Origin of the sequence: Ruegeria meonggei, from assembly GCF_900172215.1 — a bacterium.
In the GTDB taxonomy this organism is placed as follows: domain Bacteria; phylum Pseudomonadota; class Alphaproteobacteria; order Rhodobacterales; family Rhodobacteraceae; genus Ruegeria; species Ruegeria meonggei.
In genome coordinates, this window is record NZ_FWFP01000015.1 from 1 (window position 1) to 56,740 (window position 56,740).

Sequence of the window (56,740 nt, forward strand, 5' to 3'; positions counted from 1 at the left end):
CCGGTCCCCGGCGGCGTCGGCCCCATGACCATCGCCTGCCTGCTCGCCAACACCCTCACCGCATGCTGCCGCGCAAACAAACTCCCAGAACCAAAAGGCCTGACCGCATAAGAAAGAGGGTCTAACTGCGACGCAATTGATGTTTGGGCCGAAGAGTGGAGACATTCTTCGGCCCAAGTGTTTCAAAAAGGTAAAATTAAGTTTGAAATGACGGGTTTGAATAATACCAGTTCGATGATAAACCCGTGTTTCCAGCCAGTTACGTTGTGAATGTTAAGGTCAAAGGGGCTTGGTTGGGGTCCATTGACTGATGTTGAGCTTGTATGTCGCGAAAACTGACCTCAATCCTGGCCGAGTTCACGCCAAGCAGAGCGCTGGCTGCTATGGTATTCTTGCCGCTGCTGGCCTTTGCGTTCCAACCCTTTCCCAATATGTTTCTGTCCTTTCCGATGCGGTTTTTGTTCTGGGTCGGTGTCACTGCTCTGGCCTTATGTGTGACATGGATCGCAAGGAGACTGACGCAGAAGTACTTCTCCGAGGCGCATTTCTCGGCCCGTGACGTGATCCTGGTTCTGGTGGTTCTGGCGCTGTTTGTGCCCTCGCTTTGGTTGATGTCCTGGCTGTTGTTGAAGGCGGGCGGGCAGCAGGCCCCGGGTTTGCTGTCGGTCGTACCTTATGGGGCGCTTTTTGCCACGGGCCTGGTTTTGGTCCGGGGACACATGCAGGGGGAAATGCTGGAACAAGAACCTGAGCCCAGTTTGCCACGCCTTGCAAAGCGGTTGCCGGACACTTTTAGTGGGCGGGTCTATCGTCTGACGGTGCGGGATCACTTTGTGGACGTGGTCACGTCTCAGGGGGTTTTCACAATCCGTTCGCGATTTACCGATGCGATTGACGAGATGGAGCCGATTACCGGCCATTGTACACATCGGTCCCATTGGGTGACGGATGACGCTATTACCGGCGTCGAAAAGACCGATGGAAAAACATTTCTTCGGTTGAAAAACGATGACCTCGTCCCGGTCAGCCGCAAATACAAACCGATGCTAGAGCAACATGGAGTGATCTGAACGACTTATCGCGGCATCGGAATGATCTGCGGGTTTGGCCCGGTCAAAATAGCCAGGGCATTGTCGCTCATCAGCGTGTTCAGGACCTGATCGGAACTCTGCAGACCACCCGTGTAGGTGCCATAGGCAGGCAGGATCAACCGCGCATCATCAACCAGAAAAGCTGGGCGTGTTATAGAACGCCCTCGTGTCCGGATGCGCGCCTTGGGGTGGTAATGGCCCGAGATCTCGGCCTGACCTCCCGCTTGTGCGATGTGACGGAAGGTCAGAGTGTCGATCACGCTTTCCGATAGATGCGCGCCCCCCAGGTCAATCGGACCGGGGTCGTGGTTGCCCTCGATCCAGATCCAACGCCGACCAGCCTGAAGGGCTGTGATCCGCAGCTTTTCGTTCGTTCCGAGCGCTGACAGTGCATCCAGATCGTCAAAGCTGTCGCCCAGGCAGATGACCAACTCTGCATTGGTTCGATCAAGGTCACTGGCCAGCCGATTCAGCGTGTCCTGACTGTCATAGGGCGGCAAAGCGGGGCCGCCGCGCCGGGCCATGCGTTCGGATTTTCCAAGATGCAGATCCGACACGCATAGCAGGCTTTGATCCGGCCACCATAGGGCCCCGGACCCCAGAGCGAACAGGGTCCGATCTGCAAAAGAAAATGAAACTTCGTTCATGGTACGTTCTTTGCGCGTTTGGAGCTTTCACGCAAGCAGTTTCAGCCGGGTTGCAGACCGGCGCCTTGCAGCAGCCGGGCGCTTTCTTCGGCCAGCAGGCGTTCCTCGGCCGTGCCTTTGACCGGCACTTTCCCAACCTCAAGAAACAATGGGGCGGCAAGCGGAGAGACGCGATCGAGCCGCAATAAGTCTATTCGGTCGCCAATCCGCGCAATCATAGCTTCGACCCGTCCGAAATCGACCAGACCGCGCATCGCCTCTTCGCGGGTGATTTGCATCAGCAGGTGGTCGGGGTCGTATTTCAGCAGCGTGTCATAGAGGATATCCGACGAAAAAGTCGCCTGTCGCCCGCTTTTACGCTGCCCGCCTGTGTTTCGTTCAATCAGCCCGGCGATAGTGGCCGAGGCACGAAAGGTTCGCTTCATCACCGCATTCCCAGCCAGCCAGGTCTCAAGCCCATCGCGCAGCGCGTCCAACTGGAATAGCGGGCGCGGGTCCGTTACCGCGTCCAGGCCCCAGATCAGCGTCGCATAGTCAGTGGAGACAAACCCTAGCGGTGCCAGCCCTGTTTCCTCCATGCGTTTGGTCAGCAGCAGCCCCAGTGTTTGCTGTGCGTTGCGTCCGGCGAAACCGTACACACACAGGTTTTCCCGCCCGTCATTCGGAAAGCTCTCGATCAGCAGGCGATCGCGCTGTGGCAGGCGCGAGATGTCGCGCTGCAGCGCAAGCCAGTCCGCCGTGTGTTGCGGCAACTGTGGCCAGTCCTGTTGGGCAAACATGCGCAGGATCCGGTCGCTCAGCTGTGTTGATGTCGCAAATTTCGTGCCTGAAAACGTAGCGATCTTGGGCTTTCGATCTGCCCGGCGACTGACCTCGACCACCATCTCGCGCAGACCTTCGTAGCGCACGATCTGACCGCCGATCAGAAAAGTGTCACCAGGGGTCAGAGAGGCGGCAAACGCTTCTTCGACCTCACCCAGCGGCTTGCCGCCCCGATTGCGTTTCAGGCGAACTTTCAATGTGTCGGTGTCCTGAATGGTACCAAGGTTCATCCGGACACGCTGGGCCGCCCTTGGGTCGCGCAATTGCCATTGGCCGTCCGGGCGCTGTTGCAGCCGCTGCCAACGGTCATAGGTGCGTAGGGCATAGCCGCCAGTGGCGCAAAACTCGAGGCAGGAGTCAAACTCTGCGCGCCCAAGCTGCGCATAGGGTCCCGCCGAGGTCATCTGTGTGAACAGTGCATTCGGATAAAACGGCCCTGCCGCTGCGGCGATCAGGATGTGCTGGCACAATACGTCCCGTGGGCCTGCCCCTCGTGGGTCTCCGTCCAGTTCATGCGCTTTTGCGGCCTCGAGAGCGGCGACACATTCAACAACCTCAAACCGGTTGGCTGGCACCAGCAACGCTTTGGAAGGCGCGTTATAGCGATGGTTCGCGCGCCCGATCCGTTGCACCAACCGTTTGACGTTTTTGGGTGCACCGATCTGGATCACCAGATCCACATCCCCCCAATCGATGCCCAGATCCAGACTGCCAGTGCAGACAATGGCCCGCAAATCACCGCGCACCATCGCGGCCTCAACCCGTTCGCGCTGTTGCCGGTCAAGGCTGCCATGGTGGATTCCAATGGGCAGGCTGTCTTCGTTGGCCAGCCACAGGTTGTGAAAGAAGATCTCGGCCTGTGCGCGAGTGTTGTGGAAGATCAACGTCGTCTTGTGCTGTTTGATCTGCACCAACACCGCCGGGATGGAATAGGCTGCGCCGCCGCCTGACCAGGGCGGCATTTCCTGTGTCTGTAACATTCGGATATCCGGATCGGGGCCAGGATCGGCCTGGATGATCCGGCAAGGGTCGGGATGGCGGGCCAGGAAACGCGCAATCGCTTCGGGGTCTTCGACGGTGGCCGACAAGCCGACCCGTCGCAAATCGGGGCACAGGCTTTGCAACCGGGCCAGGGCCAGCATCAACTGATCCCCGCGCTTGCTTTCGGCCAAAGCGTGGATTTCGTCGATGATCACCCGTTGCACGCCTGCAAACATCCGTGGCGCGTCCTCGTACGAGGTCAGCAAGGCCAGGCTTTCCGGCGTGGTCAACAATATGTGCGGCGGGTCGACGCGTTGGCGTTTCTTCTGCGTGGCCGAGGTATCGCCGGTTCGATCTTCGATCCGGATGGGCAGGCCGATCTCATCCGCCGGGCCACGCAGATTACGACGTATGTCGGCGGCCAGCGCCTTTAAGGGCGAGACATAGATCGTGTGCAGACCGGTGTGCTCTTGCGCGGCCAGCTCAGCCAGAGTGGGCAGAAACCCAGCCATGGTCTTGCCGCCGCCGGTCGGTGCAATCAGCAATGTCGCCGGGTCAGAGGCCCGGTCGAACATGTCTTGCTGATGTGGGTGGACAGACCAGCCCTTGGCAGCAAACCAATCTGTGATCCGAACGGGAATCTGCGTCATGCGTGCAGATTACCCGTCCGTTAACAAATTGGCATGGCGTTAATTGACGATCTTCTCGTCTTTGACGAACATATTAGCCCAGGCGCGATCGATCAGATCGGGGCTCATCTGATAGGGGATGCCCTCGAATTCACAGATCGAGATCATCTGGTCGATCAGGAAGATCGGCTGGTAGTTGGCATAGACATTGTTGATGGTCGGGTATTTGACCTTCAGCAGATGCACCAATGCCGTTTCGTCCAAGGGCATGCCGCGCTTGCGGGCGACCATGGCGAAGATCTTCAGGTAGTTTTCCTGGTCTGGTCCGTCGATCTTGATCTTAAAGAAGATCCGGCGCAGAGCCGCTTGGTCAAAAATCTCATTCGGGTGGAAGTTGGTCGAGAAGATGACAAGCGTATCAAATGGCACCTCGAATTTCTCACCCGACTGCAGACCCAGAATATCCTTGTTTTCCTCTAGCGGAACAATCCAGCGGTTGATCAGAGCTTGCGGTGGTTCCTGCTGACGACCAAGGTCGTCCACGATAAAGATGCCACCGGTCGACTTTAGCTGAAGCGGCGCCTGATAGGTCCGCGCAGTGGGGTTGTAGACTAGGTCCAGCATACTGAGTGACAGTTCACCACCGGTCACAACCGTTGGGCGTTCGCATTGCACATAGCGCGTGTCGAACCGTTTGCGACGACGCAGGCTGTTAGGGTCGTCGGCCTCTTGCTCGACGGCGGTGTGGACGATGGGGTCATAAACCGTGATCACCTGCCCAGCATATTCGATAGCATAGGGCACATAGACATTGTCGCCCAAAGCGTCCCTGATCCCGTTCGAGATCGAGGATTTACCGTTGCCCGGAGGACCATACATCAGAACCGACCGGCCAGCGCTGACTGCAGGGCCCAGATGGTCCAACAGGCTATCAGGCAAAACCAGATGCCCCATGGCACCAACCAGCTGGTCACGCGTGACCTGAATGTTGCGGATTGACTGGCGCTTGACCTGTTCGCTGTAAACATCCAGTGGAACAGGCATTGCGCCAAAATACTCGGACTGGCTAAGGGCGTCCAACGCGCGGGCTTTACCGGCATCGGTCAGCTGATACCCCATCTCGTTACCGCTGTTTGCGCTTAGGGTCCCGGTGGCCTCAAGCAGTTTCTGTTCGCGCGATATGTCGATCAGTTCCTGCGTCACTGATCCAGGCAAACAGATCGCTTGTGCGACCTCACTGACTGTATCCACATTCTTGCGAAAAATCGTTTTGAGCAGAATGTCCCGCATCATCACGATGGGCAATTTCATCTCGCCCAGGCCCTTTGGGGTAGGGGGGGCCATTACCGAAGTGGTCTGCATATTCATGAGCGTTGCCCGTCTATCCAGTATTCACGCCAATAGCCCTGCCACAGGGCCGCTTGCAGAAAATTTGGCCCCGATTTGTGTCAGTACCAAGGCAGGGACAAGGCGGACTGATGATAGTTTACGAGCCGTAAACCGTTCCCAAAATCAGGTAGATGGCCAGGCTGCCGCCCAGCGAAAAGCCCATGGGAAATTGGTGGCTTCGGTTCCAGCTTTCCCAATCCGGCGCAATGCTTCTGAGAGCCGTGTTTTTAGCCAACCTGTGGGTGGCAAAAGCTGCAACGGTTGTTGAAATCAGGATGAACATTATCAACATGTAATCGCCGGGCCAGATAAATGGCGCTGCCGCTGCCAGAAACTTGGCGTCGCCCGCTCCCATCACGCCGGCAGCGTTCAAGATGACGCCCGCGATCAGCACAACAACGATATGTAGCAAATGCCAGATGTATGGCGGCAAAGAAACCGTCACCGGCCCAATCTGGCTTGCGGTCCAGTCCATCGACCAAGGCGGCAACAGGAAAAGCCCGACAACAACAAAAACCACAGCCAGGGCGACCACCGCGTGGTTCTTGATCAACATGTCCCGCATATCCGTGAATGCCACGTAAATGCAGATCGGCAGAACGAATGGCAGAAACCAAGCTGCAGCAACCACCGGGATGGTCATGGATCAGGCTTCCTCGAGCGCGCGGAGCGAGCGAACTGCTTCGTCATAATGTTGTGGATGGGTCGCAATCGCTTCTCGGAACAGGTTTTTGGCGGTTGTCACGTCGCCCTGTTTGACCGCAGAAATACCCATTGTGTTCAACAGCATGGCGCGCTCGATCTGCGTCATTGGCACAACTGGCATGCTATAGTTTCCCTGGGCAGCCCGCGCCAGAACCAGATTGTTCTTTGCCGTAAACAATGATTTGTCTTGACGGATTGCTTCGGTGAACAAACGCTCGGCCTCGTCATATTGACCGCGTGTCAGTTTGGAATAGCCCCAATTGTTCATCACCCCACCCGGGCGCGTGGTCAGGCCCACTGCAGTTTCATAAAACTGGTCGGCCCGTTTCCAATCCTTTCGGGAATCGGCGACAACTGCTTCAAGCCGGTAGCGCCTGAATGTCTCATAGGTGGGGGGGATTGCGTCTAGGACTGCCTTGGCTTGACCCCAATTTCCTGAGCGTACCAAAGCGTCTGCATATTCGACTCGATCGATGTTCGTCGCGCCTTTCATGCCAGTCACTTTTTTCCAGGCGGTGGCCGCTTCGGTTGTGCGTTTCGCGCGTGACAGGGAAATCGCCAGACCCCGCTGTAGATCGATCCGATCGGGGTTTTTGGCAGCGGCGCCCTGGAAATAGGTCACGGCCTCGTTCGGATCGGCGGCGGTCAGCAGAACCTCGTTCAGGTTTGTTTCGTCAATGACGTTCACTTCCTGAAAGGTTTTTTCGATCTTTTCTTCTTCGGTCTCTTTTTCGCAGGCAGACAGGATCAGCCCGCACATCACGATTGACGGAATCAAGAATTGTTGGCGCATTTTTGCGTCCCTTACTGCTCTGACTCTTTGCTACGGGAGCTTGCGGAGCCTAAATTGCCCGTCGCCCAGCTGCTCCAGCTCGTACTCTTCTTGTTCTTCCGGTGCGATATTAACAGGATTATCCATTTTTGCGAGTGCTAAGCGTAGATTGTCCCGGATTGCGTCACTTTCGCCATTGTCCAGCGCATAGGCCCGTTTAAAGACCTGCGCTGCCTCGGGGTATTCTCCGATTTCAACCAGAAGGACACCCAGATTGTTCCATGGGGCAGGCCAGTTCGGATCGTCTTTGACCGCACGCCGCAACAGGTCTTCGGCCTGACCAAGACGCCGCAGGCCCAGATTTGCCGTGCCCATCGATGTCAGGATTTGGGGTGTCATCCCCTGGTCAAGCGCCGCGCGCGCAAATGACTTCAGCGCCAGCTCATACTCGCCCGCCTGCATCAAACGGTTGCCGACCTCGATCTCATTGGCTGCAGAGCCCTTTGGATCAAGCCCTGGAGCCTCCAGGTCGCCTGACCGTCCCGTTTCCGTACAAGAAGCCACCATGATGATCACCATGGTGGCCTGAATTGCGCGGCGTATCCCGGTATGGATGCACCCGAGTGTTGAGCTCATTGGGTTTTAGCCCCCGGCGTTGGACAAATCAGCGATACCTTTTGCCGAGGGGCCAACCAGAATGACCAGCAACGGCGGTACCGTAAGCATCATTGTGGCAAGCGTCATTTTTGTTGGCAACTTGTTGGCGGCCTCTTCGGCACGCATCACGCGTTTGTCACGCATTTCACTGGCGTATACCCGCAAAGCTTCGGCGATTGATGTACCGAATGTCGCCGATTGGATCATAACCGTAACGAATGAGCTGACGTCCTGTACACCACATCGGGTTCCAAAGTCCCGAAGAACCGAATCGCGCTCTTTACCGGCCTTCAACTCGTAGGCGACAACTTCAAATTCTTGTGCGATATCGGGATAAGAGGACTTCATCTCTCCGGAGACGCGCACGATGGCCTGATCCAGAGATTGTCCTGCTTCAACACAAACAAGCATCAGGTCCAACGTGTCTGGGAACCCCGCGGTGATCGCTTCATTCCGTTCCGCTACACGGCGTGTGATCCAGTAGCGCGGAAGAAAATAAAACCCTGCGGCAGGAAGGATGACACGGAGTGCCATTTGCGCAGGTGTAAACTCCTGACCTCCAGACAGCACAGTCACCAGCGCTATGCCGACCATAATACCTACGATGCCAAGTGCAAACTGCGCAAAGTGAAAGAACCTAACGGCATCTTTGGAGTGATACCCGGCTTGGCGCAGCTTAAGCTGCATGGCAGACAATTCTTCTTTGTCCTGAGGTTCCAGGAAGTTAGAGAATTTCTCCAACTTCTCGTTGCGACCTGCGGTACGCAGCTTGTCCTTTTTGGGATTCTTGTCATTTTTCGGAGCAGCGTTGGATCGCTGCAGCTTTTTCAGGGGATCCTCAGGCTGGTTCAGCATCAGAGGGATCGTGACCAAAATCATGAACAGCCCTAGAACACCGACCACGATGAGAGGGCCGAACTCGCCCAGGTGCTGTTTTAACAGGTCGTTGAGTTGCGTCAGGATTTCCATTGCAGTCCCCTTAGACCTTAATGTTTGTTAGAACTTTCATGACGAAGATGTTCAGTGTCAGCATGATGCCAACAAAGAAACAGGCTGGAATGAAATATTCGTGGTCCAGCACTTCGTCATAATATCCTGGGTCTTTAACCAGGATGAAAATGAGGCAGAACAGCGGGAAGCCGGACAGGAACTTACCGGACCACTGCGCTTCGGCGGTAATTGCTTTGACGCGGCGGAACAGGCGAAAACGCGCCCGGATCACCTGTGCCAGGCCGGCCAGAATTTCGGCCAGGTTGCCACCCGATTGCTGCTGGATACCAACGGCAACCGCCAAAAAGCGAAGGTCTTGCATATCAAGCCGTTCAGCGAGGTCCTTTAGCGCTTCACCTATGTCTCGGCCATAGGCGCATTCATCAGCGATCACACCAAACTCGGTGCCCAGCGGGTCCTGTACTTCACTTGCGACGATCTGGATGGACGACACAAACGGGTTACCCACGCGCAGCGAACGAACCATCAGTTCCACTGCGTCAGGCAGCTGCTCTTCCAGCAATCCCATCCTTTTCTTGGCCTTGTTGTTGACCCAAGCGTAGACGCCACCGACACCGATTGCGGCGGAAAGCGCCACTCTCAGGGCCATATCGGTCGCTGTACCGATACTTAGCCCCACAAATGCAAAGGCGGACACAAGGACCATAATCAGGATGAGTTGTCGCGGCGTAAAGGCGATTGCGGCCTTCTGAGCCTTGTCAGCAAGCAAGGAATAGAGCGGGATGCTCTGGGTTTTCATATGCTGCTGCATTTCCTTGCGCAGCTGTTCCAGAACCTGTTCGCGCCCGACACCTTTTTCGAGCATGTCCAGCCTTCGGTTGACGCGACTGTTCAGGCTGATGGACTTGCCGAACGCCACCAGATAAATACCTTCAACCAGACATAGAACCGCGACAAAGATCACGACGTATATGAGTGCCTCCACGGGCAGTTGCATATCAGGATCTCCTACACTGTCGTTGGTTCATAGATGGAAGCGGGCAGATCAAAGCCCCACAGACGGAAGCGTTCCGAATAATGGCTGCGGACGCCGGTGGCCGTGAAATGGCCGATGATTTTATTATCCGGTGTTAGGCCAACGCGTTGGAAACGAAAGATTTCCTGCATTGATATCACATCGCCTTCCATACCGGTGATTTCCGTGATTGAGGTCATCCGGCGTGAACCATCCTGCAGGCGGCTGGCCTGTACGATCAGGTTCACAGCGCTTGAAATCTGGCTGCGAACCGCCTTGATCGGCATTTCAATCCCGGCCATGGCGATCATGTTTTCCAGACGCGAAATACCATCCCGGGCCGAGTTGGCGTGGATTGTGGTCATCGATCCATCGTGGCCGGTATTCATGGCCTGCAGCATGTCGATCACCTCGGCGCCCCGTGTCTCACCCACGATGATGCGGTCAGGACGCATACGCAGCGCGTTTTTCAGACAGTCGCGCGGGCTGACCTCACCTTTGCCTTCGACGTTGGGCGGGCGGCTTTCCATCCGGCCTACATGGGTCTGCTGCAGCTGAAGTTCCGCTGTATCCTCGATGGTCAGAATGCGTTCGGCGTCGTCGATAAAGCTGGACAGCGCGTTCAGCGTTGTTGTTTTACCGGAACCGGTACCGCCTGAAACGATGATGTTCAGGCGGGTCGACACCGCAGCTTGCAGGTAGGCGGCCATTTCTTCAGTGAAGGCGCCAAAATTCACAAGATCGTCGATGCCCAGCTTGTCTTTCTTAAACTTACGAATGGACACCAGCGATCCATCGACCGCAATCGGGGGCACCATTGCGTTAAAACGCGAACCATCAGCCAGACGGGCGTCAACGTAAGGGTTGGATTCATCAACGCGACGACCCACGGCGGATACGATCTTGTCGATGATCCGCATCAGGTGCTTTTCGTCCTTGAAAGTGATTTCGCTGATTTCCAGCTTACCATCCCGTTCCACGAAAATCTGTTGCGGACCGTTCACCAGAATATCGTTGACTGTATCGTCCTGCAGCAAGGTCTCAAGCGGACCCAGCCCGGTTACTTCGTCATAGAGTTCTTTGTTCAGTTGCGAGCGATCCTCGCGGTTCAGAACAATATTGCGGGTCTCAAGGATTTCGCTGGCAATTGCGCTGATTTCTGCGCGCAATTCGGATTCGCCGGCCTTTTCTAGCGCTGCGAGGTTCAGGTTTTCAAGCAACTCCCGGTGCAGTTCGATTTTGATCTCGCCCAGCCGTTCCTTGCGTTTCCGATCACGGTCATTGCCGACTGGTTCTGCTGACTTCTTCTGAGAGGGTCGTCGGGCGACCGCATTTGCGCCAGACACCGGATCCGCCGCAGGTTTTGGCGCAGGTGACTTGGTCTGGGCCTCTGCAGGTGTCTGAACCGGCTGCCCCTCGGGCTGTTTTTTATATCTAGAAAACAAGGCGGTTCTCCCTTTGGGGCTGGTTTACGCGGCTTCGGCGTCGCTGCTGCCAAGGCTGTGAAGCGATTTGGCCAATTTGGCGATTTCCCGGCGCAGCGGGTTTTTGGCAGCCGCGTTTGCCAGCGGCAGACCGTGATCACCGCTTTGCATGACCGGCTTGCCGCCGTCGGGAAGTTGCAGGTCGATTGAAATGCCCAGGCTTTCGCCCATGCGTTTTACCCGGCCTTTGCCATTCAGATCAGTGAACTTCGGCGCGCGATTCAGGGCGAAGCGCAGTTTGTTGAAAGGCAATTCTTCTGCCTGCAGGGCACGTTTTAGGCGCAGAGCGTTCTGCGCTGACCGCATATCCAACTCGATCATGGCGAAATACACATGCGCGGCTTGCAGGACAGTTTCCGACCAATGAACCAGTGTCGACGGCATGTCCACGATCACATAGTCAAAGTGTTTGCGCGCGGTGTTGATCACACGATCGATATCTTCCGGGGTGATCAAGTCCAGCGGAACCATGTCCGATGGTGCCGTCAGGACCTGCAGTTTTTCTTCATATGTCTGAAGTGCTTGCGCGAAAACTTCGTCATCCATCGCTGCGGTATCCGACAGCATTTCAAAGACGGTTTCGCGGCGCGGAAGGTCCAAATAGGTCGAGACGGTTCCGAATTGCAGATCAAGGTCGATCAGACAAACTGTAGGCGCTTCTTTCGGGGATACCGTTGCAAGCTCCCAGGCCAGGTTCACCGCCATAGTGGTGGATCCAACGCCACCAGCGAGGCCGTGGACGACAAAAAGGGCGCCTTCCTTTGATTCGCCGGTTGCCAGAGGCGCTGCGGCTTGTGAAACGGCAACCGGATCGGGCTTGTTCATCCGTTCGATTGCTTCCTGCAGCTCTCCTTCGGGAAGAGGGTAGGGCACAAATTCATCAGCACCCTTGCGCAGCAACTGATGTAGTGCAGCCGGCGTTACATCTTCGGCGATCAGGACGATCTTAACGTTCTTTTCTTTGGCTCGGGTGATGATCTCACCCATCATGGTAAGATTGTCTTCGTCCTCACCATCGATCGCAAGTGCAACAAATTGCAGAGAATCTGCGTCAGGTTGACTGAAAAAGGCCAGGGCTTCGGCAAATCCGAGGTCGCCCCACCGCTCACCCAGGGCGGCTTCCATATCTTCGATCAGCAGATCGAAATTCTGTACGTCACGACTGATCGTGCAGGCCAGAATGGCAGTATTTTCGTCTTGTGGCGTAGCGCTGGTCATTAACACAATCCTCGTCGTCAGAGCCGTCAAACACAGTGAGCCGGCATGGCTCGATCTGGTTTGCTTTTGCCCCGTTGCGGCCAATTTTGGGCGCAGGTCACCTAATTGTTGAAAATGTGGCTTGGAACTTAGGCAAGATTTGGGCGCAAAAGAACCAATTGTAGGGAATTGGGCGACGATGTCGCCCAATCACAGTTTATTGTTGTTTTGAAGTGTCGCCAATCGCAGTCTGGCGACGCAGTTGGCTCTCGTACTGAGCACTGCCCACATATTCGCGATACACGATCAGAGCGTATTTACCATCCAACACCAGAGGATTGCGGTCATCAAAGCCCGATACTTCCGTCACAGTCCGACGATTACGACGATCCCGGTTCGGGGTGTCGATCAGCGGGCGCGATTTGCCAAAGGATACAGCAGCTTCCAGCCGTGAGCGTGAGATGCCCTGCCGGGTCAGGAAGGCCACGGCTGCGTTGGCTCGCCTCTGACCCAGACTTTTGTTGTAAGCTGTTGATCCAACAGCATCCGTATGTCCGTAGACGCGGAACCGTGCCTCGGGGAACTGTTTTATCCACGCCGCCTGGCGCAACAGAACCCGTTGCGCCGTTTCGTCCAACTGTGCGCTGTTGAAGGCAAAGTTGATCTGTGTCGGAACTTCGGCTGCGAATCGCTGCCCCAGGATCTGGGCATAGGTCAATTCACCATTCATGACCTGGATGTTGTTCAGCGTTGCGTTGCCAAAGGCCCCCTGGTCTGCTTCGTATCCGGCCTCACGCGTACATGCGGCGACAGCGACCGAAAGACCCAGTGTGATTATCCACTTCTGCATTGGTCCTATCCTCCTATCAATCCAGGACGTAGCCGTAAGAGCTACCGAAATCCTGTTTTGCGACCTCAGACGCGGCACCAGCACCTGCTCGTGTCGTCCGTGCGGTTTTGCCATTCAAGAAAAGATCAAACTCGCTGGGCGGTTTTACGCGATCCGTTGGCAATGCCAGAGCTTCACCGCGTGTCGGTGATACCAGATGCGCTGTGATGATGATCACCAGTTCGCTTTGCTGGCGCTGGTATTCAGCACTGCGGAACAGGGCGCCCAGTACCGGAACATCACCGATCCAAGGGATCTGGCTGTTCAAGTCGCTGAAGTCATCTTGAATCAGACCCGCAATCGCAAAGCTTTCACCATCGCGAAGTTCAATAGTTGTGCTGGTTTGACGCGTGATGAAACTGGGGACGTTGTCACCCTGAATAGTAAAGTCAGAACTGTTGTCGATGGCCGATACAGCCGCCGCCAGTTCAAGGTTGATCAAATCGCCATCCACAACACGCGGTATAAAGTCGATTTCAACACCGAAGGCTTTGTATTCAATGGCAATTACGCCATCATCCTGCGGCACTGGGATAGGAACTTCGCCGCCTGCAAGGAACGTAGCTTCCTGGCCGGAAAGGGCGGACAGGTTGGGCTCTGCCAGACTGCGTGCAAGACCCTTCGATTCCAGTGCTTCCAACAACAGACGGACTTGAGTGGATCCGGCGCCAAAACCAAACAGGATTGCACCGGTGTTTGTTTGGACGGCGGGAATATTGTTATTCAAGGCATTTGCCAGAGCACCCGCGTTATTCAAGGTGTTCAAACCACCGGTTACGTCGCCGCCAGCAAAGCCGAGCGATGCAGTCAGGCTTTTGGCCACAGACCGGTTCATCTCTGCAAAGCGGACTTTCAGCATAACTTGCTGAACCCCGCCGACCGACATCAGGTTGGAAACACGTTCAGGTGCGTACCGTTCCGCGAGTTCCAGCGCCCGCGCCAGCTTGGCAGCGCTTGAAATGGTGCCCGAAAGCACGATGCCGTCATTGGCAGTACGCACTTCAATAGGCTCGCCCGGCAGAATCTGCCGCAGCCTTTCTTTAAACTCGGACACATCCGGTGAAACACGGACCCGAACGTTTGCAAGCAAGTTACCCGCGCCGTCGAAAAGGGTCAGTGTGGTCAGGCCAGGAGCCTTACCCAACACATAGATCGTGCGATCCGAGAGCGACGAAATGTCAGCGATGCCGGCATTGGCAATGCTGAGTTCCGCGAACGGCTCTTCACTTTCTACTACAATTGCGCGGTTCATTGGAACATCCAGCGTTTCCGCTGTGCCATTCTTCACCACGCGAAGAGTTTCAGCCCAGGCCGTGCTTCCGACCGGACCAACTACAAGCGCTAACCCAACAAGGGTTGCGCCAATCCAGGAACGTATTTTCATGTGACCTGCCTCTCCGATCACGCCTCGTTTATGCGGCTTTTTGCCTTATGTGCGATAACACTGCGCGAATTACGATTTTATTGCAATAATCAATGGTTTCCGGAATTTTCCTTATGTGGACAATTCGCAACATGCGAACAGACAGGGGCCGTGCGATCCGCACGGCCCCTGTCATGTAACGCACTGATTTGTCGTTAATTTGTGCAGGCTGTTTTTATTCCTGTGTCGACGATTTCGCCGCCCTTGCGTGCTTTCACTGTGCACACCTGTTCCTTTGCCTTGACCGGAACAGGAACTGCTTCCTTGATCCCTAACAGTTTTCGCTGGTCTACTTCGACCGCGCTGGCGACAGTGTCATCCTGTACGCCCACCAAAGCCAACGATAGGCGACCGGTGTTTTGCGCCTGCGCGAGCGCCGCAATCTGTTCAGGTGATGCAGCGACTGTGACCGTTCGTGCGATCGTAGCACCAGCCAAATCACTCCCCGCAGTCTGATCCACCGCGACCAATTCAACATTGGTCTGGATCAGGCGGGTGATCTCACTGTTATTGCCTTCAACGACGCCTCGCAAAGATCCGGTCCAATAAACATCGACGCTATCCCCAGGGCGAAGAAAGCCCGAAACACCTGATGCTACATCGACACTGATTGCAAAGGCGCGCTTACCTTTTTTAATGCGCGAGGTCAGGCCGACGGCTTCACCAGGATTGGTGACTTTTACAGCCATCAAGGCTTCGTCTTTTTCCATGGCCCTCAGGACATATCTGTCACCCTTGGCATTTTCTGGAAACAAAACTGCCATGTCCAGGAATGTGTCTTCGGGAATCGCATCCTCGGGCCAGTTCACTATCCTCACGTCTTCGTTGGTTATGCGCTCACCATATTTCATGGCCCGGGTCGACACGATGACTTCGACGGTTGCAATTGAACTCGCATTCGCCAACGCATCTTGGGCCGCTTGCCGTTCTTTGGCAAGTTGGGCTTGATACTGTGAGATGTAATCGCGGGCCATATAGACGGCACCGCCAGCCAAGGCCACTCCGACAATCAGGACAAGTCCAAATACTGCACGCATTCGCGTCCCCTCTTCTTATACTACTGTGGTTCACTTGCCGTAACGGATACGACTTAGACAGCCCCTTTGGTATGGAGGAATTGTGTCGAAAAGGGGGACAATCTACAATTTTTTTTAAGTCCGTGCCAACGGAGACACCTCAACGGTATTGGCAGGGACTATGGTGTTATACCCAAATTGAGGTCGGCAATGCTCACACCGGACAATGCGTTGCCGGTTTCGGAGTCCACGTGTTGAATCGGGTCGGCGAAGTTCAACATGACAATTATGCCGAAGCCAATGACAAGCGATGTGAGCACTACCCAATCGACAGTTACGGCACCGTCTTCCCTTGATATGAAGTCTTGAAATTTTCTCATCGCGGGTTTCCTGGGAAAAAAAGGAAAAAAAAGGGGGTCGCGTTCTTATGATCGCGGCCCCCTTCAGAAATCTATCAGAGCTTATTAGCCGCCCGTAGTAGAAGTAGTGGAAGAAGAACTGCTGCCGCCGCCAACGGACACGTCAGGCGCAGTTACAGTCACACCCGACAGAGCGGTGTCGACTTTACCGGCCAGGGCGTCAGTACCACTGCCAACCTGAGTGTAGGCAACGGCGGCCAGGCCAACTACGGCTGCGGTCAGAACGACCCAGTCAACTGTTACGGCGCCGTCTTCGTCTTTGCGGAAGTTCTTGATAAATTTGATCATGTTGTGTCCCTCCTAAAGGATCTAAAAGTCTGTTAAACCTCGGCGTCTTCCAGAGCTTCGTCTCTCAGTCCGCTCCCGATCGTCTCGGTATGGCATTATGTTTGACGGGTAGGCGTGGCAGGAATTGGGCCAAACACCATTTTTTTCCGCCACAACTTAACTATTTGGTAGTTTTTCTCGTAATAAGCTGAAATTAAACGATAAAAAGTTGGGCGTGAATGATGTCGCAGTGTGCCGGCGATGCAAAATTGCGCCAAATGAGGCAAAATCGCCCCAATTCGCTGTGTTTTTCTAGCCTTATGACAGGATTCAAGGTTCAAACTGCCGAAAAGATAAAACTAAGAGGCAGGCAATATGAATCTCCGGGACGCAATAACCTGCGCCGGCGTTTTGGCGTTGATGATGACGGGACCTGTATCCGCCGTCGCAAACGAGATTGAACCCAGAGGCGTATATAAGAGAGTGAAGGCGCCAAAACCGGGTGCGCGCCCAAAGGTGACCGTACAAATCTCCCCCGAGGAACATTCCGCAGCTCCGTTTGCGCCCAGCACCGGGGACGAGATCATAGTTCCGGAAATCATCGCACGCACCAAGGTTACGCCTCCAAACCTGCCGCAAGGCACGGCAGCGAACAAGCCGATCGGTTCCTACAAGGCGTTCTGGGAAAGGGTATCGCCTGCACTGGCAGAATCTGGGTCTGGGCGGTTGGATGATGCAATAAATGCGCTTGCGGCGATCAACGTAGCCTCGCCGCGTCTGCAGACCCTTCAGAACATCGCCGAACAGCAGGGGATTGAGATTTTGCGGTCGACCGTAGGCACAAGTGTCTCGCCCGCGCTGGTTTTGGCGGTGATATCTGTCGAGTCGGCAGGACGCTCGGATGCCGTCAGCTCAGCAGGCGCGCAAGGGCTGATGCAATTGATGCCCGCCACGGCCGCGCGATTTGGCGTTCAGGACAGTATGCACCCCGCCCAGAATATCTCAGGCGGGGTGAAATATCTGAACTGGTTGATGGCAGAGTTCGGCAATGACCCGATCCTGGTGCTGGCGGGTTACAATGCGGGTGAAGGATCCGTGCGTAAACACAAGGGCGTGCCGCCGTATTCCGAGACGCGGGATTATGTGCCAAAAGTTCTGGCGGCATTCCAGATTGCCCGAGCTTTGTGTTCCACGCCACCGCAGCTGATATCAGACGGGTGTGTATTCCAAACCCTGAACTGAAAAAGGCCCACCTGATCCGGTGGGCCTGTTCTTTATGTGCGGTTAGTTGACGACTGTCGCTTCGGTCGCGTCGCGAATTTCGTCTTCGGTCACACCTTCGGCGGTCTCGACGATCTTGAGGCCGCCATCGACTACATCCAGAACGCCGAGATTGGTGATGATGCGGTTCACCACTTTCTTGCCGGTCAAGGGCAGGGTGCATTTCGTCAGCAGCTTGGACTTGCCGTGCTTGTTGGTGTGGTCCATCACCACGATGACGCGGCCAACACCGGCCACAAGATCCATCGCGCCGCCCATGCCTTTGACCAGAACACCGGGAATCATCCAGTTGGCCAGATCACCTTCTTCGTCGACCTCCATAGCGCCCAGAACAGCGGCGGCGATTTTGCCACCACGGATCATGGCAAAGGACGTCGCGCTGTCAAAATAGGCGGTGCGGGACAACTCGGTGATCGTCTGCTTGCCTGCATTGATCAGGTCCGGGTCCTCTTCGCCTTCAAACGGGAAGGGGCCCATGCCCAGCATTCCGTTTTCCGATTGCAGAGTGATGTCCTTGTCGCCGACGTAATTCGCCACCAGCGTCGGGATGCCGATGCCGAGGTTCACATACATGCCGTCTTCCAGCTCTTGCGCCGCGCGGGCGGCCATCTGATTGCGGTCCCAGGGCATTATGCGTCCTCCGTCTTGCGAGTCGTGCGCTGTTCGATGCGCTTTTCATGCGTGCCCTGAATGATGCGATTCACATAAATGCCAGGCAGGTGGATAGCGTCCGGATCCAACGAGCCGCGCGGAACGATCTCTTCCACTTCTGCCACACAGATTTTGCCACAGGTGGCGGCAGGCACATTGAAATTACGGGCGGTCTTACGGAACACCAGATTGCCAGTGTCATCGGCTTTCCAGGCTTTGACAATGGCCAGGTCGGCAAACATGCCTTCCTCCATTATATATGTCTCGCCGTTGAAGTCCTTGTGCTCCTTGCCTTCAGCGATGACCGTGCCCACACCTGTTTTGGTGTAAAAGCCCGGGATACCGGCCCCACCGGCCCGCATCCGCTCGGCCAGCGTTCCTTGCGGGTTAAACTCAAGCTCAAGCTCGCCGCTCAGGTACTGACGCATGAATTCCGCGTTTTCGCCGACATAAGAGCTGATCATCTTTTTGACCTGCTTGGTCTGCAGCAGGATGCCGATGCCGAAATCATCCACCCCGGCGTTGTTGGACGCGAATGTTAGGTCCTGTGTGCCGGTTTCCTTGATTGCTTCAAGCAACAATTCCGGAATACCGCACAGGCCAAAGCCTCCGGCTGCGATGAACATGCCGTCATGCAGCAGCCCGTCGAGCGCCTCGGCTGCGTTGGCATAGACTTTCTTCATGAAAAAAACTCTCCCAATGACATGGTGGTGGGCAGGTTGTGCCGCCACGTCACCGGGAAGTCAACGAAACCAAGGGGGTGATGGTATTTCTACTTACTCGCCGCCTTCTTGGTGGCTTTCTTCGCGGCGGGCTTTTTCTTGGGGGCCGCTTTCTTTTTGGAGCCCTTCTTGGCTGCACGCTCGTTGACCAACTCAATAGCCATTTCCTGCGATACGTCCTCGGGTTTGATGTCTTTGGGGATGGTCGCGTTGACCTTTTCCCACTTCACATATGGCCCATAGCGCCCGTCCAGCACCTGCATCGCGCCGCCATCGGGGTGTTCACCCAGTTCTTTCAGCGGTTTGGCCGCCGCTTGGCCGCGCCGACCGGGATTGGCACGCTTTTCGGCCAACAACTCGACCGCCCGGTTCATACCGATCTCGAACACATCGTTGGGGTCCTTGAGATTGGCGTAGACCGGTTTGGCGTCTTCCGGCATCTGATGCATGATGTAGGGGCCGAACCGCCCGAAATTCGAGCTGATCATGCCGCCTTCGGGATGTTCGCCAATCTGGCGGGGCAGGGACAACAGCGTTAGCGCCTTTTCCATATCCAGATCGTCCTTGCTCCAACCCCGTGGCAGTGAGGCGCGGGGGGGCTTCTTATTCTCAGGCGTTGGCTCACCCCGCTGAACATACGGCCCAAATCGGCCGGATTTCAGCCAGATCTCGTCGCCCGCATCCTCACCCAACAGGCGTTCTTCACCCTGCGCGCCTTCTCCGGCGATGGGGCGCGTGTAAGTGCATTCCGGGTAGTTGCCGCAGCCCACGAACCCGCCGGTGCGTGAGGTTTTCAGGTGCAGCTGACCCGCGCCGCATTTCGGGCAGATACGCGGGTCGGACCCGTCTTCGCGTGGCGGATAGAGCTGCGGTGCAAGCGCTTCGTCCAGTTTGTCCAGCACTTCGGATATCCGCAATTCGGATGTCTCGCCAATCGCCGCAGAGAAGTCGTGCCAGAATTTGCCCAGCAGGTCCTTATAGTCACGCTCACCGGCGCTGACATCGTCAAGCTCACCTTCCAGATTTGCGGTGAACTCATAGCCAACGTACTGGCGGAAGAAGTTCAGCAGAAAGATCGTGACGATCCGGCCCTTTTCCTCGGGGATCAGCCTGTTCTTGTCCTTGCGCACATATTCGCGGTCCTGAATCGTGGTCACGATCGAGGCATAGGTCGATGGCCGCCCAATCCCCAATTCCTCCATGCGTTTGACCAGCGTGGCCTCGGTATAGCGTGGTGGCGGCTGGGTGTGGTGCTGCAGCGCAAGAACCGCTTCGTTTTCAGACAGAATGGCTTCTTTCGCGGCCCGATCCGTGCCCTCACTGGTCGCTTTTGCGAACTGATCCCGCAGCGAGGTTTTGGCAAATCGCGCCGGGTCGCCCTGCATGATCTGGGGCAGGCGCTTGTCATCCTCGTCGGCCACATCATCACGGCCTTCTTCATAGACGCGCATGAAACCGTCAAACATCACCACCTGACCGGTGGCGCGCAGGCCGACCTGGCCATCATCACTGCCGATCTCGACCGTCGTACGTTCCAGCCTAGCCGCGGCCATCTGACAGGCGATGGTGCGTTTCCAGATCAGGTCATAGAGCTTGCGCTGATCTTCATCCGTGACTTTCAGAGCTTTGGTGTCCCGCGCCATATCCGTCGGGCGGATACATTCGTGGGCTTCCTGCGCGTTCTTGGCCTTGTTCTTATAGATACGAGGGCTGTCCGGCACGTATTCCGCGCCATAGCGGTCGGCAATCGTCTCGCGGGTTGCGGTCACAGCCTCGGGGGCCATGTCGATACCATCGGTTCGCATATAAGTAATGTATCCGGCCTCATACAGTCGTTGCGCGACCTGCATCGCGTGCCGCGCGCCCATGCCAAACTTGCGGCTGGCTTCTTGTTGCAGGGTCGAGGTCATGAACGGCGCGCTGGGGTTGCGTGCTGCGGGTTTGGCCTCAACCGACGTGACGCTAAGGGCGCGGCTGGTGATTGCCTGTACCGCCAGCTCGGCTTGCGGGGCGTTTGCCAGATCATGTTTGTCCAGCTTTTTGCCGGCCAGCGTGACCAGACGGGCCTCAAATGTCTGGCCCCGAGGGGTTTCAAACAGGGCCCGGACCGACCAGTATTCCACTGGTTTGAACGCCTCGATCTCCATCTCGCGTTCAACGATCAGACGCAGGCAGACCGATTGCACCCGGCCCGCGGATTTGGCGCCCGGCAATTTTCGCCACAGCACCGGAGACAGATTGAACCCCACCAGATAGTCCAGCGCGCGGCGGGCCAGATAGGCCTCAACCAGCGGCATGTCGACCTGACGGGGGTTTTGCATCGCTTCGGTCACGGCGTCTTTGGTAATGGCGTTGAAGGTCACGCGGCTGACCGGCGTGTCCTTTTTGATCGAACGGCGTTTGGTCAGCGCCTCTTGCAGGTGCCAGCTGATCGCCTCGCCCTCGCGATCGGGGTCAGTTGCAAGGATCAGGGCGTTGTCTTCTTTCAGCGCGTCGGCGATGGCTTTGACATGTTTACGGCTGTCGTTGCCGACCTCCCATTTCATGGAAAACGCATCCTCGGTATCGACCGATCCGTCCTTGGGCGGCAGGTCCCGAACATGCCCATAAGACGCCAGAACCGTGTAGTCAGGGCCAAGGTATTTATTGATCGTTTTGGCTTTGGCAGGGGATTCTACAACAACTACAGGCATTTAAGGGAAAACCTCGCTCGACGAATAGGGCGCCTTCTATGACCGTGCAAAATGTGTAGGGCAAGAGCGAATTGTCAATGCGTTCCTTTGAACATGCGAAATTGACGGAGATTTCAGCCTGATATGTCACAAAAGAGCCGCCGCTTTTCCGGTCTGAGTTTTGAGAATTGAGGCTCAAGCCTGTAGTGACAACAATCCGCCGGGCTGACGCTGGATTCGCCCGTCCAATTCCAGATCGACCAGCGCCGGGCCGATTTCCCCGGCCGTGGCCGCGATGTCGCGGATCAGTTGGTCTTCGGCAATCGGGGAGGGTCCCAGCCTTGCTAGGATTTCACTATGTAGAGACGCCTGCGATGGGACAGAGGCCTGCTGGACGTCAGGTTGCGGGTCAGAAATGGGCTCTAGCGTTTCGGGTTGCCGCTGTGGCAACGCTTCGATCACGTCCTCGGCAGATCGCACCAGCGACGCACCATCACGGATCAACATGTTGCACCCCGCGGCGCGGGCATCAAATGGATGACCGGGAACAGCCAGAACTTCTCGGCCTTGGTCCAAGGCGTCCCGCGCCGTAATCAGACTGCCGGATTTGGCGGCAGCCTCAACCACGACAACCGCCTGGGACAGGCCTGAGATAATGCGGTTGCGGCGTGGAAAGTGGCGCGCTTGCGGCGTCACACCCATCGGTTGTTCAGAAACCCGCAGCCCGGATTTTGCGATATCGCCTGCCAGATCGGTGTTTTCCGCCGGATAAACCACGTCTACTCCGCCAGCCATCACTGCAACGGTTCCGGTTTTCAGCGCGGCCATATGAGCCGCGGTATCAATCCCTCGGGCCAGGCCGGACACTATGGTGTATCCTTCCTTACCCAAATCTGCCGCCAGTCCGCGTGCCATTCGCGCACCTAGCGAGGAACAGTTTCGTGCGCCGACCATCCCGATCGACTTGCGCTGTAACAGAGACAGGTCCCCAATCGCCCACAACATCGGTGGAGCATCGGAGAGGTCGTTCAATGCGTCGGGGAAATCAGCGGACCCAAGGCACAAAAGCCGCGCATTTGCGGCTTTTGCGGCCTTGAGTTCCGCCTCAATCACGCCGGGTGGGCACGTTTCATACCCTTCAATTCCGGCAGCGCGTGCCATTTCCGGCAGCGCGGTCAGCGCGTTCTGCGCTGAACCATGTTCCCGCAACAATCGACGAAACGTCGCCGGACCTACCTTGCGAGAGCGCAACAGGCGAAGCCAGGAAAACCTGTCCTCTTCCGTGGTGGGTGGGAGTGTGGGGTGATTGGAAGAAAGCTGCTCTTCGGTCATCCGTTGCTCCGCCTAGTTGCAGAACTGGTTTACGGCCGTCGGGGTTAACAGCTTGTGAATCCCATCAAATTTTCCGGATAATTTTCGTGAGTCACCTTTCTAGTTCACTTAGAGCTTTGAAAAGTATGAATTAAAATCCAGGCCCAATTTAGACTTGGCGCGCTGGAAAGGTCGCGCGCCCTCAACGGGCAAGGCGGGGCGTTAACCCTGCTTCCCAACATGCAGGCCGATTCTCTGTCAGGTGGCCGAGCCGCCGACCGTCAGACCATCCAGCAAAACGGTGGGCTGGCCGACGCCCACCGGCACCCATTGACCATCCTTGCCGCAGGTGCCCATGCCGGGATCCAGCGCCATGTCGTTGCCCAGCCCCCGAATGCGTTTCAGCGCCGAAGGCCCGTCGCCGATCAAAGTGGCCCCTTTGACCGGCGCGCCGATCTTGCCGTTTTCCACCCGATACGCCTCGGTGCACGAAAATACGAACTTGCCGTTGGTGATATCCACCTGACCTCCGCCAAAACCCACGGCCCAGATGCCGTCTTTGATATCAGCCACAAGTGCCGCCGGATCGGCGTTGCCGCTGAGCATGACCGTGTTGGTCATCCGGGGCATGGGTTTGTGAGCATAGCTCTGGCGCCGACCGTTGCCCGTAGGTGCAACACCCATCAGGCGTGCATTCTGGCGGTCCTGCATGTAACCGGTCAGGATACCATCTTCGATCAATACTGTGCGCGAACTGGGTGTGCCTTCATCATCCACAGTAATCGATCCGCGCCGGTCAGCGATGGTGCCATCATCAACCACAGTCACGCCCTTGGACGCAATCTGCTGTCCCATCAGCCCGGCAAAGGCTGAGCTGCCCTTGCGGTTGAAATCACCCTCAAGCCCGTGGCCGATGGCCTCGTGCAGCAAAATACCAGGCCAGCCGGGCCCAAGGGCGACTTCCATAACACCTGCCGGGGCAGGCACAGCATCCAGGTTGACTAGCGCAATCCGCAACGCCTCGCGGGCTTTATCCTGCCAATCGGCCGGGTCAATCAGGCCATCCAGACCTACGCGACCACCGCCTCCGGCCGATCCGCTTTCACGGCGTCCGCTCTGTTCGACAATGACCGAGATGTTCAGCCGCGTCATTGGGCGCACGTCGCGCACCTGAACACCATCGGGTCGCAGGATTTCGATCTCTTGCACTGTGGCAGCGATAGAGGCGCTGACCTGCACAACACGCGGGTCCAGATCGCGGGAAAAAGCGTCGATCTCGCGCAGAGTCTCGATTTTCACCGGAAAGCTGGCGGATTCGATCGGGTCTTCATCCGTATACAGCCGTGTGTTGGTCGCCCGGGGTGCCCGCGCCAGCGTACCGCCGCCATCACCTACGGCCAGACGCGCGGTTTCGGCTGCGCGCTTCAGGGCCGGAATCGAAACATCCGTGGAATGTGCGTATCCGGCGACCTCTTTTTGCACCGCGCGCAGCCCGAATCCCTCGGACGCGTCATAGGATGCTGTGCGCAAACGACCATCATCAAAGACCAGAGACTCGGATTTTCGCCGCTCGACGAACAGTTCTCCATCCTCGGCCCCGGCGGTGGCAGATCGCAAAACCGCAAGCGCTTCGTCCAGTGGGAGAGCGCTTTCAAAGGGGCGAAATGGGTCGTTGGACATCGGATGGGACCTTTCGAGTTTGATCCAGATCAAAAATAGCGTCTGTTTGACGCAAGCATTTTGCTTTATCTACCCGCAGGAATATGGTTTTTAACGCGGCCAAAGACAACGGGTGAGGTGTGACCGATTCACACCTTTTCGCCAGGGACGCAAAGATCAAACGATCAGGACAGAATATGAAGAATGCTTTGATGCTTTCGGGGCTTGCAACGGCCCTCTCCAGCCTACCCGCCATGGCTCAGGAGCTTGAGATTATTGGCAAGCCGGTTGATGGCGGTTTGAACTTCCAGCCTGCTGCCACCAATCTGGCCGCCGGGATACACCGGTTGGACGGTATGATTCTGGTAATCATCACTGCGATCTGTGTGTTTGTTGCGGGCCTGCTGCTCTATTGCATCGTGCGCTACAACTCGCGTGTGAACCCGAAACCTGCCCAGTTCTCGCATTATACCCCGGTCGAAATCGCATGGACGCTTGGGCCGATTCTAATTCTGGTCTTTATCGGTGCTTATTCGCTGCCGGTTCTGTTCAAGCAGCAGGAAATCCCAGAAGGCGATGTGGTGATCAAGGTGGTCGGCAACCAGTGGTACTGGACCTATGAATATGTGGATCACGACTTTGCATTCGACAGCTATCTGCTGGGTCATCCCGCGACATTGGACGAGGGCACGCGCCCGGCAGACGCGGATGTAACCCCGTTTGTTCTGGATGACGCGATGCGCGCCAAGCTGGCTGATTCCGGTTACAGCGATGATGAGTGGCTGCTGGCCACCGACACCGCCGTTGTTGTTCCTATTGGCAAAGTCATCGTCATGCAGGTGACCGCATCCGACGTGATCCATTCCTGGACCATCCCGTCTTTCGGCGTAAAGCAGGATGGTGTGCCGGGTCGATTGGCTGAACTGTGGTTCGAAGCCGACAAAGAAGGCATCTACTTCGGTCAGTGCTCAGAGCTGTGCGGCAAGGATCACGCCTATATGCCAATCACTGTCAAAGTGGTCAGCGAAGAGGCGTATGAGCAATGGCTGCAAGGTGCCCTGGAAGAATATGCTGGTCAGCCCGCAAACTTTCAGATTGCCGCAAACTAAAACGGGTACACGGCCTGTTTGATACATGATTCAGGCTGCGCGAGTTTCGCGCAGCTTTCGCCCCAAAAGGACCAGAAATGAGCGACGCAAGCTTCAATGCCAGCACCGTAGCCGCGCAGCCCCGCGCGGACGAGGCCAGCTTTGGCGATTACTTCGCCCTGCTGAAGCCGCGTGTGATGTCGCTGGTGGTTTTTACCGCTCTGGTTGGTCTGCTGGCGGCACCGGTGTCTGTGCACCCCATTGTTGGTTTCTGTGCCATCCTGTTCATTGCCATCGGCGGCGGTGCCTCGGGTGCGCTGAACATGTGGTGGGATGCGGATATCGACAAGGTGATGAAACGCACCAAAGGCCGCCCGATTCCGTCCGGTAAGGTCGAAGAGGGCGAAGCGCTGGCGTTGGGCCTGGCGCTGTCGGGCCTGTCCGTGATCATGCTGGGTCTGGCGACAAACTGGTTCGCCGGTGCTTTCCTGGCCTTCACGATCTTTTTCTACGTCGTCATCTACACCATGTGGCTGAAACGTCTGACCCCGCAGAACATCGTTATCGGCGGCGCGGCAGGGGCCTTCCCGCCAGTGATCGGCTGGGTTGCTGCGACGGGTTCGATGTCGATCGAGCCGTGGTTGATGTTCGCTCTTACGTTCATGTGGACACCACCGCATTTCTGGGCGCTGGCGTTGTTCATGCGCTCGGATTATGACGATGCTGGCGTGCCTATGCTGACTGTGACCCATGGGCGTCGCGCCACACGCTGGCACATTCTGATCTACACCGCCTTGCTGGCAACGCTGGCCGTAGGCACATCTTTCTCGGGCATCGGCGGTCCAATTTACCTGATGGTAGCTGTGGTGATGAACGCATTGTTCCTGCGCGGCGCTTGGCAGATTTCGCGCCGATCCGAAGATGATGCAGAGGCCGATAATTTTAAGGTCGAGCGCTCTTTCTTCAAGCTGTCGCTTCTCTATCTCTTTCTGCATTTCGGTGCGGTTTTGGTTGAGGCGCTGCTAAAACCCTACGGGCTGGGAGGCTGGTCATGAGTCTGCGCAAAAGCCACGAGCTGCACCAGCGCCGCTTTAGCCGCAACCTTGGGGTTGGCCTAACGCTGGCGGCCTTTATCGTCATAATCTTTGGCCTGACGATCGTTAAGGTCGCTGGCACGGATTTCGGAATGGCGACGCAAGAGGTGCAGAACTGATGCCGCTGTCGGGACCTCAGAAGACAGTTGCTCAGACCGTGGGCGTCGTCGTCCTGATGGGCGGTTTGGCCTGGGCGTCTGTGCCATTTTATGACTGGTTCTGCCGCGTCACCGGATTTGGCGGCACCACCGGTGTGGCCGAAACCGCGCCCGAGGACATTCTGGATCGTACTGTCACAGTTCGGTTTGACGCCTCAAAAGCCAAGGATATGGCTTGGGAATTCAAGCCGGTCGAGCGCGAGATGGAAGTGCGCATCGGCGAAACCGGTTTAGCCTTTTATGAAGCCTATAACCCGACCGATCGTCCGATTGCCGGGCAGGCGTCTTACAATGTGGCGCCCTATTCGGCCGGCGGGTATTTCCAGAAGATCGCCTGTTTCTGCTTTGAAGAACAAGTTTTGGAACCTGGTGAGCGGGTCCAGATGCCCGTGACCTTCTTCGTCGACCCGGAAATGGTCGACGATCTTGAAGCCAAGTATGTGCATACGATCACTCTGTCGTATACATTCTACGAAATTGACCTGCCCGAGGGCTATGCCGCCCTAGAGACGCAGGCTGATACAAACACGAACTAACGCCTGTAGGTGAGGGACGCTGATGGCACACGCAAAAAACCATGATTACCACATTCTGAGCCCATCGATCTGGCCGCTGATCGGCGCGGTCGGTGGCTTTGTAATGCTGTTCGGAGCTGTCCTTTGGATGCATGGGATCACCCCGTGGATGTTCTGGGCTGGCCTGATTGCCGTTCTCTACACCATGTTCGCCTGGTGGTCCGAAGTTGTGGCCGAAAGCCGCGCCGGGGATCACACGCCGGTTGTTCGCATCGGCCTGCGCTATGGGTTCATCCTGTTTGTCATGTCCGAGGTGATGTTTTTCTTTGCCTGGTTCTGGTCGTTCTTCAAACATCGCATGTACCCGATGTATGACTATGCCGGGACCGAGTACATCCAGCCGGATATTCACGCGGTTGACCCGTTCCACCTGCCGCTGATCAACACACTTGTTCTGCTGCTGTCGGGCTGTGCGATCACCTGGGCGCACCACGCGCTGGTTCACGACAATGACCGCAAAGCGCTGATCAACGGTCTGGCCATTGGTATCGTTCTGGGCGTCGCGTTTACCGCGCTTCAGGGCTTTGAATACTACGAGCTGCTAGCCCATGAAGGCTGGAAATTCGGCGACGACCAGTTCTATTCGAACTTCTTCATGGCCACTGGTTTTCACGGCTTCCACGTGATTATCGGCACTATCTTCCTGTCGGTCTGTCTGATCCGCGCCTTGCGCGGCGACTTTACCCCGGAAAAGCACGTCGGGTTTGAGGCCGCAGCCTGGTACTGGCACTTCGTTGACGTTGTCTGGCTGTTCCTGTTCTTCGCCGTCTACATCTGGGGCCAGGCCCCGCTGATGTAACGCCGAACAGGCTGTTAGATTGCAAAAGCCGCCCCCTGGGGCGGCTTTTTCTCTATTCCCAGCGCAACATTGCGCCCGATACAATTGCGCGGTTGCATTTGCGCCTGCGCACCCCTTAACAAGACGCCGGTTCCGGCTTTGAAACATGGTCTCTAAATGCGCCGCATTCTCTTTTTGTTGATCTTCGGCCTCGCGGGTTTGGGCGTGCTGATCTCGCTGGGGGTCTGGCAGGTTCAGCGGATGGCTTGGAAACACGATGTGTTGGCCGCCATCGAAAGCCGGATCACCGCAGACCCCGTTGCCCTGCCGTCGCAGGTTTCCGAGGGCGCCGACAAGTATTTACCGGTTAGGGTTTCGGGTGAAATGCTGCCGGGCGAAGTCCACGTGTTGGTCTCGGTCAAGCAGGTGGGGGCAGGGTATCGTGTCATCCAGCCGTTTCGCACTGGGGATCGGGTTATTTTGGTGGACCGGGGCTTTGTGCCGACCACTGCCAAACAGGCCATGCGTATTACCGGACCGATGGACATAACCGGCAATCTGCACTGGCCGGATGAGATCGACAGCTATACGCCCGATCCAGACATTGACGACAATATCTGGTTTGCCCGGGATGTTCCAAGTCTTGCCGCGGCTCTGCGCACCGACCCGGTTCTGTTGATCGCCAGGTCGCAGACCGATCCCGCCGTAACGCCCTTGCCGGTTGGCACGGTGGGCATCCCGAATGATCACCTGCAATATGCAATCACCTGGTTTGGCCTGGCCTTCGTCTGGGCCGCGATGACTGGATACTTCCTGTGGCGCGGCCGCGCCCGTTCTGAAAGTGACGCGCTATGAAATATATCTCGACCCGTGGGCAGGCGCCCGAACTGACCTTTGAGGAGGCGATGCTGACCGGGCTGGCCCGCGACGGTGGCCTGTACCTGCCCGCCGAGATCCCGGTGATGAGCCAGGATGAAATCGCCGCTTTGGCTGGTCTGCCCTATGAAGAGATCGCCTTTCGCGTGATGTGGCCCTATGTCAGCGGTTCATTTGGGGAAGATGAGTTCAAAGAGATCATCGCCCGCGCCTATCAGGGGTTCGGCCATGATGCCCGCGCACCGTTGAAGCAGTTGAACGAGAACCATTTCCTGCTGGAGCTGTTCCACGGGCCGACACTGGCCTTTAAGGATTTCGCCATGCAGCTGATCGGTCAGCTGTTCCAGGTGGCACTGAAACGGCGCAATGATCGGGTAACCATCGTGGGGGCGACCAGCGGCGATACCGGCTCGGCCGCGATTGAGGCGTTCCGGGGCTTGGACGCTGTGGATGTGTTCATCCTCTATCCGCATGGCCGCGTGTCCGAGGTACAGCGCCGCCAAATGACAACGCCAGCGGACAGCAACGTACATGCGCTGGCGGTAGATGGTGATTTCGACGATTGTCAGGCCGCGCTGAAGGACATGTTCAACGATTTCGATTTCCGCGACGGGGTGAAACTGGCTGGCGTGAACTCGATCAACTTTGCCCGCGTGCTGGCGCAGATCGTCTATTATTTCTCGGCCGCCGTCAGCCTGGGTGCGCCGCATCGCAAGGTCAGCTTTACCGTGCCTACGGGCAATTTCGGAGACATATTTGCGGGCTATCTGGCTAAACGCATGGGCCTGCCGATTGATCGATTAGTAGTGGCGACCAACCAGAACGATATCCTGCATCGGAGCCTGTCCGGAGAGGGGTATTTCAAGGGCGAAACCATCCCGTCGATCAGCCCGTCGATGGATATTCAGGTCAGTTCGAATTTCGAACGTGCGCTGTTTTATGCCTATGGCGAGGATGGCAATGCGGTCGCACAGCTGATGGATGAGCTGAAACAGGGCGGCTTCAACATTAGCCAGGGCGCGATGGAATCCCTGCGCGAAGCCTTCGATTCAGGCCGCGTGTCCGAAGAGGAAACACTGGCGACGATCACATCCACGCTGGCCCACAGCGCCGAGCTGGTCTGCCCGCACACCGCTGTGGGCATCAAGGTCGCAGAAAAGCACCAAAGCCAGGATGTGCCGATGATCACGCTGGCCACCGCGCATCCGGCGAAATTTCCGGCGGCCGTCGAGAAGGCAAGCGACGTGCATCCGCCCCTTCCATCCCGCATGTCTGATCTGTATGAACGTCCGGAACGGGTGACCCGCATCGCCAATGATCTGGGGACCCTTGAGGATCATATCAAAAGGCATATCGCTGAGTGACTGTCAGACAAGACCAACTGAAGAACGGATTTCGGATCGTCAGTGAACATATGCCGGGGCTGCAATCCGCGGCCATCGGCATCTGGGTAACCGCTGGTGCGCGCAATGAGCGGATCGAACAGAACGGTATCGCCCATTTCCTTGAGCATATGGCGTTCAAGGGAACCAAGCGCCGATCTGCGCTGCAAATTGCCGAGGCGATCGAGGATGTGGGCGGGTATATCAACGCCTATACCTCGCGCGAAGTGACGGCCTATTACGCACGCGTTCTCAAAGACGACGTGGCGCTGGCGATGGATGTCATCGGTGATATCGTTCTGAACCCCATCTTTGACCCGCGCGAGATTGAGGTCGAGCGTGGCGTGATCCTGCAGGAAATCGGGCAGGCCTATGACACGCCCGACGATGTGATCTTTGACTGGCTGCAAGAGCAAAGCTATCACGATCAGCCCTTGGGCCGGACCATTCTGGGGCCAACCGAACGGGTCAGCGCCTTCTCGCGCGAGGACCTGTCCGGCTTTGTGGCCGAGCATTATGGGCCCGAACAGATGATCCTGTCTGCGGCCGGTGCCGTGGATCACGATGCGCTGATGAAAACGGCTGAAGAAATGTTTGGTCACTTGCAACCGCGCCAGGGCCTGATCCCTGAAACCGCCCGCTTTACCGGCGGCGAGGCCCGGCAGGAAAAAGACCTTGAGCAAGCTCATTTTGCGCTGGCGCTGGAAAGCCCGGGCTATCGCGATGATGCGATCTATACGGCGCAGATCTATTCCACGGCGCTGGGCGGCGGCATGTCCTCGCGCCTGTTTCAAGAGGTGCGCGAAACGCGTGGGCTTTGTTATACGATCTTCGCTCAGACCGGGGCCTATGCTGATACCGGCACAACCACGATCTATGCGGGAACATCTGCCGATCAGATAGGTGAACTGGCCACGATCACCATTGATGAGATGAAGCGCGCCGCCGAAGACATGAGCGCCGAAGAGGTCGCCCGTGCCCGTGCGCAGATGAAAGCCGGGATGCTGATGGGGCTGGAAAGCCCGTCCAACCGGGCCGAACGTCTGGCGCGACTGGTGCAAATCTGGGGAAATGTGCCCTCGCTAGAGGATACGGTCGCCAAGATCAACGCGGTCAGTACCGAAGACGTGCGCCTCTTTGCAGAAAACATGGCCATACAGGCCCCTGCGGCACTGGCGCTGTACGGTCCGGTCACAGATGCACCAACATTGGCCCAATTGCAGGAGAGGCGTGCGGCGTGATGCTGTTGGGCAGACGCAAGCTGAAACTCGAAACCGAGCGCCTGAGCCTGCGCCCGCCCGTTCACTCTGACTTCAATGACTGGGTGGCGCTGCGGCGTTCGTCCAGGGAGTACCTGACCCCGTGGGAGCCGATCTGGGCAAAGGATCACTTGACCCGTAAATCCTTTACCAACCGGGTCTATTGGGCGCAGCGCTCGGTCGCCAGCGGTACAGCCATTCCGCTGTTTCTGTTCCGTCGGTCTGACAATGTACTGATGGGTGCGATCACCTTGGACAATGTCCGTCGAGGCCCTGCGCAGGCAGGAACCTTGGGCTATTGGACCGGGCAGTCCTTTGCCCGCAACGGCTATATGCGCGAGGCCATCGGTGCCGTGGTGCATCACGCCTTTACCCGTCTGGACCTGAGCCGGATCGAGGCTGCCTGCCTGCCCGAAAACAAACCGTCGCGTGGATTGCTGGAAAGTTCCGGGTTCAAATACGAGGGTGTGGCGCAGTCATACCTGCAGATCAACGGGCGGTGGCGGACACATGTGTTGTACGCGAGTTTGCGGTCGGACCGGCGCGGGAAGACGGACGCTGGATAGGACCATGGCGCGGGCGAAACAGCCAATGATTTGGATCAGTGACGCGATGGTAAGCACCTCTAGCATCAAAGGGATTGATCAAGATAACTATCTCAAAGACAACAATCTTGCTGTCGATGCTATGAAGCGGAACAACGTTGGGGAGCCCTTGCCGGAAAATCGATTTCCCAAAGAAATGCACGCGGAATACAAAGACAAAAAGGAAAAAAACCCGACCTGTTCAATGCGGGCGGAACTTGGACGGTTTCTGCAGCATGCGCCGCTGTTCTACGCCAATACGACCTTGGTGACGGAAATCTCTATCCAGTCAAACTGATTCAACACGATCGCATCACACCGGCTGAGGGCGAGTATTTCTGCTTGAACTTTGAGGCGCAAAAGACAGCAGTGCTGACTGATCAATCACCGCGCATCACAAAGCCTCACCCAAATCATGATATCTGGCGGCCGCCCGGCGCAATGCAAGACAATGATATCGCCGTGACCGTATCTGCGTTGAATGGGCCGGACCTCTGGATGGACACGCAAATGCGCCGTGCTTTTTTTGTAAGCGATGCACTGGCACAGGCGTTGCGTGCGGCGAAGGTCTCACGCCCGTTCAAGCTCCGTAAGTGCATCGTGGTTTGAAGCGTTTCAACCTGCAGAAAGTTCAATTTTATTTTGCAGGCGTGACTCAACCGTGCTCTGCGCTACACTCACCTCATGCGGTGGATTCTTGCGGCATTGTTGGTGATCTCGGGTGGGGTGGCGGCGCAGGAGCGGCGGCCCAGTCACTGCATCGCCATTGCAGATGCGGCGCCGGGAATCGAATATCTGCATAAAGCGGCATGGCAGGATCCGGTGCCTAAATTCTCGGTGCGGATCAGCTATATCGCCCATGCGTCCTTTCTGATCCAGACGCAGGGTGGGCTAAACGCGGTCACAGATTTCACCGGTTTCATCGGTGGTGCGGCGCTGATCCCCGATGTGGTGACAATGAACCACGCCCACAGCACACATTGGACCAAATTTCCCGATCCGGCCATTCCGAATGTGTTGCCGGGCTGGGGTGAGTTCGGTCAGGGGATCGACCATCATCTGGATCTGGGTGAGATGCTGGTGCGCAATGTCTCAACCGATATCCGCTCGGCTTATGGCGGTGTTGAGACGCGCGGCAATTCGATCTTTGTGTTTGAGGTAGCCGGGCTGTGCATCGGCCATCTGGGTCATCTGCACCACGTCCCGTCGGATGAGCAATTTGCAGCTCTGGGGCGCCTGGATGTGGTCATGGCGGCCGTCGATGGCGGCACAACCATGCCGCTGCCCGAGATGATTTCCGTCCTGAAACGGCTGAAAAGCTCGGTCATCATTCCGATGCATTGGTTCTCGGGGTTTTCGCTGGACCGGTTTCTGGTGGACATAAGGGGTGAATTTCCGGTTGAACGCGACGGCGTGTCGGAAATCACCGTTTCCCTGCGCTCGCTTCCGGACCGGCCGACCGTCGTGGTGTTAGAGCCGCAATACCTGATCGAACTGGAATAGGGCTTGTCGGCCAGCCTCGGCTTGGGCAAGGAATAGGTATGAAACTGAACCCTGCCGACGACGCCCTGGCGCAATCAATCCGTAATTCCCTGGGTGATGATGTGTTGCGCCCTGTGGCCGAACGCTATGTCGAAGAGCCGCGCCGTCGGTTTTCAGGGCATGTCGGCCTGCTGGCGTTGCCGCGCAGTGCTGCGGATGTATCCACCTTGGTACGGCTGGCCTCTGACGCGGCGGTACCGGTGGTGCCTTATGGCGGCGGGACTGGTCTGGTGGGCGGGCAGGTCATGCCAGACGGCCCTGCGCCCCTGTTGATTTCGTTAGAGCGGATGACAGCCATTCGGGCGGTGTACCCTGATGAGAACGTGCTGATTGCCGAGGCTGGCGCAATTCTGGCCGATGTTCAAACCGCAGCAGAAAGCGCGAACCGACTTTTACCTTTGTCGCTGGCTGCGCAAGGGTCTTGTCAGATTGGTGGAAACCTTGCGACCAATGCGGGTGGGGTCAATGTGCTGCGCTATGGCAATGCGCGCGACTTGTGTCTGGGGCTTGAGGCGGTTCTGCCCAGCGGAGACATCTGGCATGGGCTCAGTCGGTTGCGCAAAGACAACACGGGCTATGACCTGCGAAATTTGCTGATTGGCGCGGAAGGAACGCTAGGGATCATTACTGCGGCGGCGCTGAAACTATATCCGCAACCGTCTTCAATCGGGACGGCGATGGTGCAGGTGTCCTCGCCCGAGGCAGCAATAGCCCTTTTGGCGCTGGCGCGGGATCAGGTGGGTGAGGGTGTCAGTGCATTTGAGTTGATCCACCAACAAGGGCTGGCGTTTTTGTCTGAGGTTCTGCCCGATGTCCGGCAACCCTTTTCAACGCAGCCTGAATGGTGCGTCCTGATCGAATTGGGGTTGCCTGTAGGGTCAGATCCGTCATCAAAACTGGCAGCACTGTACGAGGCGGCTGAAAACCACGACCTTGTCGGCGAGGCGGTCATTGCCCAGAACGAAGCGCAGCGTCAGGATTTGTGGGCCGTGCGTGAAAACATCCCCGAGGCCAACCGGCTGATCGGGTCGGTTTCAAGTCACGACATTTCGATCCCGATTTCACGGATTCCCGAGTTCATTCGCCGTGGGGCAGACATCGTGGCTGGGTTCGGGCCGTTTCGGATCAATTGTTTTGGCCATCTTGGGGACGGGAACCTGCATTACAATGTGTTCCCCCCTATAGGGGCCAATCGGTCTGCGTTTGAGGCGCAGCGGCACCATATCAAACGCGCTGTGCATGACCTTGTGCATACGTTTGACGGGTCGGTCAGCGCGGAACATGGGGTTGGGCGTCTGAAGGCGGATGATCTTGAACGCTATGGCGACCCGGCTAAACTGACCGCAATGCGCGCAATCAAAACCGCGCTGGATCCACAGGGGATTATGAATCCGGGCGCGGTTTTGAAGTGATTGACGCGGCCCGAAAGAACCTGCGTCGCGCCATTTAAGTTACTGCGGCAGAATAACCTTATCGATGACGTGGATGACGCCGTTTGAGGTTTCGATATCGGCCTGCACCACATTGGCGTCGTTCACCATCACGCCGTTGTCCAGATCAATGGTGACGTCACCGCCCTGAACAGTGGCAGCCGTCATGTCGTCAGACAGATCACCCGACATCACTTTGCCCGGAACCACGTGATAGGTCAGAATCGCAACCAGTTGATCCTTGTTTTCCGGCTTGAGCAATGTCTCGACCGTGCCCTCGGGCAAGGCAGCAAAGGCTTCGTCCGTTGGAGCGAAAACAGTGAAGGGACCTTCGCCCTTCAGAGTGTCCACCAGCTCGGCGGCCTGAACGGCGGCGACGAGGGTTTCAAAGCTGCCCGCGTTAACTGCGGTGTCGACGATGTCTTTTGAATGGCCATCAGCAAAAGCGGATGTGCCAACGATAAAGCTTGCCAAACCGGCAAAAGCGAGTTTGCGAAACATGGTAGTAATTCCCTTGTTGGAATGCCTGTCGCGGCATCAACAGGGGTACGGGCTATCACCGCACCAAGATCACTGAACATGTTGATAAGTTTGTCTTGACGGTACAGCCGGCCGCGCTAAGCCAGCGCGGCTCCCGATTTCCACTCACGATAATGTGATCTCAGGCGCGCTTAAAGCCCGTCGAATTCACACAGGACATGCACATCCATGTCCATCTCTTCCAGTACTTTGCGACCACCCAGCTCAGGCAGGTCGATGATGAACGAGCACGAGACGATCTCTCCGCCCAGCCGTTCGATCAGTTTTATCCCGGCTGCAGCCGTGCCGCCCGTGGCCAGCAGGTCATCGACCACCAGAATTTTCTCACCCGGCTGAATCGCATCGTCGTGAATTTCGACGATGGCTTCGCCGTATTCCAACTTGTAATCCTGACTGATGGTGGTTCCGGGCAGCTTGCCCTTCTTGCGGATCGGCACGAAGCCAACGCTCAGTTGGTGCGCGATGGCACCGCCCAGGATGAATCCGCGCGCCTCAAGGCCCACGACCTTGTCGATCTGTTCGCCCGCGTAGGGGTGGAGCATTTGGTCAATTGCCATCCGGAACCCGCGCGGGTCTGCGAAAAGAGTGGTGACATCCCGGAACATGATCCCTTCATGCGGGAAGTCCACGATGGTTCGGATGTAATCCTTGACTGACTTGTTTCTGGACATGTCCAACCCCTCTGGTGTCAAAACTCGCGGGCGTGTTTGGCCGATCGGGGTCAGTCATGCAAGAAAAGATTGCCGTCGCTTTACTTGCGACGGCCCCGAATTGTGTTCGGCAATCCGTAGTAGCGGTACAACGTACCGGGCAGCCAAGACAGGTGTGGTTTGCGCCAATTGCGTTGATCTCGCAAAAGAAATGCCTGTGCGGCATGAAGGTTCATTGTCATATTCCTTTTTTATTGTTAATTGCTCGATATCTACAATCACTATGCGATGTATATACAATGCATCGCGAAAAGAATCGAGTATACGACGGGATCAAGGCGCGTGGGAAAGAAAGACGGTAAGGCTTCTACCAAGAAAAACAGTCAGTTGGTCTTGCGCCTGGACAAGGATGAGCGCGACGCTTTTGTTGAACTTTGCAAGGAATTGGACACGTCTGCCGCGCGCGAAATTCGGCGATTTATTCGCGGGTTCATGAAAGAGAACGCCGAAGAATAGCCTTCAGGTCGGGCGGCGTAGCACGGCTGTTACCACGCCCATACCAATCAGGGTCAACCCTCCGAAGCGGGTCAAAGCGGTGATGACGCCGGCGCGCCCGATCATCCGGCGCAGGCGATCGGCTAACAGCGCATAGGCCAGCGCGTTCAGCCAGGCCAGTCCGACGAAGGTTGCGATCAGGATGGCGAATTGCGGGCCCAATGGCTCAGCCGGGCGCAGAAACTGCGGCACAAACGCAATGAAGAATGCGATGGACTTAGGGTTTAGCGCGGTGACTGCTGCGGCATGGCCGAACACAATCCGGGCGGTGATATCTTTCCCGGTTTTCACAGTCTCAAGGCCGTCCGTAGGCGCGCTGCGTAGCAGTTTTATGCCCAACCAGATCAGATAGGCGGCCCCGACCCATTTCAACACGGAAAACAACGTGGCAGAGGCCAGCACCAGCGCGCCTAGCCCCAACAACGAGGCCGTCATGGCCACCAAGTCCCCCACCGCCACCCCGGTGGCCGACGCCACGGCAACGCTGCGCCCTTTGGATAGGGCATAGCTGAGCACCAGCAACACGGTCGGGCCGGGGATCAGCAGCAAGGCGGTCGAGGCGGCCACAAAGGTTAGCCAAAGATCAAGGGACATGGGGCATCCTTGTCATTGCGTTTTCCACACAAAGCCCCGGTCTTACGGTAAGGTCAAGCCCTTCGCGGCTCGGTCATACGGCGCATCAGCGCCTCAAGCGGGCCGCGTTTGAAGCGGCGGAACCAAAGCAGAGAATAGACCGAGCTCGCAGCACAGAAGACCAGCGCATAAGCAATGATCTGTGGCGCGGTTAAGGACCCGTCCAGCAGTCCCGCTTCTTCCAGAACACCCATTCCGATCAGGATATGCGCCATATACAGCGTCAGGGCTTGCCGGCCCGGTGCCGTCAGAACTGGGCCGAGACGCAGCTTTTCGATCCTGGGCCACAACTTGAGCATCAGCCCAATCACCAAGCAAGACGTGCCTGCTCCGGCCAGAATGTAAAACGGCCCCGGCGGGATGGATTTGGTGCCAAGATAGGCCACAAGGTTCGGGTCCGAGGCCAGCACCTGCGGAAATATTGCCAGGACGACCGCGCCAAACCCCCACATGATCAGACGGTGTTGCATGCAGGTTGTTTCCAGTTGCGACCTGCCTATGGCCATCCCGATCAGAAGGAATGCGGCCCAGGGCAGAACCGGGTGCCAGCCATTGAACAGCGTATTGCGCAGAAAGCCCGGCAGGGTCCACAGGTCCGCATAGGTGAGGGTGGTCCAGTCCCAGCCACGATCGTAGTCAAAGACCAGATTGGCCAGTACAGCCAAGGCAACTACCGCAATCACACCCAGCCAAAGCCCGCGCGGGGAAGCGGTCAGAAAGGCAGCGGCCACGACGAAGTACAACGCGTAGAAGTGCAGAATATCAGCCTCGAAGATCATCATGTTGAACAGGCCGAGCACGAACAGAAACGCAGCGCGCCGCAACAAAACACCCGCAGTTACGCGCGAAAGCCCAACGCCGATACCGGCCAGAACGACGAACAATGCCGCGGCCCGGCCTTCGAGCGCTGTGATCAGCGTGTTGGCCCAATCGGTGCCGGGCGCGACCTCGGCGGCAATGCGGAAATTCACCAGGACCATCCCGCAAAAAGCCAAAAAGCGAGCGGCGTCCAAAGCCTCAAGTCGTTTCATATCGTTCCTCTATTCAGGCGGTGTTCTGGCGGGCCCTAGTGGCGCAAGCGGGGTGTAACAGCCTGTGTGTGCTAAACAAACTGCGAGGGCTGGGTCAAGATTTCAAGGTGGTGCAAAAAGGGTCCGGCGGTGCCAGGGCCGCCGTGGCTTAAAGATTGAGTTAAGTCTTGGGTGTGTACCTTGAAGCGCCCGTCTGAAATCACAAAATGAGAACTGAGACCAAGAACCGGGAGAGGATGATGACGCAGATACACCATCGCAGTACGGGCGCGTTTTCTGAAGCCATCCAGTCAAAATTCGTCCTTGTGAAAGGGGCGATGATCCTGCTGATCCTGATCGGTTGCACGCTTTACGCGGGTGCTGTGGGATACATGTATGTCAATCAACAATCTCTGCTTTACAAGCCCGAAGGAGAATTGCCTGCGCCCAAAGCGGTCGGGCTGGCGGATGTAGACGCAATTTCGCTGACCATGGCCGATGGCGCGGTTTTGACGGCATGGTCTGCGCCGCCTGCGTTTGAGGGCGCGCCAACAGTTTTGTTCTTTCACGGCCAGGGTGGCAATCTGGGTGACCGGGCGGATCGCCTGCGGGAAATTCTGAACAGCGGGTACGGCTTGCTTGCGCCAAGCTATCGCGGTTATCCGGGCAGCGAGGGAGAGCCGTCCGAACTGGCTCTGATTACCGACGGTGTTCAGATGTACGACCGGTTGGATAGCGCTGGAGCAAACATAGTCCTGCACGGCCAAAGCCTGGGCACGGCTATCGCCGCCGCTGTGGCTGAACAGCGCCCCAATGCGCAGTTGCTGGTGCTTGAGGCTCCGTTTACCGCGACGGTGGACGTGGCGGCGGAAAGGTATCCCTGGCTGCCAGTTCATGCCCTGATGAAAGATCAGTTCGCAACGCGAGACCTGATGCAGAACCTCTCTGTCCCGACCCTGATCTTTCACGGGACCGAGGATGAAACTGTTCCGGCGCACCATGGTCAGGCCTTGGCGGCGATGTCGGGCGACAGGGCGCAGCTGTTTGTTCTGCCAGACGCCGGCCACAATGATCTGTGGACACACGGGTTGTGGGATGAGGTGCAAAAATCACTGCCTCAGACCTGAGGCAGGCAAAGTCAGATAATACGGCCTGCAATGGCATCCAGCTTGGCCAGCAGGGCTGGGTCGCGTTTTTCTGGTGCGGTCAGAATTGCAAACTCCAATGCGCGGTCGCAGCCATGCGGGCAGGGCGCGCGATCTGCGCCCAGCAGTGTTGGTAGGCTCTTTACCAGAGCACGGCCTTTTTCGGCATTGCCGGTCAGGGTGGCGATGATGGCGGTAACGTCGACCTCTCCGTGATCAGGATGCCAGCTGTCATAATCCGTGACCATCGCGATCGAGGCATAGCACAGCTCGGCCTCGCGGGCGAGCTTGGCTTCGGGCATGTTCGTCATGCCGATCACGTCGCAGCCCCAGTGTTCACGGTACATCTTTGACTCGGCCAAGGTCGAAAACTGCGGCCCCTCCATCGCCAGATAGGTCCCGCCGCGATGGATGGTGATGCCTGCGGCCATGCCCGCGGTTTCACACGCGTCAGACAGGCGCGGGCAGGTTGGGTGGGCGACGCTGACATGGGCGACGCAGCCGGTGCCGAAAAAGCTCTTGTCCCGTGCAAAGGTTCGGTCGATGAACTGATCAACGATTACGAAATCTCCCGGCGCCATATGTTCGCGGAACGACCCGCAAGCCGAAACCGAGATTACATCCGTCACACCCAGCCGCTTCAGCGCGTCAATATTGGCGCGATAGGGCACCTCGGTCGGCGAATGTACGTGACCGCGCCCGTGGCGGGGCAGGAATGCCATGTCCACCCCGTTCAGCGACCCGGTCAGGATCTGATCCGAGGGATCGCCCCACGGTGTCTCAACAGTGACCCATTCGGAATGTTCCAGGCCGTCAATGTCGTAAATGCCTGATCCGCCGATGACGGCAATCCTGGTCTGGGTCACTTGTATTCTCCGAATGAAATGCGTGGTCACGAAGTTCTGCGACGCCATCGCGTGTTTGACAAGGGGCAAAGACTAGCGTGATCGCGACAACAGATTGCGCGCGCCTGACTGTAAGTGAAAATCGTCCCAGGCTGCATCGAAGCCCTGCAACGACCACGTCAGATCCTGTGCCTGACCGTGGCGATCCCGAAAAACAAAGCGAAAGCTCTGACCCGTCAACATCGCATCCACAATCTCTTGCGCGCGGGTGCCGTTGAATGTGCAGCTCAGCCCTGTCAGGCATCCGGGGCTCCGTGTGCGCCAGTGAACGCCATCCGCTCCGTCAACGCGAAACCCTGAGGGCGAGAATAGCGTGCCGGGCTCCATTCCGAACTCGATTTCATACCCCTGCGGATCAGGCGTGATAAAGACAAACTGTGCGGCGAACTTTGGACGGTAGGAGAAAACCTCGGCGCGGCGAATATAGCAGCGCTGTCGCAACGCGCCTTTTTCCGGGCGCTCATCACAGATCGAGTTCCAGATGCCGAAGGCCTCGTAGTGCGTCACTCGCCAGTTTCCGGCGGTGTCATTGCCCTGTAAATCCTGCGCAAATGCGGATATCGGGGCCATCAGAAGAAAGAGTAACCATCGCATGATGCAAAGGTGCCCATCCGGCTGCTCGTCTTCAATTCACGAAGTTGCGAGGCAACAGGTATGCGCCATGCGCATATCAGCCTCCCGGCTGGTGCGGTGGCTTACGGGCGGGATGACAGGTAGAAGACCCCTTTCGCGCGATCATATCAATCCACAGGATGCCTCATGCCCCGAGCCACGCTGGCAAGCTTTGCCAATCGCATAGCCAAACCCGATCTCCGTTGGATGCCGGATGAAGGGTTGACTGTCTCGCGTCTTCGGATCGAGCTGCTGTCTGGCCTGACCGTGGCACTGGCTTTGGTGCCCGAAGCGGTTGCCTTTGCTTTTGTTGCCGGTGTTCACCCGCTGGTCGGTTTGTACGCGGCATTCATGGTGGGCTTGATCACGGCGCTGATCGGTGGCCGGCCGGGCATGATCTCGGGCGCAACCGGTGCTTTGGCAGTGGTGATGGTGGCGCTGGTGGCAGAACACGGCGTCGAATACCTGTTTGCGACTGTGGTTTTGATGGGCATTCTGCAGGTGATTGCTGGTGCGATGCACTGGGGTCGGTTTATCCGCTTGGTGCCGCATCCGGTGATGCTGGGCTTTGTGAACGGTCTGGCCATCGTGATCTTTCTGGCCCAAATGGGTCAATTCAAAGTACCTGGTTCCATGGAAAATACCGGCCATGGCATGAGCGGAGGCGAGTGGCTGACAGGCATGCCGATGTATCTGATGCTGGGCCTTGTTGCGCTGACAATGGCCGTGATCTGGGTGATGCCGCGCATTACACGCGTTGTTCCCGCGCCGCTGGCCGGGATCGCCGTTGTGGCCGCGCTCGTGATTGGCTTTGGACTGGACGTGCCCCGTGTAGGCGATCTGGCTTCGATCGAGGGCGGATTGCCAGCCTTTCACGTTCCCATGGTGCCGCTGAACTGGGAGACTTTTGAGATTATTCTGCCCTACGCAGTTATTCTGGCCGCCATCGGCCTGATCGAATCCCTGCTGACGCTGAACCTTGTTGGTGAGATCACCGGTAAGCGCGGAGGCGCTTCGCAAGAGTGTATCGCGCAGGGCGTGTCGAACGTAGCCACCGGTTTCTTTGGCGGAATGGGCGGCTGTGCGATGATCGGTCAGTCGATGATCAACGTGAAATCCGGCGGCCGCACCCGTATCGCGGCGATCGCGGCGGCTCTGTTCCTGCTGGTGTTCATCCTGTTTGCTTCACCCCTGATTGAGCAGATCCCGCTGGCCGCTCTGGTTGGGGTGATGTTCATGGTGGTGATCGGGACCTTCGCCTGGAATTCATTCAACATCATGCGCAAGGTGCCACTGATGGATGCATTCGTCATCGTCCTGGTGACGGTTGTTACCGTGATGGAGGACCTCGCCGTAGCTGTGGTTGTAGGCGTCATAGTCTCGGCGCTGGCCTATGCGTGGAACAATGCCAAACGTATCCACGCGATCACCCGCGAGTCCGAGACGGAAAAGGGCGCGAAAGTATATGAGATCAATGGCCCGCTGTTCTTTGGATCCTCGGACGGGTTTATCGAACTGTTCGATGTCCCGAATGACCCGGAAACCGTGATCGTGGATTTTGCCGAAAGCCGCGTTGTTGATCAATCGGCGCTGCAAGCTATCGAAAACATCGCTGCCAAATATGAGACAGCAGGCAAGCGCGTCATGCTGCGCCACCTGAGCCGTGATTGCCACAAGCTGCTGAACAAGGCCGGACACCTGATGGTCGATAGCGACGATGACCCGGATTATGAAATTGCCGTGGATTATTCGGTGCGCACTGGCATTCTGGGCGGCCACTGATTTTTTTGCGAGGCTCTGCCTCGCGCTCCGGGATATTTGGGGCCAGATGAATAAAGGATCCCAGCTTCATCTGGCGAAAAATATCCCGGGGGATTCGCCCGCAGGGCGGCGGGGGCAGCGCCCCCTTTGGTCGTTCAGTCGTCAGGGCGATTCAGTGAGAACAGATCGGTAACGACCGAATAGTCCCGATATCCTAGCCGCGCCAAAGGTTGAAACGTGGTCACATCGAATATTCCATCGCGCAGGCAATCATCGCGAAGATGCACGCCGGTGACTTCACCAAACACAACCCGATTGGCCTCACCCGGCAGGGTCACGATTTGAGTGAGCTTGCATTCCAGGCTGGCCGGGGCACCTTCGACCCTGGCGCAGGGGATGGTTTCACAGTTCACCGGTGTCAGGCCGGCATGACCGAACTCATCCACATGTTTTGGCAAGTTAGCTGAGCTGGCGTTCATCGCGTCTTTGTGTGCGTGGGCCACGACATTGACGCAGAACACACCGGTTGCAGCGATATTGGCGAGGCTATCTTTGCCGCCGTCCTGATCCTGCTTGGTTCCGGTTGACGCAAACATCACCTGCGGCGGCGTATAGGCCACCCCGTTAAAAAATGAATAGGGCGCAAGATTGTTGATCCCATCTGCGCCGCGGGTGGAGATCCAGCCAATCGGGCGCGGTGTGATAATGGCATTGAATGGATTATGCGGCAGGCCGTGGCCGTCTTCGGGGCGATAGAACATCTGATCTCCAAGCGTTTGCCCAAGGCCTACCGAAGTGCTAGGGCGATTGCCAGTAAGGAAAAGAGGGCAGGGTGCAGCAGTTCGGGATCAGGCCGGAAGAGCCGGATGATTGGTGGGAGGTCGAAGCATTATACGATCTGTGCTTTGCGCCAGGGCGCGAGGCGCTGTCGTCTTATCGTCTGCGTGATGATGTTCCTCCAGTTGCAGGCCTGTCGCTTGTTGCGCGCGACGGACAGGGGATTCTGGCCGGTGCGATCCGGTTCTGGCCGGTGCATGTGGGGGACCATGATGCATTGTTGCTGGGGCCGGTCGCTGTACACCCCACTCATCAGGGTGAAGGGCTGGGCGGCGTTCTGATCTATGAAGGCATTGAGACGGGACGGGTGAAAGGCTGGGATCGGGTTATGCTGGTGGGTGATGCACCGTACTATTCCCGGTTTGGCTTTTCCCTTCTGCAAGGCATCGAAATGCCACCCCCCACCAATCCGGACCGGGTTCTGGGCCTGGAACTGGCCCCCGGTGTTTGGGACGGCGTTCGGGGATTGGTGCGCCGCTGGAGCCGCTGATCTATTGAAACCGCCACATTTAATCCCGATGTCTTACAGACAGGAGGATTTTTATGCAGGACGTGGTTCTTGTCGAAAAACTGGATGCAGAGGCTGAACTTGACCGGCTGGCCAAGTATTACAGGTCTGCCGGAGGCCCGGGTGTCAAACTGTTGAACAGTTTGGGCGGGTCTGCAGAAACGCTATTGGATCAACTGCCTGACCCGGTCAGGCAGGGTTTGACGGGCGCGACCGAGCAGGCCTTATGGTTTGCAATGCACGCTGCCGAAGGATCGCGCCGCGCTGTTCCCGACCAACAGCCATGGGTCAACACGGCTTTGACCACCGCCATGGGTGCGGCTGGAGGGCTGGGCGGCATGTCCACCGCCCTGATGGAATTGCCTGCCACAACCGCAATGCTCTTGCGCTCGATCCAGGGGGCGGCGGCTCGGGAAGGTTTTGATCCTTCCGAGGACGGCGTGAAATTCGATTGCATTCAGGTTTTGTCTGCTGCGGGACCAATGGCGAATGATGACGGGGCCGATCTTGGGTTCTTTTCAGTGCGCCTGACACTGACAGGACCGGCCATGCAACGCGTAATCGCCGCCGTGGCCCCGCGCTTGTCCGTGGTGCTGGGCCAGAAACTTGCGGCTCAGTCCGTTCCGGTGCTGGGGGCGATCGCCGGTGGCGGTACGAACTATGTTTATACGCGGTATTACCAGCAGGTAGCGCGTGTGCATTTTGGCCTCAGACGCCTGGCCATTGACGCCGATATCCCCCATGACGATCTGGTGCGCAGACTGACGACACGTATGTAGGCTTTGTGCAAGGACTTGGTGAAAAACGCTTTATGTGGTAGTTTTGGCCAGAAGACCCGCGAAAAACAAACAAGATATGCGGGTCTTGAAACAGGCATGACTCTCGTATGAAAGGCGGCACCGCGTGTTCAACGCAAGGCTTTCGCCCCGCATATCGCGTAAAGCCGGGCAGCTTCCGGTGCTGCAGCAATCAGCTGCTTTGTGTTACCGTGTGAAACAAGGTCAGCCCGAAGTTTTATTGATCACCACGCGCAAGTCCGGACGTTGGATTATTCCCAAAGGGTGGCTGATAGACGGGCTGACACCGTCCGAGACCGCACGCCAGGAAGCCTGGGAGGAAGCCGGGGTTCTGGGCGAGTGCCGGCAGCTAAGTGTGGGGTGTTTTTCCTACTACAAACACCGTTCGAAAAAAGGGTCTGTGCAATGTTTGGTGGACGTTTATCCGCTGTTTGTTCAATCGACGGTATCGCGGTTCCCGGAACGTGCGCAGCGCCAAAGGAAATGGTTCACACCTGAAAGGGCGGCGGGGCGCGTCAATTCCGGTGATCTCGCTTTATTGTTACGTAAGGTTGGGCTATTACCTCATTAAATGGCCGCCGTAAGGGCTTGATATTGCCATCGCTCTCGGTATCTATTTGGTTACCGACATTTGGACGGAACATGATTCAGTACGCATTGAAATGCAGCAACGGCCATACATTTGACAGTTGGTTTCAATCGGCCGCCGCTTACGACAAACTGGCAAATGCGGGCATGGTGACATGCGCCGTATGTGGCGATGCGTGTGTCGAAAAAGCGATCATGACGCCCCGAGTACGTCCTGCCCGCAAGGCCGATGCCCGAACAACGGTGCCGTTGCCTGCGGCGAACACAATCAATGTCGCAATGCCGCCAGCCGGGGTTGAAAAGGTCCTGGCCGAATTGAGACGCAAGGTCGAAGAGAATTCAGACTATGTGGGCAAGGACTTCGCTGCCGAGGCGCGAAAAATCTATCTGGGCGACGCCCCCGAACGCGCCATTTATGGCGAGGCCAAGCTCGAAGATGCCAAAGCGCTGATCGATGATGGTGTACCGGTTGCGCCTTTGCCGTTTATTCCCAACAGAAAAACGAACTGAGCCATGCATGTTTTGATCACCGGGGCCAATCGTGGGATTGGGAAAACCCTGGCTGATCGCTGCAGGGATCGGGGCGATGCAGTCATCGGCACGGCGCGCGATGATAGCGCACAGGTGGTTTTGGATGTGACGGACCCGGCGCAACAGGCGGATATGGCCGTAGCGCTAAAGGACCAACCGATCGACCTGCTGATCTGCAACGCCGGTGTGTATCTGGACAAAGGCCAAGGCATCGATGGCTATCCCGCCCAGATGTGGGCGCAGAGCTTTGCGACCAATGTAACCGGCGTGTTCCTGACCATTCAGGCATTGCTGCCCAACCTGCGTGCTTCGCAGGGCAGGGTTGCGATCTTGTCCTCGCAAATGGCGTCTCATACCCGGGCTCCGGGAGGCAGTTACATCTACCGCGCCTCCAAGGCCGCAGTGCTGAACCTTGGGCGAAACTTGGCGACAGACCTGCAGGGCGACGGCATAGCCGTCGGAATCTATCACCCCGGTTGGGTGCAGACAGATATGGGCGGGCACGCGGCTGAGATCAGCGTCGAGCAGGCCGCAGTGGGCCTGCTTGATCGGTTTGATGCCCTGTCATTGGGCAATACGGGCTGTTTTGAGACCTGGGACGGACAGCCCCACGCTTATTGACGGATCAGGGCCGCCGTGGGGATTTCATAGACCTCGCCCGGATCGATGAAAATCACCGTAAGGTCGCCGCGTGTCTCATAGGTGATTTTGGCCGGAGAGCTGCTCGAACTTGGGATGCCATCGTTGAAATAGATGCTGCGCACCTCACCGCCGCCCAATGCGACGGCCAATGTGGTCGTGCCGTCGTCGTGATGGCGCAGCTCGGCATTACAGCTTTGCAGCGGATCCCCGGCATTGGCGGCACAGGGCACCGTGCCCAACGAGTTGGTGCCGTCGGTTCCGGCCAGTGTGGATGTTTGCGCAAGCGCGGGTGAAGACAGCAGGGCGATTGCGATGGCCAGGCGGAGCATGGAAAACCTCATGGAAAATTCGATGGGTGTAGGCTGACACCCTCGCCAACCGTTGTAAAGCAGCCCAATGCCGCGGCGGTGGCGGTTTTGAACCCTTGCTCTTGCGCCCCCCCTCGCATAAGACGCACGGGATCTGAATTCCAAGGCGCGGAGACCCCACCCCCATGCCCGTACTCGTTATGAAATTCGGTGGCACTTCGGTTGCCAATCTTGACCGCATCCGCCGCGCTGCCAAGCGCATCGGCGTCGAAGTGGCCAAAGGCTATGATGTGATCGTCATCGTTTCAGCCATGTCCGGCAAGACCAACGAACTGGTGGGCTGGGTCAACGAAACTTCGCCGTTGTTCGATGCCCGAGAGTATGATGCGGTTGTGTCCTCGGGTGAGAATATTACGGCTGGTCTGATGGCGCTGACCCTGCAGGAAATGGACGTTCCGGCGCGCAGTTGGCAGGGCTGGCAAGTGCCGCTGCTGACCACAAGCGCCCATAGCCAGGCCCGGATCGAGGAAATCCCCACCGAGAATCTGACCCAGAAGTTTGGCGAAGGTATGAAAGTCGCTGTGGTCGCCGGGTTTCAGGGTCTCAGCCCCGAGGGTCGCATCACTACGCTGGGCCGAGGTGGATCGGACACGACAGCCGTGGCCTTTGCGGCCGCATTCGGTGCCGAACGCTGCGACATCTATACGGATGTGGATGGCGTCTATACCACCGATCCGCGCATCTGCGAAAAGGCGCGAAAACTGGACAAGATCTCGTTCGAGGAAATGCTCGAACTGGCCTCGCTTGGGGCCAAGGTGCTGCAAACCCGCTCGGTCGAGCTGGCAATGCGCTACAAGGTGAAGCTGCGCGTACTCTCAAGTTTTGAAGAGCAATCCGATGAGGCCGGTACACTGGTCTGCGACGAGGAGGATATCATGGAATCCAATGTTGTGGCCGGTGTGGCCTATTCCCGCGACGAAGCGAAGATGACCGTGGTTTCCGTGGCTGACCGCCCCGGTATCGCCACGACGATTTTCTCGGCACTCAGCGATGAGGGCGTCAATGTCGACATGATCGTCCAGAACATCTCGGACGAAGGGCGCACAGATATGACCTTTTCCTGCCCCACCGATCAGGTGGCGCGCGCCGAACAGGCGCTGCTGGCGATCAAGGAAAAGGGTGAGCTGAACTATGCCGAACTGGTTGCTGACGAAGATGTCTGCAAGGTCTCGGTTGTAGGCATCGGAATGCGCTCGCAATCCGGTGTAGCGGCGAAAATGTTCAAGGTACTCTCGGATGAGGGGATCAACATCAAGGTCATTACAACCTCTGAGATAAAAATTTCCGTTCTTGTTGATCGGAAATACATGGAACTTGCGGTTCAGGCACTGCATGATGCGTTTGAACTGGACAAGGCGGCCTGAGCATTTCAGCCAAAGGTCTTGCCTGACGCACTAATTTAGGTGGGCCATGGCGGACGGTACCGAAACAGAATCCCGCAAGCTGCTGGGGCGGCTGCGAGAAGAGATGGCGAGCGAGGCTGCCGGTCAGGAACGTCTTGACCGGATCACGCATCTGATTGCCGATAGCATCCGTGCCGAGGTGTGCTCGGTCTATCTTTTCCGCGACGAAGAAACCCTGGAGCTTTGCGCAACCGAAGGCTTGTCACCCGAAGCGGTCCACAAGACCCGTATGCGCATGGGCGAAGGGCTGGTGGGTCGGGTCGCCAAATCAGGTGAGGTTGTCAACACGGCTGATGCCCCTTCGGCCAAAGGCTTTCGGTATATGCCTGAGACGGGTGAAGAACGGTTCTCGTCCTTTCTGGGTGTTCCGGTTCAGCGGCTGGGCGAAAAGCTGGGCGTTCTGGTCGTCCAGTCCCGTGATGCACGCGAGTTTTCCGCGGACGAAGTCTATGCGTTGGAAGTGGTTGCGATGGTTCTGGCTGAAATGGCCGAACTTGGCGCTTTCGTGGGTGAGGGCGCAGCCCTGTCGCCCAGACACCAGCAATCTGTTCAGCTGACAGGCGGGCCCGCGCAGGAAGGGTCGGCTGAAGGTCACGTCTGGCTGCACGAGCCGCGCGTTGTCGTCACCAACCCGATTGCCGATGACCCGCACCGTGAACGCGAGCGTTTGGCCGAAGCCGTCGAGGAATTGCGCGTTGGCGTCGACAAGATGCTTGAGATTTCGCAGGGCGGTGACAAAGAACAGCTACAGGTTTTGGAAGCCTATCGGATGTTTGCCAATTCCAAGGGCTGGATGCGCCGGATGGAAGAGGACATTGCCCTTGGTCTGAGCGCTGAAGCGGCGGTTGAGAAAGAACAATCGCAGGCCCGCGCACGGATGGGGCAGGTGACCGACCCGTATTTGCGTGAACGTCTGGCTGATCTGGATGACCTCAGCAACCGGCTGCTGCGTATTCTAACCGGACAGGGCAACACCAACGGGGCGGATCTGCCCCCTGATCCCATCCTTGTTGCGCGCAATATCGGCCCCGGCGATCTGTTGGAATATGGCCGGTCGTTGAAAGGGATCGTACTCGAAGAGGGCTCGGTTGGCAGTCACGCAACCATTGTGGCCCGGGCGCTGGCTATCCCATTGGTCGTGCATGTGGGGCGGATCACAACCGAAGCACTGAACGGCGATCATATTCTTGTCGACGGTGATCAGGGGCTTGTTCATCTGCGCCCCGAAGATCAGGTCGTAAGTGCATTCCGCGACAAGATCGCCATGCAGGCCAAGGCGCAGGAGCGCTATGCCTCGATCCGGGAAACCCCGACCGTCACGCGAGATGGTGAGCGGATTGATCTGGTGATGAATGCGGGTCTGATGGCGGACCTGCCTTCGTTGAACAACTCGGGTGCCGAAGGTGTGGGCTTGTTCCGGACCGAGCTGCAATTTCTAATCCGTAGTAAAATGCCGAAACGGTCTGAACTTGTAACGCAATATCAGCGTGTTATGGATGCAGCCGAAGGCAAGCGCGTGGTGTTTCGCACTCTGGATATCGGGTCAGACAAAGTTCTGCCCTATATGAAACATGTGGCTGAACCCAATCCAGCTTTGGGTTGGCGTGCGATCCGTGTTGGTTTGGACAAGCGCGGTGTGATGCGGATGCAGTTGCAGGCGCTGATGCGGGCTGCCAATGGCCGCCCACTGACGTTGATGTTCCCCTTCGTGGCGCAGGCAGAGGAATACCGCGAGGCCCGTTGGGAGGTGAACAAAACCATCGAGCGTGAAAAGCGTTTGGGCCACGTGCTGCCCGAAACGATTGAGGTCGGCGCCATGCTGGAAACGCCTTCGTTGGCCTTTGCACCGCAAAAGTTCTTTGACGAGGTCGATTTCATCTCGATCGGTGGCAATGACCTGAAACAGTTCTTCTTTGCCGCCGACCGCGAAAACGAACTGGTGCGCCGGCGTTATGATACGCTGAATGTCAGTTTCCTTACGTTCATTGAACGGATTGTCGAACGCTGCAACATCTCGAACACACCACTCAGCTTTTGTGGTGAAGATGCCGGAAGACCGGTTGAGGCGTTATGCCTGGCCGCAATGGGCATCCGGTCTTTGTCGATGCGACCGGCCTCGATTGGGCCAGTCAAAAGCGTGCTTTTGCGTGCCGATCTGCAATCGCTGCGCAAGATCATCGCTGACGCGCGGCACCGCGGTGAGCAATCCGTGCGGCCTGCTGTTATGGAGTGGTTGCGAAATCAGGGTTGATTTTCCGGCTCGGGTTCCCTATCCAGTGCACGAATGTTAGCGATAACATCATGCGCACCCGATGTTCCCCAAAGGGTGCTAGAGTGGCGCGGTTGAGATTTGAAGGAGCCCGTCGATGGTTTCACGCGTAATTCCGGTTAACCCGTTCGATCTGGTGCTGTTTGGTGCGACCGGTGATCTTGCTCAGCGCAAGATATTGCCCGGGCTTTATCATCGGTTCGAAGTTGGTCAGATGCCCGAAGAAGCCAGGATCATCGGCACCGCCCGCTCGGATATGGACAGCGACGGTTTCCGAGACCAGATCCGCGCTTCGATGAACGAATTTGCACCTGCCTTCAAAAAGGACTTGCTGGACCAGTTCCTGAGCCGCGTCGAATACGTCCCGGTCGATGCGCTGGGCAAGGCGGGTTGGGCCGAACTGGCCAAGATTCTGCGCCCGGATGTGGTGCGCGCGTTTTACCTGTCGGTGGGTCCCAACCTGTTCTCGGGCATTGCGCAACGGCTGAACGATCACGACCTGGCAACGCCGGACAGCCGCATCGTGGTGGAAAAACCTTTTGGCCACGATCTGGCCTCGGCCAAGGCTTTGAACGAAGGGTTGCGCGCCTGTTTTGAAGAACACCAGATCTACCGGATCGACCACTACCTGGGCAAAGAAACGGTGCAGAACCTGATGGCGCTGCGCTTTGCCAATTCACTGTTCGAGCCGCTGTGGAACTCGACCCATGTCGATCATGTTCAGATTACAGTGGCGGAAACCGTCGGCGTCGGGGGCCGGGGTGCCTATTACGACCAATCCGGCGCGATGCGGGACATGATTCAGAACCACTTGGTGCAATTGCTGTGCCTGACGGCGATGGAGCCACCGTCGAAATTTTCACCCAACGCCGTGCGGGATGAAAAGGTCAAAGTGATTGAAGCACTTGAACCCGTGGCACAGGCCGATATCGCGCGCGGTCAGTATCGCACTGACAAGAGTGGCGACGGCTATCTCGATCATGTCGAAAATCCTGCCAGCCGTACCGAGAGTTTCATTGCGCTCAAGGCTCATATCGGCAATTGGCGCTGGGCTGGGGTGCCGTTTTACTTGCGCACGGGCAAACGCCTGAGGGCGCGGGAATCCGAGATCGCGGTATTCTTCCGTGATCCGCCCCACACGATTTTCCCCAATGTCGGCCCATTGCACGGCAACGTGTTGGTGATCCGCCTGCAGCCTGACGAAGGCATCACCCTGCGGACCACCATCAAAGAACCGGGGCAGGGTGGGTTTCGCCTGTCCGACGTAGCCCTGGACATGAGCTTTGCTGACGCATTGGGTGACGAATCTCAATCACCAGACGCGTATGAGCGCCTCGTGATGGATGTCATTCGCGGCGACCAGACCTTGTTCATGCGTGGTGACGAGGCCGAGGCCGCCTGGGCTTGGGTCGACCCCATTGTGAAGGGTTGGGAAGAGCGTGGCGACCGCCCCGCCCGGTATGATCAGGGCAGCTCGGGGCCTGAAGAAGCGCTTATGCTAATGCATCGCGACGGACGCCGCTGGCGTCAGATCGGAGGATAACCATGGTTCACGCAGTCATCACGGATGTCACACAGCGGATCATCGACCGCAGCGCCGATCTGCGCGGCCCACATCTGGAACGGATGGAGCAGGCCCGATCCAAAGGTCCCGCCAGGGCGCATTTGTCCTGCAGCGGTCAGGCCCATGCCTATGCCGGTGCGGGGGAAGATCAGCAGTCGATGGTCACCGGTACAGCCGGAAATCTAGGCATAGTGACCGCCTATAACGACATGTTGTCGGCGCATCAGCCGTTCGAGCGTTATCCCACCCTGATCCGCGATGCGGTTCGCGCCGCTGGCGGCACCGCACAGGTTGCGGGCGGCGTGCCTGCGATGTGCGATGGCGTTACACAAGGTGAGGCGGGGATGGAGCTGTCCCTGTTCTCGCGCGACGTGATTGCATTGGCGACGGGTGTGGCGCTCAGCCACAACACTTATGACGCGGCGGTGTTCCTTGGCGTCTGTGACAAGATCGTCCCGGGGCTGGTCATCGGCGCGCAGACTTTTGGTCATCTGCCCGCCGTGTTTTTGCCTGCCGGTCCCATGACTAGTGGCCTGCCGAATGATGAAAAAGCCAAGATCCGCCAACAATTTGCCGCCGGCGAAGTCGGGCGTGACGCATTGATGGCGGCGGAAATGGCAGCCTACCATGGCCCCGGAACCTGTACCTTTTACGGCACTGCCAACACCAATCAGATGCTGATGGAGTTCATGGGGCTGCATCTGCCGGGCTCCAGCTTTGTCAATCCGAACACGCCCCTGCGCGACGCGTTGACCGAAGAAGGTGCGCGTCGGGCCTTGTCGCTGATCGCTTTGGGCAATCACTATACCCCGGTCTATCAGGTACTGGACGAACGCGCTTTTGTGAACGGCATCGTCGGGTTGATGGCTACTGGCGGATCGACCAACCTGCTGATTCACCTGATCGCTATGGCGCGGGCAGGCGGTATCGTGCTGGACTGGCAGGATTTCTCTGACATTTCAGCCGTGGTTCCGCTGGTCGCTAGGGTCTATCCCAACGGTCTGGCTGACGTGAATCACTTCCATGCCGCGGGCGGGCTAGGGTACACGATCGGCACGCTGCTTGAGAACGGATTGCTGCACCCCGATACGCTGACCGTGGCGGGGCAGGGTCTGCACAACTACACCAAGGAACCCAAGTTGATCGACGACGATCTGGTCTGGGAGGACGGTGCAGGCCACAGCCTCAACGAAAAGATCGTCCGCCCGGCACAGGACCCGTTTCAACCCACCGGCGGTCTTTCCCGCCTGACCGGCAACCTCGGCACCGCCGTCATGAAGGTTTCGGCTGTTGCCCCCGAACATCAGGTGGTCGAGGCCCCGGTCCGCGTGTTCCACACGCAGGACGACGTGAAAGCCGCGTTCAAGGCCGGTGAATTCACAGGGGACGTCATCGTTGTCGTCCGCTTTCAGGGCCCCAAGGCCAACGGCATGCCGGAATTGCATTCGCTGACGCCCATGCTGTCGATCCTTCAGGGGCGCGGTCAAAAGGTGGCTCTGGTCACCGATGGCCGTATGTCCGGAGCGTCCGGCAAAGTGCCCGCCGCAATCCATGTTTGCCCCGAAGCGTTGGACCAGGGCCCGATCGCATACCTGCAAGACGGCGACATCCTGCGGGTCGACGCGGTGAATGGAGAGCTTGAAATCCTGACCCCAGGCGTACTGGGACGCGCACCGGTCACCGCCGATCTGTCCGCCAACCAGCATGGCGTCGGGCGCGACCTGTTCGGGGTCTTTCGCAACGCAGTCGGTTCGGCCGATTCCGGTGCCAGCATTTTCGGAGCTTAACCCATGTCTGTAAAAACCCAACGCACCCGCGAAATCTGTGCTCTTGCCCCGATCGTGCCTGTACTCGTTATTGATGACGCCGCTCAGGCTCGCCCGCTGGCTGAGGCTCTGGTCGCGGGCGGGCTGCCAGCGCTTGAAGTCACGTTGCGTACGCCCGCAGCGCTGGATGCTATTCGCGCAATGGCTGCGGTGCCGGGCGGTGTCGTCGGTGCTGGCACGCTGGTCACCCCCGAAGACGTTCGTGCCGCGAAAGAAGCGGGCGCGCAATTTGGCGTCTCACCCGGTGCAACCGATGCCCTGATCGCTGCCTGCGAGGCCGAAGGCCTGCCCCTGTTGCCAGGCGCTGCCACTGCCAGCGAGGCAATGCGCTTGCTGGAGCAGGGATATGACATGTTGAAATTCTTTCCCGCCGAAGCCTCAGGTGGCGCGCCTGCACTCAAAGCAATTGGCGCGCCTTTGCCGCAGATCACCTTCTGCCCAACTGGCGGTGTCTCACCCTCGAACGCACGTGATTACCTGTCCTTGACCAACGTGGTATGCGCAGGCGGCAGCTGGGTCGCGCCTAAGAATATGGTCTTGGGCGGCGATTGGGCGGGGATCGAATCCCTGGGGCGTGAAGCGTCCAAGCTGATGGATTGACGCGGCCAAAGGCTGCGCTAGTGTGGGCGTCAATTGAGACAGGTTGACCCCATGACAAACCACATTTCTCTCGCGCAGGGGCGCGAGTATCTGGCCATTCCGGGCCCATCTGTAATGCCTGATGCGGTTCTGCAGGCAATGCACCGCCCGTCGCCCAATATCTATGACGGCGAGCTGATTGAGATGATGCCCGCTTTGACCCGCGACCTGTGCCGCGTGGCCCGAACCAAGCACAATGTGGCGATCTATATCGCCAACGGCCACGGCACGTGGGAGGCCGCGCTCTCCAACGTCATCGCCCCGGGCGAGGTTGTTCTGGCCCCGGCCTCGGGTCGGTTCACCCACGGGTGGGCGGAAATGGCCGAAGGGATAGGGGCCACGGCGCAATTGATCGATTTCGGATCATCCAAAGCCTGGGAATTGGACCGCATCGCTGATGCGCTGCGCGCGGATACAGCGCGTCAGATCAAGGCCGTGTTGGCCGTCCACGTAGACACCTCCAGCTCGATCCGCAACGATATCCCGGCGCTTCGGGCGCTGCTGGACGATCTGGGTCACCCGGCCTTGCTGATGGCTGACTGCATCGCCTCACTGGGCTGCGACAGGTTCGAGATGGACGCCTGGGGTGTCGACGTCACTGTCTCGGCCTGTCAGAAGGGACTGATGACACCAGCTGGCATGGGGTTTGTCTTCTTTAACGACAAGGCACAGGAAAAACGGGCTGCAATGCCCCGTGTCTCGCAGTATTGGGATTGGCAGAAGCGCACGAACCCCGAGCTGTTTTATCAGTACTTCAACGGAACCGCACCGACGCACCACCTGTACGGCCTGCGCGCCGCGCTGGACATGATCCACGCCGAGGGGTTGGACCACGTCTGGGCCCGACACGAACGTCTTGCCACTGCCATCTGGGCGGCCTGCGAGATCTGGGCAGAAGGTGGCGCGCTCCATCTGAACGTGGCCGATCGCGCGCACCGCAGCCATGCCGTCACTGCCCTGCGCCTGACCGATGGGCGCGGCACCCCTCTCCGCAGTTTCACCGAAAGCCAGCTGGGTCTGACACTGGGCATCGGGTTGGGGATGGAGGACTGGGACGGCTGTTTCCGTCTGGGTCATATGGGCCACGTCAATGGCCAGATGGTGATGGCAATGCTGGGCGGGGTAGAAACTGCAATGGCTGCTTTGGATATTCCTCGCGGACAAGGGGCCTTGGACGCCGCCGCTGCCGCTCTGGCGGCCAGGACGATCACCCAATCCTAAATCCGCACTTCATCTGGCTAAAAGTATCCTCGGGGGTGAATTGGCCCATCGGGCCAAGAGGGGGCAGACAGCCCCCTGACCCTGCTCAGGCAAACGCCTCTCAGGCCAAGATAGATGCCGCGCCCGCCAGCGCTTTGGGCAATGCCGCGGCAAAGGCCTGCAGATCAGATGCCGTGCCACAGCTGACACGAATGCACCGGTTCTGCGGCGCCGCGAAGGGCATGCGCACAAAGATACCCTGTGCCACCAGAGCATCCAGAACAGCCTTGGCAAACTCGCCATCCCTGCCGCAGTCAATGGCCACGAAATTGGTGGCCGAC

57 protein-coding genes and 1 pseudogene (1 of these 58 cut by a window edge) are annotated in these 56,740 nt (G+C 57.7%); 30 read left to right on the top strand and 28 right to left on the bottom strand.

Annotated features, from left to right (window positions below; all coding sequences use genetic code 11):
- Positions 1-111 (top strand): annotated as a pseudogene (locus RUM8411_RS20040) (bifunctional methylenetetrahydrofolate dehydrogenase/methenyltetrahydrofolate cyclohydrolase); the annotation flags it as partial.
- A gap of 212 nt (positions 112-323) precedes the next feature.
- Positions 324-1,070: a LytTR family DNA-binding domain-containing protein gene (locus RUM8411_RS20045; protein ID WP_085824505.1), complete on the top strand. Its 747-nt coding sequence runs from the start codon at positions 324-326 to the stop codon at positions 1,068-1,070.
- A 5-nt stretch (positions 1,071-1,075) separates the two neighbouring features.
- Here the strand turns inward: RUM8411_RS20045 and pdeM are convergent, their stop codons facing one another.
- From pdeM to RUM8411_RS20120, 14 genes are all read right to left on the bottom strand, one after another.
- Positions 1,076-1,738 (bottom strand): ligase-associated DNA damage response endonuclease PdeM, encoded by a 663-nt coding sequence (gene pdeM / locus RUM8411_RS20050; protein WP_085824506.1) that lies wholly within the window; start codon positions 1,736-1,738, stop codon positions 1,076-1,078.
- 41 nt (positions 1,739-1,779) lie between these two features.
- Positions 1,780-4,191: a ligase-associated DNA damage response DEXH box helicase gene (locus RUM8411_RS20055; protein ID WP_085824507.1), complete on the bottom strand. Its 2,412-nt coding sequence runs from the start codon at positions 4,189-4,191 to the stop codon at positions 1,780-1,782.
- 39 nt (positions 4,192-4,230) lie between these two features.
- Positions 4,231-5,538, bottom strand: a complete 1,308-nt coding sequence (locus RUM8411_RS20060) for a DUF8689 domain-containing protein (RefSeq protein ID WP_085824508.1) — start codon at positions 5,536-5,538, stop codon at positions 4,231-4,233.
- Positions 5,539-5,656: 118 nt separating this feature from the next.
- Positions 5,657-6,202: a prepilin peptidase gene (locus RUM8411_RS20065; protein WP_085824509.1), complete on the bottom strand. Its 546-nt coding sequence runs from the start codon at positions 6,200-6,202 to the stop codon at positions 5,657-5,659.
- A 3-nt stretch (positions 6,203-6,205) separates the two neighbouring features.
- Positions 6,206-7,057, bottom strand: a complete 852-nt coding sequence (locus RUM8411_RS20070) for a tetratricopeptide repeat protein (protein WP_085824510.1) — start codon at positions 7,055-7,057, stop codon at positions 6,206-6,208.
- A 30-nt stretch (positions 7,058-7,087) separates the two neighbouring features.
- A complete protein-coding gene (locus tag RUM8411_RS20075) occupies positions 7,088-7,672 on the bottom strand; it encodes a tetratricopeptide repeat protein (RefSeq protein WP_234995306.1) in 585 nt (194 codons plus the stop codon).
- Between the two features lie 6 nt (positions 7,673-7,678).
- Positions 7,679-8,662, bottom strand: coding sequence for a type II secretion system F family protein (locus RUM8411_RS20080; protein ID WP_085824512.1), 984 nt, complete (start codon positions 8,660-8,662; stop codon positions 7,679-7,681).
- 10 nt (positions 8,663-8,672) lie between these two features.
- Positions 8,673-9,641, bottom strand: a complete 969-nt coding sequence (locus RUM8411_RS20085) for a type II secretion system F family protein (protein ID WP_085824513.1) — start codon at positions 9,639-9,641, stop codon at positions 8,673-8,675.
- Between the two features lie 11 nt (positions 9,642-9,652).
- Positions 9,653-11,104, bottom strand: a complete 1,452-nt coding sequence (locus tag RUM8411_RS20090) for a TadA family conjugal transfer-associated ATPase (protein ID WP_085824514.1) — start codon at positions 11,102-11,104, stop codon at positions 9,653-9,655.
- Positions 11,105-11,128: 24 nt separating this feature from the next.
- A complete protein-coding gene (locus RUM8411_RS20095; protein WP_085824515.1) occupies positions 11,129-12,361 on the bottom strand; it encodes a CpaE/TadZ family protein in 1,233 nt (410 codons plus the stop codon).
- Between the two features lie 196 nt (positions 12,362-12,557).
- Positions 12,558-13,190, bottom strand: coding sequence for an OmpA family protein (locus tag RUM8411_RS20100; RefSeq protein WP_085824516.1), 633 nt, complete (start codon positions 13,188-13,190; stop codon positions 12,558-12,560).
- A 16-nt stretch (positions 13,191-13,206) separates the two neighbouring features.
- Complete coding sequence (locus tag RUM8411_RS20105; protein ID WP_085824517.1) at positions 13,207-14,613, bottom strand: type II and III secretion system protein family protein; 1,407 nt, start codon at positions 14,611-14,613, stop codon at positions 13,207-13,209.
- A 194-nt stretch (positions 14,614-14,807) separates the two neighbouring features.
- Entirely contained in the window at positions 14,808-15,689 is an 882-nt protein-coding gene (cpaB, locus tag RUM8411_RS20110) for a Flp pilus assembly protein CpaB (protein WP_085824518.1), read from the bottom strand.
- A gap of 443 nt (positions 15,690-16,132) precedes the next feature.
- Positions 16,133-16,375, bottom strand: coding sequence for a Flp family type IVb pilin (locus RUM8411_RS20120; protein WP_085824520.1), 243 nt, complete (start codon positions 16,373-16,375; stop codon positions 16,133-16,135).
- Between the two features lie 399 nt (positions 16,376-16,774).
- Between RUM8411_RS20120 and RUM8411_RS20125 the strand changes: the two genes are divergently transcribed.
- On the top strand, positions 16,775-17,596 hold the full coding sequence (locus RUM8411_RS20125) for a lytic transglycosylase domain-containing protein (protein ID WP_234995309.1): 822 nt from the start codon (positions 16,775-16,777) through the stop codon (positions 17,594-17,596).
- 42 nt (positions 17,597-17,638) lie between these two features.
- Here the strand turns inward: RUM8411_RS20125 and RUM8411_RS20130 are convergent, their stop codons facing one another.
- The 5 genes from RUM8411_RS20130 to tldD all read right to left on the bottom strand — a co-directional run bounded on the left by RUM8411_RS20130 (position 17,639) and on the right by tldD (position 24,671).
- Complete coding sequence (locus tag RUM8411_RS20130) at positions 17,639-18,265, bottom strand: 3-oxoacid CoA-transferase subunit B (protein ID WP_085824522.1); 627 nt, start codon at positions 18,263-18,265, stop codon at positions 17,639-17,641.
- Complete coding sequence (locus tag RUM8411_RS20135) at positions 18,265-18,969, bottom strand: CoA transferase subunit A (RefSeq protein WP_085824523.1); 705 nt, start codon at positions 18,967-18,969, stop codon at positions 18,265-18,267. The genes RUM8411_RS20130 and RUM8411_RS20135 overlap by 1 nt, the downstream gene beginning before the upstream one ends.
- Before the next feature lie 89 nt (positions 18,970-19,058).
- The gene (gene topA / locus RUM8411_RS20140) at positions 19,059-21,701 is read right to left on the bottom strand and encodes a type I DNA topoisomerase (protein WP_085824524.1); all 2,643 of its coding nucleotides are present in this window, start codon (positions 21,699-21,701) and stop codon (positions 19,059-19,061) included.
- Positions 21,702-21,875: 174 nt separating this feature from the next.
- Positions 21,876-23,012: a DNA-processing protein DprA gene (gene dprA, locus RUM8411_RS20145; RefSeq protein WP_085824525.1), complete on the bottom strand. Its 1,137-nt coding sequence runs from the start codon at positions 23,010-23,012 to the stop codon at positions 21,876-21,878.
- Positions 23,013-23,249: 237 nt separating this feature from the next.
- Complete coding sequence (gene tldD, locus RUM8411_RS20150) at positions 23,250-24,671, bottom strand: metalloprotease TldD (RefSeq protein WP_085824526.1); 1,422 nt, start codon at positions 24,669-24,671, stop codon at positions 23,250-23,252.
- A 176-nt stretch (positions 24,672-24,847) separates the two neighbouring features.
- On the opposite strand from tldD, the gene coxB reads away from it, so the two are divergent.
- The 13 genes from coxB to RUM8411_RS20210 all read left to right on the top strand — a co-directional run bounded on the left by coxB (position 24,848) and on the right by RUM8411_RS20210 (position 35,398).
- On the top strand, positions 24,848-25,759 hold the full coding sequence (gene coxB, locus RUM8411_RS20155) for a cytochrome c oxidase subunit II (RefSeq protein ID WP_085824527.1): 912 nt from the start codon (positions 24,848-24,850) through the stop codon (positions 25,757-25,759).
- 77 nt (positions 25,760-25,836) lie between these two features.
- Positions 25,837-26,793 (top strand): heme o synthase, encoded by a 957-nt coding sequence (gene cyoE / locus RUM8411_RS20160; protein ID WP_085824528.1) that lies wholly within the window; start codon positions 25,837-25,839, stop codon positions 26,791-26,793.
- On the top strand, positions 26,790-26,951 hold the full coding sequence (locus RUM8411_RS22895; RefSeq protein WP_200818615.1) for a cytochrome c oxidase system small membrane protein: 162 nt from the start codon (positions 26,790-26,792) through the stop codon (positions 26,949-26,951). The genes cyoE and RUM8411_RS22895 overlap by 4 nt, the downstream gene beginning before the upstream one ends.
- Positions 26,951-27,526, top strand: a complete 576-nt coding sequence (locus RUM8411_RS20165) for a cytochrome c oxidase assembly protein (protein WP_085824529.1) — start codon at positions 26,951-26,953, stop codon at positions 27,524-27,526. The genes RUM8411_RS22895 and RUM8411_RS20165 overlap by 1 nt, the downstream gene beginning before the upstream one ends.
- 22 nt (positions 27,527-27,548) lie before the next feature.
- On the top strand, positions 27,549-28,364 hold the full coding sequence (locus tag RUM8411_RS20170; RefSeq protein ID WP_085824530.1) for a cytochrome c oxidase subunit 3: 816 nt from the start codon (positions 27,549-27,551) through the stop codon (positions 28,362-28,364).
- Positions 28,365-28,520: 156 nt separating this feature from the next.
- On the top strand, positions 28,521-29,198 hold the full coding sequence (locus RUM8411_RS20175; protein ID WP_085824531.1) for an SURF1 family protein: 678 nt from the start codon (positions 28,521-28,523) through the stop codon (positions 29,196-29,198).
- On the top strand, positions 29,195-30,583 hold the full coding sequence (gene thrC, locus RUM8411_RS20180; RefSeq protein ID WP_085824532.1) for a threonine synthase: 1,389 nt from the start codon (positions 29,195-29,197) through the stop codon (positions 30,581-30,583). The genes RUM8411_RS20175 and thrC overlap by 4 nt, the downstream gene beginning before the upstream one ends.
- A complete protein-coding gene (locus tag RUM8411_RS20185; protein WP_085824533.1) occupies positions 30,580-31,842 on the top strand; it encodes a M16 family metallopeptidase in 1,263 nt (420 codons plus the stop codon). Before thrC ends, RUM8411_RS20185 begins: the two co-directional genes overlap by 4 nt.
- The gene (locus RUM8411_RS20190) at positions 31,842-32,426 is read left to right on the top strand and encodes a GNAT family N-acetyltransferase (RefSeq protein ID WP_085824534.1); all 585 of its coding nucleotides are present in this window, start codon (positions 31,842-31,844) and stop codon (positions 32,424-32,426) included. The genes RUM8411_RS20185 and RUM8411_RS20190 overlap by 1 nt, the downstream gene beginning before the upstream one ends.
- A gap of 4 nt (positions 32,427-32,430) precedes the next feature.
- Positions 32,431-32,742, top strand: coding sequence for a hypothetical protein (locus RUM8411_RS20195; RefSeq protein WP_085824535.1), 312 nt, complete (start codon positions 32,431-32,433; stop codon positions 32,740-32,742).
- Positions 32,643-33,053, top strand: a complete 411-nt coding sequence (locus RUM8411_RS23275; protein WP_370738046.1) for an imm11 family protein — start codon at positions 32,643-32,645, stop codon at positions 33,051-33,053. Before RUM8411_RS20195 ends, RUM8411_RS23275 begins: the two co-directional genes overlap by 100 nt.
- Before the next feature lie 75 nt (positions 33,054-33,128).
- Positions 33,129-33,947, top strand: a complete 819-nt coding sequence (locus RUM8411_RS20205; RefSeq protein WP_085824537.1) for an MBL fold metallo-hydrolase — start codon at positions 33,129-33,131, stop codon at positions 33,945-33,947.
- A gap of 38 nt (positions 33,948-33,985) precedes the next feature.
- The gene (locus RUM8411_RS20210; RefSeq protein WP_085824538.1) at positions 33,986-35,398 is read left to right on the top strand and encodes an FAD-binding oxidoreductase; all 1,413 of its coding nucleotides are present in this window, start codon (positions 33,986-33,988) and stop codon (positions 35,396-35,398) included.
- Between the two features lie 39 nt (positions 35,399-35,437).
- Here RUM8411_RS20210 and RUM8411_RS20215 read toward each other — a convergent pair whose 3' ends face one another.
- Positions 35,438-35,917, bottom strand: a complete 480-nt coding sequence (locus tag RUM8411_RS20215; protein WP_085824539.1) for a fasciclin domain-containing protein — start codon at positions 35,915-35,917, stop codon at positions 35,438-35,440.
- Positions 35,918-36,087: 170 nt separating this feature from the next.
- The gene (locus RUM8411_RS20220) at positions 36,088-36,627 is read right to left on the bottom strand and encodes an adenine phosphoribosyltransferase (protein ID WP_085824540.1); all 540 of its coding nucleotides are present in this window, start codon (positions 36,625-36,627) and stop codon (positions 36,088-36,090) included.
- Between the two features lie 321 nt (positions 36,628-36,948).
- On the opposite strand from RUM8411_RS20220, the gene RUM8411_RS22900 reads away from it, so the two are divergent.
- Positions 36,949-37,122, top strand: a complete 174-nt coding sequence (locus RUM8411_RS22900) for a hypothetical protein (protein ID WP_200818616.1) — start codon at positions 36,949-36,951, stop codon at positions 37,120-37,122.
- 3 nt (positions 37,123-37,125) lie between these two features.
- Here the strand turns inward: RUM8411_RS22900 and RUM8411_RS20225 are convergent, their stop codons facing one another.
- Positions 37,126-37,755, bottom strand: coding sequence for a LysE family translocator (locus RUM8411_RS20225; protein ID WP_085824541.1), 630 nt, complete (start codon positions 37,753-37,755; stop codon positions 37,126-37,128).
- Positions 37,756-37,808: 53 nt separating this feature from the next.
- Entirely contained in the window at positions 37,809-38,825 is a 1,017-nt protein-coding gene (locus RUM8411_RS20230; RefSeq protein ID WP_085824542.1) for a DUF418 domain-containing protein, read from the bottom strand.
- Between the two features lie 239 nt (positions 38,826-39,064).
- Here RUM8411_RS20230 and RUM8411_RS20235 point away from each other — a divergent pair, with 239 nt between their 5' ends.
- Entirely contained in the window at positions 39,065-39,931 is an 867-nt protein-coding gene (locus RUM8411_RS20235) for an alpha/beta hydrolase (RefSeq protein WP_085824627.1), read from the top strand.
- 11 nt (positions 39,932-39,942) lie between these two features.
- Here the strand turns inward: RUM8411_RS20235 and RUM8411_RS20240 are convergent, their stop codons facing one another.
- Complete coding sequence (locus RUM8411_RS20240; RefSeq protein ID WP_085824543.1) at positions 39,943-40,815, bottom strand: S-methyl-5'-thioadenosine phosphorylase; 873 nt, start codon at positions 40,813-40,815, stop codon at positions 39,943-39,945.
- Positions 40,816-40,887: 72 nt separating this feature from the next.
- Entirely contained in the window at positions 40,888-41,448 is a 561-nt protein-coding gene (locus RUM8411_RS20245; protein WP_085824544.1) for an invasion associated locus B family protein, read from the bottom strand.
- A gap of 165 nt (positions 41,449-41,613) precedes the next feature.
- On the opposite strand from RUM8411_RS20245, the gene RUM8411_RS20250 reads away from it, so the two are divergent.
- On the top strand, positions 41,614-43,248 hold the full coding sequence (locus tag RUM8411_RS20250) for a SulP family inorganic anion transporter (RefSeq protein ID WP_085824545.1): 1,635 nt from the start codon (positions 41,614-41,616) through the stop codon (positions 43,246-43,248).
- A 134-nt stretch (positions 43,249-43,382) separates the two neighbouring features.
- On the opposite strand, the gene RUM8411_RS20255 is transcribed toward RUM8411_RS20250, so the two are convergent.
- The gene (locus RUM8411_RS20255; RefSeq protein ID WP_085824546.1) at positions 43,383-43,988 is read right to left on the bottom strand and encodes a flavin reductase family protein; all 606 of its coding nucleotides are present in this window, start codon (positions 43,986-43,988) and stop codon (positions 43,383-43,385) included.
- 71 nt (positions 43,989-44,059) lie between these two features.
- Between RUM8411_RS20255 and RUM8411_RS20260 the strand changes: the two genes are divergently transcribed.
- From RUM8411_RS20260 to RUM8411_RS20280, 5 genes are all read left to right on the top strand, one after another.
- Complete coding sequence (locus tag RUM8411_RS20260; RefSeq protein WP_085824547.1) at positions 44,060-44,554, top strand: GNAT family N-acetyltransferase; 495 nt, start codon at positions 44,060-44,062, stop codon at positions 44,552-44,554.
- 53 nt (positions 44,555-44,607) lie between these two features.
- Positions 44,608-45,351 (top strand): EcsC family protein, encoded by a 744-nt coding sequence (locus RUM8411_RS20265; protein WP_085824548.1) that lies wholly within the window; start codon positions 44,608-44,610, stop codon positions 45,349-45,351.
- 124 nt (positions 45,352-45,475) lie between these two features.
- Positions 45,476-45,940: an NUDIX hydrolase gene (locus RUM8411_RS20270; RefSeq protein WP_085824549.1), complete on the top strand. Its 465-nt coding sequence runs from the start codon at positions 45,476-45,478 to the stop codon at positions 45,938-45,940.
- A 71-nt stretch (positions 45,941-46,011) separates the two neighbouring features.
- Positions 46,012-46,467: a DUF1178 family protein gene (locus RUM8411_RS20275; protein WP_085824550.1), complete on the top strand. Its 456-nt coding sequence runs from the start codon at positions 46,012-46,014 to the stop codon at positions 46,465-46,467.
- A 3-nt stretch (positions 46,468-46,470) separates the two neighbouring features.
- The gene (locus tag RUM8411_RS20280; protein WP_085824551.1) at positions 46,471-47,109 is read left to right on the top strand and encodes an SDR family NAD(P)-dependent oxidoreductase; all 639 of its coding nucleotides are present in this window, start codon (positions 46,471-46,473) and stop codon (positions 47,107-47,109) included.
- Here the strand turns inward: RUM8411_RS20280 and RUM8411_RS20285 are convergent.
- Positions 47,103-47,459, bottom strand: a complete 357-nt coding sequence (locus RUM8411_RS20285; protein ID WP_085824552.1) for a hypothetical protein — start codon at positions 47,457-47,459, stop codon at positions 47,103-47,105. The two genes, RUM8411_RS20280 and RUM8411_RS20285, sit on opposite strands and share 7 nt — an antisense overlap.
- Before the next feature lie 164 nt (positions 47,460-47,623).
- Between RUM8411_RS20285 and RUM8411_RS20290 the strand changes: the two genes are divergently transcribed.
- The 6 genes from RUM8411_RS20290 (at position 47,624) to RUM8411_RS20315 (ending at position 56,420) form a co-directional block, all read left to right on the top strand.
- On the top strand, positions 47,624-48,862 hold the full coding sequence (locus RUM8411_RS20290; RefSeq protein WP_085824553.1) for an aspartate kinase: 1,239 nt from the start codon (positions 47,624-47,626) through the stop codon (positions 48,860-48,862).
- Positions 48,863-48,908: 46 nt separating this feature from the next.
- Entirely contained in the window at positions 48,909-51,152 is a 2,244-nt protein-coding gene (ptsP, locus tag RUM8411_RS20295) for a phosphoenolpyruvate--protein phosphotransferase (protein ID WP_085824554.1), read from the top strand.
- 115 nt (positions 51,153-51,267) lie between these two features.
- Complete coding sequence (zwf, locus tag RUM8411_RS20300) at positions 51,268-52,713, top strand: glucose-6-phosphate dehydrogenase (protein WP_085824555.1); 1,446 nt, start codon at positions 51,268-51,270, stop codon at positions 52,711-52,713.
- Positions 52,714-52,715: 2 nt separating this feature from the next.
- Entirely contained in the window at positions 52,716-54,521 is a 1,806-nt protein-coding gene (edd, locus tag RUM8411_RS20305; protein WP_085824556.1) for a phosphogluconate dehydratase, read from the top strand.
- 3 nt (positions 54,522-54,524) lie between these two features.
- The gene (locus RUM8411_RS20310; RefSeq protein WP_085824557.1) at positions 54,525-55,160 is read left to right on the top strand and encodes a bifunctional 4-hydroxy-2-oxoglutarate aldolase/2-dehydro-3-deoxy-phosphogluconate aldolase; all 636 of its coding nucleotides are present in this window, start codon (positions 54,525-54,527) and stop codon (positions 55,158-55,160) included.
- Between the two features lie 51 nt (positions 55,161-55,211).
- Positions 55,212-56,420, top strand: coding sequence for a pyridoxal-phosphate-dependent aminotransferase family protein (locus RUM8411_RS20315; protein ID WP_085824558.1), 1,209 nt, complete (start codon positions 55,212-55,214; stop codon positions 56,418-56,420).
- 100 nt (positions 56,421-56,520) lie between these two features.
- Here RUM8411_RS20315 and RUM8411_RS20320 read toward each other — a convergent pair whose 3' ends face one another.
- Positions 56,521-56,740 carry the 3' portion of a pyridoxal phosphate-dependent aminotransferase gene (locus tag RUM8411_RS20320; protein WP_085824628.1) on the bottom strand. Its footprint extends 896 nt past the window's final position, so 220 of the gene's 1,116 nt are visible here — the last part of the coding sequence; its start codon lies beyond the right edge, outside the window; it ends in the stop codon at positions 56,521-56,523.

Bases quoted from the DNA above. Each gene is read 5' to 3' on its own strand.
- RUM8411_RS20045 (WP_085824505.1), top strand. From the start codon at position 324: ATGTCGCGAAAACTGACCTCAATCCTGGCCGAGTTCACGCCAAGCAGA.
- pdeM (WP_085824506.1), bottom strand. From the start codon at position 1,738: ATGAACGAAGTTTCATTTTCTTTTGCAGATCGGACCCTGTTCGCTCTG.
- RUM8411_RS20055 (WP_085824507.1), bottom strand. From the start codon at position 4,191: ATGACGCAGATTCCCGTTCGGATCACAGATTGGTTTGCTGCCAAGGGC.
- RUM8411_RS20060 (WP_085824508.1), bottom strand. From the start codon at position 5,538: ATGAATATGCAGACCACTTCGGTAATGGCCCCCCCTACCCCAAAGGGC.
- RUM8411_RS20065 (WP_085824509.1), bottom strand. From the start codon at position 6,202: ATGACCATCCCGGTGGTTGCTGCAGCTTGGTTTCTGCCATTCGTTCTG.
- RUM8411_RS20070 (WP_085824510.1), bottom strand. From the start codon at position 7,057: ATGCGCCAACAATTCTTGATTCCGTCAATCGTGATGTGCGGGCTGATC.
- RUM8411_RS20075 (WP_234995306.1), bottom strand. From the start codon at position 7,672: ATGAGCTCAACACTCGGGTGCATCCATACCGGGATACGCCGCGCAATT.
- RUM8411_RS20080 (WP_085824512.1), bottom strand. From the start codon at position 8,662: ATGGAAATCCTGACGCAACTCAACGACCTGTTAAAACAGCACCTGGGC.
- RUM8411_RS20085 (WP_085824513.1), bottom strand. From the start codon at position 9,641: ATGCAACTGCCCGTGGAGGCACTCATATACGTCGTGATCTTTGTCGCG.
- RUM8411_RS20095 (WP_085824515.1), bottom strand. From the start codon at position 12,361: ATGACCAGCGCTACGCCACAAGACGAAAATACTGCCATTCTGGCCTGC.
- RUM8411_RS20100 (WP_085824516.1), bottom strand. From the start codon at position 13,190: ATGCAGAAGTGGATAATCACACTGGGTCTTTCGGTCGCTGTCGCCGCA.
- RUM8411_RS20105 (WP_085824517.1), bottom strand. From the start codon at position 14,613: ATGAAAATACGTTCCTGGATTGGCGCAACCCTTGTTGGGTTAGCGCTT.
- cpaB (WP_085824518.1), bottom strand. From the start codon at position 15,689: ATGCGTGCAGTATTTGGACTTGTCCTGATTGTCGGAGTGGCCTTGGCT.
- RUM8411_RS20120 (WP_085824520.1), bottom strand. From the start codon at position 16,375: ATGATCAAATTTATCAAGAACTTCCGCAAAGACGAAGACGGCGCCGTA.
- RUM8411_RS20125 (WP_234995309.1), top strand. From the start codon at position 16,775: ATGATGACGGGACCTGTATCCGCCGTCGCAAACGAGATTGAACCCAGA.
- RUM8411_RS20130 (WP_085824522.1), bottom strand. From the start codon at position 18,265: ATGCCCTGGGACCGCAATCAGATGGCCGCCCGCGCGGCGCAAGAGCTG.
- RUM8411_RS20135 (WP_085824523.1), bottom strand. From the start codon at position 18,969: ATGAAGAAAGTCTATGCCAACGCAGCCGAGGCGCTCGACGGGCTGCTG.
- topA (WP_085824524.1), bottom strand. From the start codon at position 21,701: ATGCCTGTAGTTGTTGTAGAATCCCCTGCCAAAGCCAAAACGATCAAT.
- dprA (WP_085824525.1), bottom strand. From the start codon at position 23,012: ATGACCGAAGAGCAGCTTTCTTCCAATCACCCCACACTCCCACCCACC.
- tldD (WP_085824526.1), bottom strand. From the start codon at position 24,671: ATGTCCAACGACCCATTTCGCCCCTTTGAAAGCGCTCTCCCACTGGAC.
- coxB (WP_085824527.1), top strand. From the start codon at position 24,848: ATGAAGAATGCTTTGATGCTTTCGGGGCTTGCAACGGCCCTCTCCAGC.
- cyoE (WP_085824528.1), top strand. From the start codon at position 25,837: ATGAGCGACGCAAGCTTCAATGCCAGCACCGTAGCCGCGCAGCCCCGC.
- RUM8411_RS22895 (WP_200818615.1), top strand. From the start codon at position 26,790: ATGAGTCTGCGCAAAAGCCACGAGCTGCACCAGCGCCGCTTTAGCCGC.
- RUM8411_RS20165 (WP_085824529.1), top strand. From the start codon at position 26,951: ATGCCGCTGTCGGGACCTCAGAAGACAGTTGCTCAGACCGTGGGCGTC.
- RUM8411_RS20170 (WP_085824530.1), top strand. From the start codon at position 27,549: ATGGCACACGCAAAAAACCATGATTACCACATTCTGAGCCCATCGATC.
- RUM8411_RS20175 (WP_085824531.1), top strand. From the start codon at position 28,521: ATGCGCCGCATTCTCTTTTTGTTGATCTTCGGCCTCGCGGGTTTGGGC.
- thrC (WP_085824532.1), top strand. From the start codon at position 29,195: ATGAAATATATCTCGACCCGTGGGCAGGCGCCCGAACTGACCTTTGAG.
- RUM8411_RS20190 (WP_085824534.1), top strand. From the start codon at position 31,842: ATGCTGTTGGGCAGACGCAAGCTGAAACTCGAAACCGAGCGCCTGAGC.
- RUM8411_RS20195 (WP_085824535.1), top strand. From the start codon at position 32,431: ATGGCGCGGGCGAAACAGCCAATGATTTGGATCAGTGACGCGATGGTA.
- RUM8411_RS20205 (WP_085824537.1), top strand. From the start codon at position 33,129: ATGCGGTGGATTCTTGCGGCATTGTTGGTGATCTCGGGTGGGGTGGCG.
- RUM8411_RS20210 (WP_085824538.1), top strand. From the start codon at position 33,986: ATGAAACTGAACCCTGCCGACGACGCCCTGGCGCAATCAATCCGTAAT.
- RUM8411_RS20215 (WP_085824539.1), bottom strand. From the start codon at position 35,917: ATGTTTCGCAAACTCGCTTTTGCCGGTTTGGCAAGCTTTATCGTTGGC.
- RUM8411_RS20220 (WP_085824540.1), bottom strand. From the start codon at position 36,627: ATGTCCAGAAACAAGTCAGTCAAGGATTACATCCGAACCATCGTGGAC.
- RUM8411_RS20225 (WP_085824541.1), bottom strand. From the start codon at position 37,755: ATGTCCCTTGATCTTTGGCTAACCTTTGTGGCCGCCTCGACCGCCTTG.
- RUM8411_RS20230 (WP_085824542.1), bottom strand. From the start codon at position 38,825: ATGAAACGACTTGAGGCTTTGGACGCCGCTCGCTTTTTGGCTTTTTGC.
- RUM8411_RS20235 (WP_085824627.1), top strand. From the start codon at position 39,065: ATGACGCAGATACACCATCGCAGTACGGGCGCGTTTTCTGAAGCCATC.
- RUM8411_RS20245 (WP_085824544.1), bottom strand. From the start codon at position 41,448: ATGCGATGGTTACTCTTTCTTCTGATGGCCCCGATATCCGCATTTGCG.
- RUM8411_RS20250 (WP_085824545.1), top strand. From the start codon at position 41,614: ATGCCCCGAGCCACGCTGGCAAGCTTTGCCAATCGCATAGCCAAACCC.
- RUM8411_RS20255 (WP_085824546.1), bottom strand. From the start codon at position 43,988: ATGTTCTATCGCCCCGAAGACGGCCACGGCCTGCCGCATAATCCATTC.
- RUM8411_RS20265 (WP_085824548.1), top strand. From the start codon at position 44,608: ATGCAGGACGTGGTTCTTGTCGAAAAACTGGATGCAGAGGCTGAACTT.
- RUM8411_RS20275 (WP_085824550.1), top strand. From the start codon at position 46,012: ATGATTCAGTACGCATTGAAATGCAGCAACGGCCATACATTTGACAGT.
- RUM8411_RS20280 (WP_085824551.1), top strand. From the start codon at position 46,471: ATGCATGTTTTGATCACCGGGGCCAATCGTGGGATTGGGAAAACCCTG.
- RUM8411_RS20285 (WP_085824552.1), bottom strand. From the start codon at position 47,459: ATGCTCCGCCTGGCCATCGCAATCGCCCTGCTGTCTTCACCCGCGCTT.
- RUM8411_RS20290 (WP_085824553.1), top strand. From the start codon at position 47,624: ATGCCCGTACTCGTTATGAAATTCGGTGGCACTTCGGTTGCCAATCTT.
- ptsP (WP_085824554.1), top strand. From the start codon at position 48,909: ATGGCGGACGGTACCGAAACAGAATCCCGCAAGCTGCTGGGGCGGCTG.
- zwf (WP_085824555.1), top strand. From the start codon at position 51,268: ATGGTTTCACGCGTAATTCCGGTTAACCCGTTCGATCTGGTGCTGTTT.
- edd (WP_085824556.1), top strand. From the start codon at position 52,716: ATGGTTCACGCAGTCATCACGGATGTCACACAGCGGATCATCGACCGC.
- RUM8411_RS20310 (WP_085824557.1), top strand. From the start codon at position 54,525: ATGTCTGTAAAAACCCAACGCACCCGCGAAATCTGTGCTCTTGCCCCG.
- RUM8411_RS20315 (WP_085824558.1), top strand. From the start codon at position 55,212: ATGACAAACCACATTTCTCTCGCGCAGGGGCGCGAGTATCTGGCCATT.